This window comes from Chitinophaga alhagiae, assembly GCF_003568665.1.
GTDB lineage: Bacteria > Bacteroidota > Bacteroidia > Chitinophagales > Chitinophagaceae > Chitinophaga > Chitinophaga alhagiae.
The window spans coordinates 2,533,861-2,591,531 of record NZ_QXMH01000001.1 but is presented as its reverse complement, the minus strand read 5'-3'; the positions used below and the strand labels follow the sequence as shown (position 1 = coordinate 2,591,531).

General features: G+C 54.9%; 42 protein-coding genes and 1 tRNA gene (2 of these 43 only partly in view). 13 read left to right on the top strand and 30 right to left on the bottom strand.

The window, feature by feature from the left end; translation table 11 throughout:
* The 4 genes from D3A97_RS10525 to D3A97_RS10510 form a co-directional block, all read right to left on the bottom strand.
* Positions 1-896, bottom strand: partial view of a hypothetical protein gene (locus D3A97_RS10525; protein ID WP_119078301.1) — the 5' portion only. The gene continues 295 nt to the left of window position 1, outside the view; only the first 896 of its 1,191 coding nucleotides appear in the window; its start codon is at positions 894-896; its stop codon lies off the left edge, out of view.
* Positions 897-1,096: 200 nt separating this feature from the next.
* Positions 1,097-1,939: a hypothetical protein gene (locus D3A97_RS10520; RefSeq protein ID WP_119078300.1), complete on the bottom strand. Its 843-nt coding sequence runs from the start codon at positions 1,937-1,939 to the stop codon at positions 1,097-1,099.
* A gap of 446 nt (positions 1,940-2,385) precedes the next feature.
* Complete coding sequence (locus D3A97_RS10515; protein WP_119078299.1) at positions 2,386-3,471, bottom strand: fatty acid desaturase family protein; 1,086 nt, start codon at positions 3,469-3,471, stop codon at positions 2,386-2,388.
* Positions 3,472-3,573: 102 nt separating this feature from the next.
* Positions 3,574-4,314 carry a 3-oxoacyl-ACP reductase family protein gene (locus tag D3A97_RS10510; RefSeq protein ID WP_119078298.1) on the bottom strand — a complete coding sequence of 247 codons (741 nt, stop codon included), beginning with the start codon at positions 4,312-4,314 and terminating at the stop codon, positions 3,574-3,576.
* A gap of 90 nt (positions 4,315-4,404) precedes the next feature.
* Here D3A97_RS10510 and D3A97_RS10505 point away from each other — a divergent pair, with 90 nt between their 5' ends.
* The 4 genes from D3A97_RS10505 to D3A97_RS10490 all read left to right on the top strand — a co-directional run bounded on the left by D3A97_RS10505 (position 4,405) and on the right by D3A97_RS10490 (position 7,966).
* On the top strand, positions 4,405-4,776 hold the full coding sequence (locus tag D3A97_RS10505; RefSeq protein ID WP_119078297.1) for a winged helix-turn-helix transcriptional regulator: 372 nt from the start codon (positions 4,405-4,407) through the stop codon (positions 4,774-4,776).
* Between the two features lie 79 nt (positions 4,777-4,855).
* A tRNA-Glu gene (locus tag D3A97_RS10500) sits at positions 4,856-4,927 on the top strand.
* A 196-nt stretch (positions 4,928-5,123) separates the two neighbouring features.
* Positions 5,124-5,669, top strand: a complete 546-nt coding sequence (locus D3A97_RS10495; protein ID WP_119078296.1) for a hypothetical protein — start codon at positions 5,124-5,126, stop codon at positions 5,667-5,669.
* A 170-nt stretch (positions 5,670-5,839) separates the two neighbouring features.
* Positions 5,840-7,966 (top strand): phosphocholine-specific phospholipase C, encoded by a 2,127-nt coding sequence (locus D3A97_RS10490; protein ID WP_119078525.1) that lies wholly within the window; start codon positions 5,840-5,842, stop codon positions 7,964-7,966.
* 69 nt (positions 7,967-8,035) lie between these two features.
* On the opposite strand, the gene D3A97_RS10485 is transcribed toward D3A97_RS10490, so the two are convergent.
* From D3A97_RS10485 to D3A97_RS10475, 3 genes are read right to left on the bottom strand one after another with little or no spacing between them, the layout of a single operon-like run.
* On the bottom strand, positions 8,036-8,554 hold the full coding sequence (locus D3A97_RS10485) for a hypothetical protein (protein ID WP_119078295.1): 519 nt from the start codon (positions 8,552-8,554) through the stop codon (positions 8,036-8,038).
* Between the two features lie 55 nt (positions 8,555-8,609).
* Complete coding sequence (locus tag D3A97_RS10480; RefSeq protein WP_119078294.1) at positions 8,610-9,068, bottom strand: DUF6644 family protein; 459 nt, start codon at positions 9,066-9,068, stop codon at positions 8,610-8,612.
* Positions 9,068-9,421 carry a DUF6152 family protein gene (locus D3A97_RS10475; RefSeq protein WP_119078293.1) on the bottom strand — a complete coding sequence of 118 codons (354 nt, stop codon included), beginning with the start codon at positions 9,419-9,421 and terminating at the stop codon, positions 9,068-9,070. Before D3A97_RS10475 ends, D3A97_RS10480 begins: the two co-directional genes overlap by 1 nt.
* Before the next feature lie 133 nt (positions 9,422-9,554).
* Here D3A97_RS10475 and D3A97_RS10470 point away from each other — a divergent pair, with 133 nt between their 5' ends.
* Complete coding sequence (locus tag D3A97_RS10470; protein ID WP_119078292.1) at positions 9,555-10,997, top strand: amino acid permease; 1,443 nt, start codon at positions 9,555-9,557, stop codon at positions 10,995-10,997.
* Between the two features lie 224 nt (positions 10,998-11,221).
* Here D3A97_RS10470 and D3A97_RS10465 read toward each other — a convergent pair whose 3' ends face one another.
* From D3A97_RS10465 to D3A97_RS10430, 8 genes are all read right to left on the bottom strand, one after another.
* Positions 11,222-11,785 (bottom strand): nucleotidyltransferase family protein, encoded by a 564-nt coding sequence (locus D3A97_RS10465; protein WP_119078291.1) that lies wholly within the window; start codon positions 11,783-11,785, stop codon positions 11,222-11,224.
* The gene (locus D3A97_RS10460) at positions 11,782-12,909 is read right to left on the bottom strand and encodes an XdhC family protein (RefSeq protein ID WP_119078290.1); all 1,128 of its coding nucleotides are present in this window, start codon (positions 12,907-12,909) and stop codon (positions 11,782-11,784) included. Before D3A97_RS10460 ends, D3A97_RS10465 begins: the two co-directional genes overlap by 4 nt.
* A complete protein-coding gene (locus tag D3A97_RS10455) occupies positions 12,906-14,063 on the bottom strand; it encodes a cysteine desulfurase family protein (RefSeq protein ID WP_119078289.1) in 1,158 nt (385 codons plus the stop codon). The genes D3A97_RS10460 and D3A97_RS10455 overlap by 4 nt, the downstream gene beginning before the upstream one ends.
* Entirely contained in the window at positions 14,060-16,186 is a 2,127-nt protein-coding gene (locus D3A97_RS10450) for a xanthine dehydrogenase family protein molybdopterin-binding subunit (protein ID WP_119078288.1), read from the bottom strand. The genes D3A97_RS10455 and D3A97_RS10450 overlap by 4 nt, the downstream gene beginning before the upstream one ends.
* Positions 16,187-16,196: 10 nt before the next feature.
* The gene (locus tag D3A97_RS10445) at positions 16,197-16,670 is read right to left on the bottom strand and encodes a (2Fe-2S)-binding protein (protein WP_119078287.1); all 474 of its coding nucleotides are present in this window, start codon (positions 16,668-16,670) and stop codon (positions 16,197-16,199) included.
* 3 nt (positions 16,671-16,673) lie between these two features.
* Positions 16,674-18,767 (bottom strand): xanthine dehydrogenase family protein molybdopterin-binding subunit, encoded by a 2,094-nt coding sequence (locus D3A97_RS10440; protein WP_198673922.1) that lies wholly within the window; start codon positions 18,765-18,767, stop codon positions 16,674-16,676.
* 5 nt (positions 18,768-18,772) lie between these two features.
* Complete coding sequence (locus D3A97_RS10435) at positions 18,773-19,213, bottom strand: (2Fe-2S)-binding protein (RefSeq protein WP_119078286.1); 441 nt, start codon at positions 19,211-19,213, stop codon at positions 18,773-18,775.
* Between the two features lie 85 nt (positions 19,214-19,298).
* Positions 19,299-19,625 carry a LytR/AlgR family response regulator transcription factor gene (locus D3A97_RS10430; RefSeq protein ID WP_119078285.1) on the bottom strand — a complete coding sequence of 109 codons (327 nt, stop codon included), beginning with the start codon at positions 19,623-19,625 and terminating at the stop codon, positions 19,299-19,301.
* Positions 19,626-20,043: 418 nt separating this feature from the next.
* Here D3A97_RS10430 and D3A97_RS10420 point away from each other — a divergent pair, with 418 nt between their 5' ends.
* Positions 20,044-20,613, top strand: coding sequence for a hypothetical protein (locus D3A97_RS10420; RefSeq protein ID WP_119078283.1), 570 nt, complete (start codon positions 20,044-20,046; stop codon positions 20,611-20,613).
* A gap of 128 nt (positions 20,614-20,741) precedes the next feature.
* Positions 20,742-21,188 (top strand): hypothetical protein, encoded by a 447-nt coding sequence (locus D3A97_RS10415; RefSeq protein ID WP_119078282.1) that lies wholly within the window; start codon positions 20,742-20,744, stop codon positions 21,186-21,188.
* A 1-nt stretch (position 21,189) separates the two neighbouring features.
* On the opposite strand, the gene D3A97_RS10410 is transcribed toward D3A97_RS10415, so the two are convergent.
* Both D3A97_RS10410 and D3A97_RS10405 read right to left on the bottom strand, forming a co-directional pair.
* The gene (locus tag D3A97_RS10410; protein ID WP_119078281.1) at positions 21,190-23,826 is read right to left on the bottom strand and encodes an Ig-like domain-containing protein; all 2,637 of its coding nucleotides are present in this window, start codon (positions 23,824-23,826) and stop codon (positions 21,190-21,192) included.
* 160 nt (positions 23,827-23,986) lie between these two features.
* The gene (locus D3A97_RS10405) at positions 23,987-25,063 is read right to left on the bottom strand and encodes a glycoside hydrolase family protein (RefSeq protein ID WP_198673921.1); all 1,077 of its coding nucleotides are present in this window, start codon (positions 25,061-25,063) and stop codon (positions 23,987-23,989) included.
* A gap of 75 nt (positions 25,064-25,138) precedes the next feature.
* Between D3A97_RS10405 and pncB the strand changes: the two genes are divergently transcribed.
* Complete coding sequence (gene pncB / locus D3A97_RS10400; RefSeq protein ID WP_119078280.1) at positions 25,139-26,314, top strand: nicotinate phosphoribosyltransferase; 1,176 nt, start codon at positions 25,139-25,141, stop codon at positions 26,312-26,314.
* Here the strand turns inward: pncB and D3A97_RS10395 are convergent.
* Positions 26,311-28,719 (bottom strand): outer membrane beta-barrel family protein, encoded by a 2,409-nt coding sequence (locus D3A97_RS10395; protein WP_119078279.1) that lies wholly within the window; start codon positions 28,717-28,719, stop codon positions 26,311-26,313. The genes pncB and D3A97_RS10395 overlap by 4 nt on opposite strands.
* Positions 28,720-29,246: 527 nt before the next feature.
* Between D3A97_RS10395 and D3A97_RS10390 the strand changes: the two genes are divergently transcribed.
* From D3A97_RS10390 to D3A97_RS10380, 3 genes are all read left to right on the top strand, one after another.
* On the top strand, positions 29,247-31,628 hold the full coding sequence (locus D3A97_RS10390; RefSeq protein ID WP_119078278.1) for a TonB-dependent receptor: 2,382 nt from the start codon (positions 29,247-29,249) through the stop codon (positions 31,626-31,628).
* Positions 31,629-31,681: 53 nt separating this feature from the next.
* Positions 31,682-32,875, top strand: a complete 1,194-nt coding sequence (locus D3A97_RS10385) for a DUF4374 domain-containing protein (RefSeq protein ID WP_198673920.1) — start codon at positions 31,682-31,684, stop codon at positions 32,873-32,875.
* Between the two features lie 61 nt (positions 32,876-32,936).
* Positions 32,937-34,175, top strand: a complete 1,239-nt coding sequence (locus tag D3A97_RS10380; protein WP_119078276.1) for a PepSY-associated TM helix domain-containing protein — start codon at positions 32,937-32,939, stop codon at positions 34,173-34,175.
* A gap of 98 nt (positions 34,176-34,273) precedes the next feature.
* Here the strand turns inward: D3A97_RS10380 and D3A97_RS10375 are convergent, their stop codons facing one another.
* From D3A97_RS10375 to D3A97_RS10350, 6 genes are all read right to left on the bottom strand, one after another.
* On the bottom strand, positions 34,274-37,333 hold the full coding sequence (locus D3A97_RS10375) for a glycosyl hydrolase (RefSeq protein ID WP_119078275.1): 3,060 nt from the start codon (positions 37,331-37,333) through the stop codon (positions 34,274-34,276).
* Positions 37,334-37,340: 7 nt separating this feature from the next.
* On the bottom strand, positions 37,341-39,782 hold the full coding sequence (locus tag D3A97_RS10370) for a family 78 glycoside hydrolase catalytic domain (protein WP_119078274.1): 2,442 nt from the start codon (positions 39,780-39,782) through the stop codon (positions 37,341-37,343).
* Between the two features lie 80 nt (positions 39,783-39,862).
* The gene (locus D3A97_RS10365) at positions 39,863-41,578 is read right to left on the bottom strand and encodes a RagB/SusD family nutrient uptake outer membrane protein (RefSeq protein ID WP_119078273.1); all 1,716 of its coding nucleotides are present in this window, start codon (positions 41,576-41,578) and stop codon (positions 39,863-39,865) included.
* An 18-nt stretch (positions 41,579-41,596) separates the two neighbouring features.
* Positions 41,597-44,917, bottom strand: coding sequence for a TonB-dependent receptor (locus D3A97_RS10360; protein ID WP_198673919.1), 3,321 nt, complete (start codon positions 44,915-44,917; stop codon positions 41,597-41,599).
* A gap of 269 nt (positions 44,918-45,186) precedes the next feature.
* Positions 45,187-46,377 carry a FecR family protein gene (locus tag D3A97_RS10355; RefSeq protein ID WP_119078271.1) on the bottom strand — a complete coding sequence of 397 codons (1,191 nt, stop codon included), beginning with the start codon at positions 46,375-46,377 and terminating at the stop codon, positions 45,187-45,189.
* 71 nt (positions 46,378-46,448) lie between these two features.
* Complete coding sequence (locus tag D3A97_RS10350) at positions 46,449-47,033, bottom strand: RNA polymerase sigma factor (RefSeq protein WP_119078270.1); 585 nt, start codon at positions 47,031-47,033, stop codon at positions 46,449-46,451.
* A 266-nt stretch (positions 47,034-47,299) separates the two neighbouring features.
* Here D3A97_RS10350 and cfa point away from each other — a divergent pair, with 266 nt between their 5' ends.
* Positions 47,300-48,409, top strand: coding sequence for a cyclopropane fatty acyl phospholipid synthase (gene cfa, locus D3A97_RS10345; RefSeq protein WP_232825916.1), 1,110 nt, complete (start codon positions 47,300-47,302; stop codon positions 48,407-48,409).
* A gap of 142 nt (positions 48,410-48,551) precedes the next feature.
* Here cfa and D3A97_RS10340 read toward each other — a convergent pair whose 3' ends face one another.
* From D3A97_RS10340 to D3A97_RS10315, 6 genes are all read right to left on the bottom strand, one after another.
* Positions 48,552-49,142 carry a hypothetical protein gene (locus D3A97_RS10340; RefSeq protein ID WP_157986469.1) on the bottom strand — a complete coding sequence of 197 codons (591 nt, stop codon included), beginning with the start codon at positions 49,140-49,142 and terminating at the stop codon, positions 48,552-48,554.
* Between the two features lie 46 nt (positions 49,143-49,188).
* A complete protein-coding gene (locus D3A97_RS10335) occupies positions 49,189-50,505 on the bottom strand; it encodes a DUF4302 domain-containing protein (RefSeq protein WP_119078268.1) in 1,317 nt (438 codons plus the stop codon).
* Positions 50,506-50,522: 17 nt separating this feature from the next.
* Positions 50,523-51,425 (bottom strand): zinc-binding metallopeptidase, encoded by a 903-nt coding sequence (locus D3A97_RS10330; RefSeq protein WP_119078267.1) that lies wholly within the window; start codon positions 51,423-51,425, stop codon positions 50,523-50,525.
* A 21-nt stretch (positions 51,426-51,446) separates the two neighbouring features.
* Entirely contained in the window at positions 51,447-52,898 is a 1,452-nt protein-coding gene (locus D3A97_RS10325) for a RagB/SusD family nutrient uptake outer membrane protein (RefSeq protein WP_119078521.1), read from the bottom strand.
* 11 nt (positions 52,899-52,909) lie between these two features.
* Complete coding sequence (locus tag D3A97_RS10320; RefSeq protein ID WP_232825915.1) at positions 52,910-56,302, bottom strand: SusC/RagA family TonB-linked outer membrane protein; 3,393 nt, start codon at positions 56,300-56,302, stop codon at positions 52,910-52,912.
* 386 nt (positions 56,303-56,688) lie between these two features.
* Positions 56,689-57,114: an SRPBCC family protein gene (locus D3A97_RS10315; RefSeq protein WP_119078265.1), complete on the bottom strand. Its 426-nt coding sequence runs from the start codon at positions 57,112-57,114 to the stop codon at positions 56,689-56,691.
* A 252-nt stretch (positions 57,115-57,366) separates the two neighbouring features.
* Between D3A97_RS10315 and D3A97_RS10310 the strand changes: the two genes are divergently transcribed.
* Positions 57,367-57,671, top strand: partial view of a glutamate--tRNA ligase family protein gene (locus D3A97_RS10310; RefSeq protein ID WP_119078264.1) — the beginning only. It continues 595 nt past the right edge of the window; only the first 305 of its 900 coding nucleotides appear in the window; the start codon lies at positions 57,367-57,369; its stop codon lies beyond the right edge, outside the window.

The window sequence follows — 57,671 nt, the reverse complement described above, 5'->3', positions numbered from 1 at the left end:
GCGGCCCGGTACAGGTTTTCCTCATGCACATTTCTCAGGAAGATCCGCTCTTCCTCCAGCCAGGCATACAGCTGCGCGGCAATGGGGCTGCCGCCGGGGTGGAGCGCCACCGTACCGCTTTTCACCGGAATGCTCCTGATCTCCTTGATGCACCAGGTGAGGCCGGTAATCCGGCCACGCAGGTGACGGTACCCTTTCAGCCATGCCCGCAACCTGTTGATGCAATACAGGTAATACTCTATGGCATTGAAGTTGAGATGGATGAGGATGGCATGCAACCGGAGATGGGAGCTGTTGCCATCCACCTGCAGGGTAGCCGTCATATACAGTTGGCTCAACAATTCCCGGTAATAGGCCAGCGAGCGGAAACTGAGCCGCCCTTCGGGGTTCAGCAGAAATTGCCTTACAGGGCGCAACACCAGCTCTAACAGCGCCTCATCCAGTTGCAGCTCCGCCAGCAATACCGCCAGCTCGTCCGCCCGTACCTGCAGCTGCCGCCGCGCGCGGGCCGCGTAGCTGAAAGGCAGCGGCAGCTCCGGCGAAAGGCACTCCGGGAAGTGCTGCTCCAGCCCGATCAGTATTTCGTGCAGCATGTCCTCTACATCCCGGTAAAGCTGCATTTGCCCGTCAACAGTACCCTGCGGGCCACGGGCTGACCGGTAACTGAGCCGGTAATAATACAGTACGTCCAGCAGGCGCACCATATCCATCTGCAGGGCCTGTATAAAAGCGGCCTTTCCCGCGGCGGCCGGCCCGCAGGAAACTTCCAGCAGCCGGCAAGTGATCCGCAATTTTTCCGCACGCACCTTTTCCCGGTACTGCGGCAGATCATCCCCGGCATTTACCAGCGCTTCGGGGCTTAACTGGACCGTTACAAAATCAATAAGTGTACGCATACGTGCAAGGGCAACAGATCATGAACACAAAGTTGTTTGTCTTATTAAATCGGATGATATGCAACTGGTGCTATCAAAGTAAATTTGAGATTATTATTTTGAAAGAATTAACAGCTTTGTCACAGGTGTGAGATTTTTTTTTTTGCTTTTTTTTGAAAAGCAAGCGGCGGGTTAACGTCCGGTAGCCATGCGGGCGGTGGTTATGACTCGGAAGTGGTTAACAAGGTTTGCAGAAAATATTTTTCCTCCCTGAGCCAGGTGAGCATTTGCTCCCGCAGGCCGCCCCTGCCGGGGAAAAGCGATACGCCATGGCTGTTCATGTTCCGCAATTCCTTTTCATACCAGGATAGCAGCCCTTTCTTTTCCTGCAGGGTGCGCAGGCGGGATACCTTTTTGCGCAACTGCGCGGTGCAATACATAAAATAGTCCGTGGAATTGAAGTTGTACTGGTGGAGCGTGTAGTGCACCCTTTCCGTCAGGTCCGTAATAAAGGGATGCACATTCTCCCGCAGCTCCAGCAACAACCGGCGGTAATACATCACCATGCCGAAAGTGATATAGAGATGCTGGCGGTTCAGGGGCCTGATCACCAGCTCCAGCAACCTCCTGTCTACCCGCCTGTCACACAGGTATTTTTCGGTATCGCGGAAGCGCTCTTCCAGCTGGCGCACTACCTGGGCAACATATCCTTTCGGCATAAACACATCCTGCGCCAGGTATTCCGGGAAATGTTGTTCCAGGGCTATCAGCAATTCTTCCAGGATGGTGGAGGCTTCTGTGTAGAATGCCTTCACAGCCGGGTCTGCATGATGGTGGTACTGCTCCAGCGCGTCCAGCAGCAATACTACCTGCACCTGGTACCTGCGGAGCGCCTGCGCCTTGTATTCCCAGGGGGCGCCCTGCTGTGACAGTTCCCGCATGGCGGCGGTGATCTTCATTTTTTCCGCCCGTACTTCCCGGAGATAGGTATGCCTTTTTTCCGCGGAAACGGCCAGTACGCCCGGCGCAAAATGTTCGTAGATCAAATGGTTGAGTTTGTTCATGGTACAATGTTTTGGTGTCTGCGGTGCTAAACTGCTGCTTCAGGGAAAACACAACAATCGTATATAAAAGGATCACCAAACCGGGAGCCGCGGGTGAAGAAATGCTGTCATTTTTTACGGGATGTATGCCCCGGGAAGCACTATGGATAGTTATGGGTACAAACCGCCTGTTGCCCGCATGGCAGGCAAAAGCACAATTTTTAGAAAATAGGTACGCCAAAGCGTTAAATGCCTGTTAACAGGGAATAATTTGCGGAGGATGTAAAAAAATTTCACCGGGCGTTCACCCTGCCCCTGTTTTCTTTGCGTCGTATAGTCAGCAGGGCATTCCTGCCCCCTCTCATGGATGTGTAGATTAATGATAACACTCCAGTAAGGATTAAGGCATTAAAAAAACCGCTCCCGTAAGAGCGGTTTTTTGATAGTCAGTCAGTTATTTAATGTTTTCAGGCCATGGCCGGTACAGGTTTCATGCCCAGCATGCGCATAAAGCGGAAATGAGACCGCACAGCGCTCATCATAGTAGGCATGCTGTTATATTGAATACCGAACTCCTGGCATTTTGCTTCTACTATTTTACTGATGGCCGGGTAGTGAACGTGGCTGATGCGGGGAAAGAGATGATGTTCCACCTGGTAGTTCAGCCCGCCTACGAACCAGGAGATCAGTTTATGGTCCGGCGAAAAGTTGGCCGTGGTTTTCACCTGGTGGATGGCCCATTCGTTCTCGATCTGCAGGTCATCTTCCCCTACCACTTCAAAAGTGGTCTCTTCCACCACATGCGCCAGCTGGAATACGATGGCCAGTGTAAAGCCCATTACCAGGTGCATGGTCACAAACCCTATTATCCACGCTTCCATGCCTACGGCATAAATGGGCAGCGCAATGTAAAAGATCACGTAGAGTACCTTGCTCATCCAGAACACAAAATGGTCAGCCGGTTTCATTTTCTGCAAAGGCGTTCTGTACACTTTGCGCTGCAGGTACTTGACAAAGTCCATAATGAACACCCAGGCAAAGGACGAAATGCCATACACCAGCACCACATAAAAATGCTGGAGCCGATGCATGGGCACCCATTGCTGCGTGCTGCACTGGCGCATTAACGGGCTTTTGGCAATATCATCGTCCATACCGTCTACATTCGTATAGGTGTGGTGAATAATGTTATGCTTCTGTTTCCAGATAAACGCGTTCCCGCCCAGGGCATTCAGCGTAAGGCCCAGCGTATCGTTTACCCAGCCCTTGCGGGAATAGCTGCCATGGCAGGCATCATGCATCACGTTAAACCCGATGCAGGCCAGCACAAAACCCAATACCGCACTCAGTACAATGCCGGCTGCCGCATGCAGCGGGAACACCAGCAGGCCCACATACAGCAGCAAAGCGGCCGGTATCAGCACAATGGTTTTAAGATATAATTGAAGGTTACCGGTCTTCTCTTTCTGATTGGATTTAAAGTACTCCTCCACCGCCAATTTCAGAGAAGGAAAGAACAGGGCGTTCCTGTTGTTGAAAGACACCTTTGGCATAAGTTCGCAGTATTACAGTTGCAGGTTGATACCTGTCCTGTAATAGTAGACAAAATATCCGTGATTTACTGAAATACTTGTCATGCAAACGCTATAATTATGTTAAATATTGGTGCCGCCGTCTATTGTCAGGCTGGCGCCCGTCATGTAAGCGCTCTCCGGGCCCGCAAGATAGGCCACCAGGGCGGCTATATCTTCTCCTGTTCCAAATTCGGGCAAAGCCATGATGGAACGCTCGTAATCCGCGTGCGGGCCATTGGCAGGGTTCATATCCGTATCAATGGGCCCGGGCTGTACATTATTGACCGTAATGCCCAGCGGCCCCAGGTCTCGTGCCATGCCTTTTGTGAGGCCGGTAATGGCTGTTTTGCTCATGGCGTACAAGGTACCGCCCGGGGTGGGCATATGCTCTGCCTGGCAACTGCCGATGTGGATGATGCGGCCGCCTTTGCCGAGATGGTCCAGCGCCGCTTTGGAGGCCGCAAACACGGCGCGCACGTTAACGGCGGTGATGAGGTCGAACTCTTCCAGGGTGAGGTCTTTCAGTTCTTTATAAAGACCGATGCCCGCGTTATTGACAAGAATGTGCAGGCCGCCGAGCGCCGCGGCGGTGCGGTGTACCGCGCTGATCACTGCTTGCGGGTCTGCGCTGTCTGCCTGAATGGCAAGGCCCTTTACCCCATATTGTGAAATTTCCGCGGCCACTGCTTCCGCCTTTTCGGCTGAAGTATTGTAGGTAATGGCCACGTTGGCCCCTTCCCTGGCCAGGCGTTTTGCAATGGCGGCGCCTATTCCGCGGCTGCCGCCTGTAACGAGGGCTGTTCTGTTGGTCAATTTTCCCATGTTGCTGTTTTTTTATATTGCAAAGCTACCGGGAAGCTGTTAAATTTGTAAGTACTGTAAAAATTGTTAAGTACTAACAAAAAGGTAAGTATGCGTAAACAGGAGTCTACAAACGCACAGAACGAAGCCAGCATTCTCCGCAATTGCGGCATGGCCTATACCTTGTCTGTCATTGGCGGGCGCTGGAAGCCTACCATCCTCTTCAGCCTGCTGAACGGGAGAATGCGTTACAGCGAGCTTCGCCGCTCCATCAGCGGCATATCCGAGCGCATGCTGGTGGCGCAGCTGCGGGAGCTGGAGGAAGACGGGCTGGTGCAGCGCATTATTTACCCCGAAGTGCCGCCGCGGGTGGAGTATACGCTTACACCCGCGGGCGTGTCTGCGGAGCCAATGCTGCAATGCATGTCTGACTGGGGCAACCGGCTGCGGGAGAAGAAAAGCAGGCGGGTTGCGCGACGATGAAAGCGTACGCGAAACCCCGGAAAATATTTTTGGATTATTTAATAAAAACTCTACCTTTGCCATCCCAAAAATGACCAATGCCGCGTTGGTCAATCGGCTAAGACGCCTCCCTTTCACGGAGGAATGACGGGTTCGACTCCCGTACGCGGTACAAAACGGGAACAATACAGTACATGTGTTGTTCCCGTTTGTTTTTGACCAATTTTAATGCCGATCTACTCTCAACATTCGGCACCCATCACGCTACCATTGCCGTACACCTGCCTTTCCAAGGATCATTTTCACAAATTTTCTTATTTTAGATAAAAGTCGCCCCGAACCCTATTTCTTAACGTAAATCTCGCCTTATGAATGATCAACAAATGTTTGACAGGAATATTGGATTTTTATGGAAAGCAGCAAAGTGGTTATTTAAAGCATTGATCTATTTCCCCCTTATTATCACCTCATTCATCATTGTATCATCAATAATGAAAAAAGAGGTAAGCAGTTTATTAGGACTAGCGGTTATTATTCTTGTTAGCTTTATTCTTTACTTACTTGTCTACTTTGTTAAAGGCATACTTATCTGTTTGAAGAGCAATAATAAATTGCTATGGATCTTGCCATTTATTATTTGTGTCTCATTTACTTGTATCCTGCCAGTATATATTGTTCTCGACCCTGTTGGACGCCTGGTGCAAAGTTCAAGCCGTTCAGGTACTTCTTATGACATACTTAAATGGATATTTTCACTTGCATTTGGCGTGTATGTTTACTTCAGGTATGATTTTCTGACTAATATTGCGCCTTCTGTCGCCTTCCCTGCATACCAGGCTGGTATTAGTATTACGATGTCGATATTAAAAAGGTCATATCGGATCGAAGCAAAAAAATCCAACGATCTAATTTGATTATTTTCCGGAACACAAGGGCAGCTTTACACAGGCGGCCCTTTTTCTTTTATTTCAATCGATGTACCCACTGCAAAAAAGCCGCCCCTCTATGTAATTCTTCCGCATTTTTGTATACTTATTACTCCAAAACTTCCCGGAAAACCAAACGCCACCAATACTTCAAAACCATGACCAAACTAAACAGGCGCAAATTCATTACCATGACCACCGGAGCGGGCATTGCAACGGCTCTTTGGGGGCCGTTGCTGAAAAAAGCGCTGGCCGTTCAGGCACATAATGCTACCCGTTCCATAAAAGATGTGGAACATATTGTTATCCTGATGCAGGAAAACCGGTCTTTCGACCACTATTTTGGCACCATGAAAGGCGTGCGGGGGTTTGGGGACCGGTTCCCGGTGCCGTTGAAAAGCGGCCAGCGGGCTTTTCACCAGTCAGACGGGAAGCAGATCGTTCCCCCTTACAGGGCGCATGGCAAAACTTCTAACGCGGCGCTGGTCACCGGCACTCCGCATAACTTTTCAGACATGCAGGCTGCCTGGGGCCAGGGGAAATACGGGTTCTGGCCTTTGTTCAAAACCCCGTTTTCCATGGCCTATTACACCAGGGAAGAAATCCCTTTTCAATATGCCATGGCGGAATCATTTACCATATGTGACGCCTACCATTGTTCTATTGCCACGGGCACAGATCCTAACAGGATCATGTTCTGGTCAGGCGCCAATTTTGACCCGGAAAAACGGGCTTCCGGTATTAACTGTACGGACGAAAACTCGGAGCCTGTTAACCTGCGTTGCTGGATAACCGGGGCCTTGCCGGAACCCGGCTATACCTATAAGGGGAATGCGTTCAAATGGCCCACCATTCCCGATGTGCTGGACAAGGCGGGGATCAGCTGGCGCATTTACCAGAACCCTAACGATAACTGGACAGGGGCCATGCATGGCTGCCTGGCATTTGAAAGTTTCCGCGAGGCCAAACCAGGGTCGTCCGTTTATGAGAACGGCATGCGGCACTGGACCCTGGAAAACCTGAAGAATGATGTACTGAACGGCACGCTGCCCCAGGTAAGCTGGGTGTTGCCATCACAAAAAGATTCTGAACACCCGGGCGCGCCGTCCAGCCCGTACCGGGGAGCGGACTTTACACACGCCGTACTGGAGGCCATTACGTCAAATCCCGAGGTCTGGAGCAAAACCGTTTTCTTCCTGACGTTTGATGAGAACGATGGATTTTTTGACCACCTTCCCGCGCCCGCCGTTCCCTCCTATAACCCAGACAATACACTGGCCGGCAAATCTACCGTGGAGCTTGCAGGCATGTACTTCGACAATAGCCGGGGCGATCATGATTATATTGACAAACGGGATACGGTATCCGGCAATTTACGCCCCTGGGGATTGGGGCCGCGTGTACCCATGTATATCCTGTCTCCCTGGAGCAAAGGCGGCTGGGTACATTCGGAAGTGGCTGATCATACATCGGTAGGACAATTCATCGAAAAACGTTTTGGCGTAAAGATACCGGCTATCAGCCCCTGGCACAGAGCGGTCAGCAGCGATCTCACATCGGCATTTGATTTTGTTACGCCCAACGATCCCAAGTTTCCGCGGTTGCCGGACACCTCAGACCATGCGGCGCGTGATGAGGCGTCCAAACGGCTGCCCAAGGCCGTGGCGCCTAAAACGCCGTCTTCCCTCTACCAGGAAAAAGGCACACGGTTCTCCCGGGCGTTGCCTTACCGCCTGCATTGCCGTTTACAGGTTCTAAGGGATACGAACAAGGTAAAGCTGGTCTTTGAAAATACTGGCGCGGCCGGTGCGGTGTACCATGTTTATGATCTTTACAACCTGGATAACATCCCGAAACGGTATACCGTAGAGCCCGGCAAATCCCTTGACGATGAATGGGCGCCATCTGCCGGTGGTAAATATGACCTGGAAGTGTACGGCCCCAATGGATATTTTCAGAAGTTCACGGGCAGCACAGGGGAAAATGAACCCGCCACGTCAATAGACTACGATCATAAAAAAGGCGGTATAACTGTGGTGCTGCACAACCAGGGCAACAGCCCTTTGCACTTAAAGATATCTTCCAATGCCTACAGCTATGCAGAAGCAACCAACCTGGATATCTTGCCGGGGAAAAAAGTGAGGAAGCGGTGGGAACTAGCCGGCAGCGGCAACTGGTACGATTTTTCCATTTCTTCCGGGAACGGGTACCTGCACCGCTTTGCGGGCAGGGTAGAAACCGGCCGGCACAGCATCAGCGACCCTGCCATGGCTGCTGACATATAACCAAGCAGAACATGCCCTGCACACATCATTCATTTTGAAATGGGCATACTGGCGTGTTATACCCGGTGATCAGCGTTTTTCAATGAAGCCGATGGTAACGCCGTTGAAACAATCATCCTGGCAACCATCCGTTACATACCCGCAACTGGAGATCATGCCGTTATTCTTTGTTTCAAAATAGGTTTGAGCGTCTTTCCTTTTCCGCAGCCAGTCCGTTTTGGCCCGGTGGTATATTTCGTCCAGGGTGGCGGGTGCAAAGCCATTGTCATGCGTGCCCAGGTTGTCTGTTCCTTCTTCCCACTCCTCACGGATAACCACCTGGTTGCTGGTACGGTCTGCAAAGCTCCTGGCCACAAAAGAGCGGGCCACTACTTCTCCTTTCTCAACAGTGATCACGGTTTCGGTGCTGTAACCCGTCCACGAACCAAAAGACACCATGTACCGGTAGGAGTTGCCGGACGTTGCTTTAAAACTTTCCCATGCCTTGAAGCTCCGCTCATACTGGCTTCCGTAAACCATGTCTTTTTTACAGGATGCCGATACAATGCCGGCGAGCAATAAAATGAATACGTAGAATTTTGGGTTCATGCGGGTTATTTTGTTGTTTAAACGGCGGTGTGGGGAAAATGTTACAGCCGCATTGCTAATACGCCAGCAACCGCCCGCAGGCAATTACGGCCACCCACAGCAGCAAAGAGAGCACGGCCGCTGTTTTGGCCGCGGGAGATCCCGCCCGTGGGGCCGTTCTCCGAAAGAACAAGGCGTTACCGCCGGCAGCGGCCAGCAGGGCCATTTTTGTCCAGAAGACCGGGTCGTGGCCAAGGGTGGAGGCATTGGTGATAAAGAGCAACATGCCGGAGGGCACTATGAGGAACAGGCCTCTTACAGACCAGGTGAGCAGGTGGTGACCGAGGCCGTCCGCCGGCAGGTGTTTCGAAAATCCCAGCAGCCGGAGGTCAAACATAAAAGCGGCGCCTACCAGTACAACAATACCGGTGATATGTACAATTTCAAGAAAGGGGTACAGCCAGGCAGACTGCCGGATGGCCAGGGCCCAGGCACTGTTTTCCAGCAACCGCAGCCAGTCAGCAACGGCTATCATCAACGCAGTTCATATTTGGCGCCGTCAACAAAGATCCTTTCCGCCCGCATTTCATCTTTTATTGTTTTATGCGGATAGCCGACCACCCGCACGGAACTGCCTTTTTTGATCATGTCTGCCTTCACGCCGCGGGCCTGCATGCGGCTAACGGGGGCCAGTATCACTGTCCAGATCTTTTTGTCCTGGTTGATCTTGATAGCACTATGCGGGTTCTCATACACGGAAGCGGTTACGGTGCCGGTGTAATCGATGGTTTTGGTCTGGTCGTAATTGGCCCAGCCGTGATGCGGCGGTGTGAAAGCAGTGCAAAACAGGAAGAGCAGGGCGGCGGAGAGATTTCTTAGTAAGATCATACGGAATGTATTTAAGGGTTTACTAATAAATGCCTTTGTAAAGATACCCCATATTTCCCCTTCACCTTCAAGAAAAAATACCCGATTCTCCCGAAATTATTTCATATTACAGCCCTATACCAGCATCTACACCTTGAAAACAACAACACACGAACCACCACCAGCGCAGCGCCTGAAGCGGGGCCTGCAAAACCGCCACATCCAGCTCATTGCGCTGGGTGGCGCCATTGGCACCGGGCTATTCCTGGGCATCGGGCCGGCGGCCGTACTGGCCGGGCCTTCGGTGATACTGGGGTACGCCATGGCAGGTGTCATTGCCTTTTTTATTATGCGCCAGCTGGGCGAAATGGTGGTGGAGGAGCCGGTGTCCGGCAGTTTCAGTCATTTTGCCTATAAATACTGGGGGCAGTTTGCCGGGTTTGCTTCCGGGTGGAACTACTGGGTGCTGTATATACTGGTGAGCATGTCGGAATTAACGGCCATTGGCATCTATGTGCAGTTCTGGTGGCCGGAAATACCGCTCTGGGCATCCAGCCTGTTTTTCTTCATCACCGTCAATGCGCTGAACCTCAGTTCGGTAAAAGTGTACGGCGAGGCCGAGTTCTGGTTTTCCATCATCAAGGTGATCGCCATCATGGCCATGATCGTGTTCGGGGTTTACCTGCTGGTCAGCGGCACGGGCGGAGAGCAGGCACGCCTGCAGAACCTGTGGAACGATGGTGGCTTTTTCCCGAAAGGATTGCTGGAGCGGGACGGCCAGGGTGGCTACCAGGGGTTGTTTGCCGCCATTGCGCTCATCATGTTCTCTTTCGGCGGGCTGGAGCTGATAGGCATCACAGCGGCCGAAGCGGAACGGCCGGAGCGCACTATTCCCAAAGCCACCAACCAGGTGATCTACCGCATCCTGATCTTTTACGTGGGCGCACTGGTCATACTGTTCTCGCTCTCTCCCTGGAAAGGCATTACTACAGACAGCAGCCCTTTTGTAATGGTATTTGAGAGCCTGAAAGGGTTCCAGTTCAGCCTGTTCGGAAAAACCGTGTATTTCACCAGCCTTATTGCCAACGCGCTCAACCTGATCGTGCTCACGGCCGCGCTTTCCGTATACAACAGTTGTGTGTACAGCAACAGCAGAATGCTGTATGGGCTGGCGGTGCAGGGCAATGCGCCTGCATTTTTATCAAAGCTCAACCGGCAGCATGTACCGGTGCTGGCCACGCTCGTATCCGCGTTGTTCGTAGCCATCTGTATTGTAGTGAACAAGCTGATGCCTGAAAAAGCGCTGGAAGCGCTGATGTCTCTCGTGGTATCTTCCCTGATCATCAACTGGCTCATGATCAGCGTTGTGCATCTTAAATTCCGGAAAGTAAAAAGCGGGGAAGGGCAGCGCACCAAATTCCCGTCTTTTTTGTACCCGTTGTCCAATTACATCTGCCTTGTGTTCCTGGTAGGTATTCTGGCGCTGATGTGGGCCACGGGCATGCGGCTGCCGGTAGAACTGATACCGGTATGGCTCGTGTTCCTGTTCCTGTGCTACCAGCTGATCAGAAGAAGGAAAAGATCGCAGGAAGTGTAACCAGGATATTGCGGGCCTGCGCGGAGTCACTTCAGCCACGCCAGGCGGAACAAGAAAGGCAGCCGTACAGGTTTAACCAAGCGCCTGCCACGCCTGCGCGGAGTCACTTCAGCCGCGCCAGGCGGAACAAGAAGGCAGCCATACAGGTTTAACCAAGCGCCTGCCACGCCTGCGCGGAGTCACTTCAGCCGCGCCAGGCGGAACAAGAAGGCAGCCATACAGGTTTAACCAAGCGCCTGCCACGCCTGCTCCGTGTCAATATCCACCGCGCCGGCGGGGAAGGGAACAACAACCGTACCTGCCGCATGTTTTTCAATAACATGCCGGGCGCCTACATCTCCCTCCAGCGCCAGCAGTTCCGGGAAAAGGCTTTTATCAAATAATGCGGGCACCCCGCTCCTGCCTTCATAATAACTTGCCGCTATTTTTGCGCCGGTGGCCTCCTGTTGCGCCAGCAGCGCTGAAAGATGGGCAGCGTCTACATGCGGCTGATCGCACACCATGAGGATGACCCGCTCCGCCCCTTGCGTTATCATGTACTGTATGCCGCACCGGATGGAAGAAGCCATCCCTTCCTCATACTGCGGGTTAACAACCACCGGCACTGTAACACCGCTTTGTATCAACTCCGCTTCCGCGCCCAGCACTACCGCCACGGCCGCGGCATGTACTCCCGCAGCGGCCTTGATGGCACGGTTGAGCAGCGTATCCCCTTTGTAGGGCAGTAACTGTTTAGGCCTGCCCAGCCGCGTAGAAGCGCCGGCGGCCAGTATCACAATGCCGTTCATTTTTTTGCCACAATTTCTGTTTTACGTTCGTGGATGCTGCCGGTAGCCTGGCGCAGGCTATCCCCCTTCTTCCCGGCAAATACCGCTTTTATTTCCGCCAGCACGGCCAGCGCAATTTCTTCGGCGGTGTCCGCGCCAATGTCCAGCCCAACGGGACTGTACACCCGTGCTGACCGTTCACGCGTGAAGGTGATCCCCTCTTCTTCCAGCTCCGCCTGCATGCGGGCCAGTTTCTTTTTGGGGCCCAGCATGCCGATGTAGCCGGCTGGCAGTTGCAGCAGGCTTTTCAGCATGGCCTTATCGTAATTGTAGTTATGAGACATCAATACCACCGCGGTCTGGCTGTCTATCACCAGTTCCCGCAGCGCGGCGGCCGGGTCTGCCACTACCAGGCGGCAGCCGGGAAAGCGGCGCGTGCTGGCATAGTTGGGGCGGCCATCTGCCAGCGTCACGTCCCAACCCAGTACGGCGGCCATCTGCACCAGGGGCAGTACATCATTGCCGGCGCCGGCCACCACCAGCGCAATGGGCGGGGCCATGTATTCCACAAAGGCGGACAACCGGCCAGGGTATTCAATAAATGCGGTGTTTTTATTGGCCAGCGCCGCGGCGGCGTCAGGCAGCGCGGCAGCCGGCAGGGAGCCTGTTTCCAGTGTTGTGCCGTCTGCTTTCAGCAACAGGCGGGTACCTTGCTGCTCGTCCCATTTATGATGCAACGAAAAAAAGGTCAGCAGTACCGAAGGCGCTCTTTTCCGCACCACCTGCCGCAAAAGCGCAATGGGGTTGGCCGCATGTTCCGGCAGCACCGGTTCTATCAACACCCTGATGATGCCGTTGCAGCCCAGGCCTACGCCTATCACGGCATCCTCTTCGTCTGACGTATCGTAAGTGGCCAGCATGGGTTTGCCCTGCATCATTACCGCCAGCGCTTTCCGCAGTGCGTCCCCTTCCAGGCAGCCCCCGCTGATAGCGCCGGTGAGCAGGCCGGTTTCCGTGATCAGCATGCGCGCGCCGGGGCCGCGGTAGGAGGAACCTTCCACGTGCACTACTGTTGCCAGCGCTGTTTTTTGCTGCTTTTCGTTTGCCTGTTCAAAGGCCTGGATAATTTGTTGCAGCTCTTTCATACTTGCGCATTGATCTGTTGCAATTCCCGCACGGCGCTGCTTAATACCGTTACGGCCATGTTTATTTCTTCTTCCGTGGTAAACCGTCCCAGGCTGATACGCACGGCCCGCCGCGTTTCTTCGGGCGTGAGGCCCATGGCCAGCAATACATGAGAAGGTTGCTGTACCAGGCCGCTGCAGGCGCTTCCGCGGCTGAGGGCCAGTTTCCCGGATACGGCCAGCAGCAGTTGTTCATTGTCTATGCCGGGAAACAGGATGTTGCTCACATGCGGCAGGCGCGGGCCTTTGCCGTTCACTTCCGTGCCCGGCACCAGGTGTTGCAGTTCGCTTTCCAGCCTGTTCCGCAACTGGCGCAGGCGCTTTGCTTCCGCAGCCATTTCCTGCCGGCAAATATCAGCAGCCATGCCAAAGCCCACAATACCGGGTGTATTCAGCGTACCGCTTCGCATGCTTCGCTCATGCGCGCCACCGTGCTGTTGCTGCAGCATGCGGTTGGCATGGCTCACATACAACGCGCCAACACCCATGGGGCCGTACAGCTTATGGGCTGAAAAGGCCATGAGATCTATCTTGTTTTCAGTTACAGATACCGGCACCTTGCCCACGGCCTGCGTGGCATCGCACACAAAGTACACGTTGTGCTTGCTGGTGATGGCGCCAATTTCCCCCACGGGGTGTACCACCCCGGTTTCGTTATTGGCATACATCAGGGCTACGCAGAGCGTATCTTTCCTGATGGCCTGCTCCACATCTCCCGGGTCTATGCGGCCATCCGCGCCTACATCCAGCAGGGTAACGGAGCAACCTTGCTCTTGCAGCCAGTTGCAGGTATCCAGCACGGCGCGGTGTTCTGTTTTAGCGGTAATGATGTGTTTGCCTTTCTGCGGATGCGCTTCTACCAGGCCTTTCAGCGCCAGGTTGAGGGCCTCTGTGGCGCCTGATGTGAACACGATCTGCCGGGCGCTGGCCTGTACCAGCGCGGCCACCTGTTCACGGGCCAGCTCTGTGGCTTCCTTCGCCATCCAGCCAAAACTATGATCCCGGCTGGCGGTATTGCCAAAGCGGCTGGTAAAATACGGCAGCATGCCCTGCACCACCCGCGGGTCGCACGGGGTGGTGGCGCAATAGTCAAGATATATAGGCGCCGCCGTCATGCAAACAAACCGCTTTTAATGAAAGGCTGATCCAGGAGCCGCACGCCTGACGCTGCAAACACCGCGTTGGCCAATGCCGCGCCGGCCGGGGGCAGGCAAGGCTCTCCCAGACCTGTGGGCGCTACGCTGCTCTGTATAAAATGAATTTCTACCGCCGGCGCTTCGCGCATGCGGATCATCCGGTAATTATGGAAATTGGACTGGTCCGGGCGGCCGTTGGTGAGCGTCAGCTCCGCGTACATGGCATGCCCTATGCCGTCAATGATGCTGCCTTCTACCTGCGTTTCCGCGCCGCTGGGGTTCACCACCGTTCCGCAATCCACTACGCAGTATATTTTTTTCAGCTTGAGCTTGCCGTCCGCCTGTTTTTCCACTTCCGCCACCTGGGCCACATAACTGGCAAATGAAAAGTGCGCGGCAAAACCCTGGAAGATATTTTCTCCTTTGGATTTTCCCCAGCCGCCTATTTCCGCGGCCTTTTTGATGACGGCGGCAAACCGGTCCGGCTCGTAATTCACTTTCCCCACGGGATTGGCCCTGGCCTGCTCCAGCAGCTCCAGCCGCAGGGCCACGGGGTCTTTTCCGGCCTGGCGGGCAATTTCATCAAGAAACGACTGCTCGGAAAATGCGATGTAGTTATGGGTAGGCCCGCGCCAGGGCGCGGTGGTAACCGGTGATTTGTAGGTATGCGCGTCTACCTGGAAATTGGGAACGGCCCCCGCGGGAAAACTGTCAGGGCTGGCGCCGCCGCCGGAAACGCCGGCGGAATGATGATGCCAGGCCACCAGTTCGTTGTTGCCGTTCAGCGCCGCCTTGTACCGGTAACTGCACATGGGCCGGTAAAAACCGCCCGTCATATCATCTTCCCTTGACCATATCACGTTCACAGGCACATTGCCCGCCAGGCGGGACACCATGGCCGCTTCCTCCACAAAGTCCGTCATCAGCCTTCTGCCAAAGCCGCCGCCCATGCGTGTCATCATCACTGATATTTTTTCTTCCGGCAGTTTGAGCAGCTCCGCAATACGGCCGCGTGCGCGTTCTGGCGTCTGGATAGGGCCGTACAGCTCCGCGCCGTCTGCCGTTACGTGGGCAAAGAAATTCATAGGCTCCATGGTGTTATGGGCCAGGAAGGGCGCATCAAATGCCAGCTCTATTACTTTGGCCGCTTTGGCAAAGGCCTGGCCAATGTTGCCATCTTGCCGGCGGGGTTTGTCTTCCGGTTTTTTGGCCAGTATGCCGTGCAGCTTTTCCGTGTAATCCGCCGTGCTTTCCAGCGTGCCGTCTTCTTTCCACTGCGGTTTTACTTTTTTGGCGGCCTGCATCACCTCCCAGGTGGAGCGGCCCAGCACGGCTATTTTATTGTCGAAGCGCAGCACCTGCTGCACGCCGGGAGATCGTTTAGCCTCGGCATCGTCCAGGCTTTCCAGCGTCATGCCAAATGCGGGCGGCCTGATGATGGTGGCGTACAGCATGCCCTCCCGTTTGGTGTCAATGCCGTATTTGTACTGGCCGGTCACAATGGCGTGATTGTCTACATTGCGGGTACGCTGGCCAATGATGCGGAAGGCCGTGGCAGGCTTAACGGCCACATTTTCCGGTACCGGCAGTTTGGCCGCCTGTTCCACCAGTTCGCCATACGTTTTCTTTTTGCCTTTATATACCACATGGCCGTTTTCCGTAGCGCATTCCGCGGCCGGCACGCCCCATGCTGCCGCGGCGGCGCTGATCAGCATTTGCCTGGCCGTGGCGCCCACCTTGCGGAAAGACTCCCAGCTTTCCCTCACGGAGCCGCTGCCGCCGGCCACCTGGCGTTTATAGTTCACCGTATCCAGCCCGGCCTGTTCTATTTTGATCTCTTTCCAGTCTACATCCAGTTCTTCCGCCACCAGCATGGGCAGCGAAGTTTTTACGCCCTGCCCTACTTCAGGGTTGGGGCTCATAATGGTTACGCGGCCTTTGGTATCTATTTTCACAAAAGCGTTCAGCTCAATTACCTGGCCACCGTCCTGCGAGGTGGAGCAGGAAGTGAGGAAATAGTTGAAACCCAGCACCAGGCCGCCCCCGGTGAGTGCGCTGATGCGGATAAAATTCCTCCTGTTCAGATTTGCCTGTTCCTGCATATCATACGTTTTAAGGGTTCGGTATGGTTATTTTGTTGCCTGCCGCCTGGTTGATGGCTTTTTTAATGCGGTTGTAGGTAGCGCAGCGGCAGATGTTGGTCATGGCGTTGTGAACGTCGTTCTCGGACGGGCTGGGATTGCTTTTCAGCAGGGCCGCCGCGGCCATGATCTGCCCGCTCTGGCAGTAGCCGCACTGCGGCACGTCTACCTCCTCCCAGGCCAGTTGCAGCGGGTGGTCTCCCTTTTCAGACAAGCCCTCAATAGTGGTCACTTTTTGTGTGCCCACATTTTCTACCGGGTACATGCAGGAACGCACCGCCGCGTCAGCTACATGCACGGTACAGGCGCCGCACTGCGCAATGCCGCAGCCGTACTTGGTGCCGGTAAGGCCAAGCACGTCCCGTATCACCCACAGGAGCGGCATTTTAGGATCTACGTCCACGTTGTGCTTTTTGTTGTTGATCGTTAAACTGAATGCTGCCATGGTTCATGAATTTTTTTTAAGCCCTTGCGGAATCAGGGGCAGGGTGTTGAGTGATATGCCCGTTGCGTTGGCTATGGCATTGCGGATGGCGGGGGCAATGCCTACAATGGGCGTTTCGCCGGCCCCGGCCGGCTGAATATCTTTCCGGTTTACGAGCACAATGTCCAGCGGCGGAATATCCGCAAAGCGCGGCACGCGGTAAGCAGACAGGGACGGGTTGAGAATGCGCCCGTCCTCAAAATCGATCTCTTCAAACAACGCTCCGCCCAGCCCCTGGAGTATGCAGCCCATCACCTGGTTCTCCAGGTGCAGGGGGTTGATGATGGTACCGCAATCATACGCCGCTACCACGCGTACCAGTTTCAGTTCGTTAGCGGCTTCATTATAGGCTACTTCCGCGCAGGTGGCAATGTAGGAGTTTTTCACAAACCCGCCCGCAATGCCGTAACCGTGGCCTGCCGGTTTGTTTTTGTTCCAGCCGAATTTGGAAGCGGCGGTCTGCAATACATTTTTCAGGCGCTCATCTTCCAGGTTCTGCAGCCGGAACGCCAGCGGGTCCAGCTTCAGTTTGGCAGCCAGGTCGTTCATCACGCTTTCTATGGCAAATATATTGGCGGTGGCCGCCAGCCCGCGGTAAGAGCCTTGTTTCAGCGGTGTTTTGGAAGGGTGGTGCTGAATATGTTCAACGGCGGACTTGTAAGGCAGGTCTATGCCCGCGCCGCCGGAGTTGTAGTTATGAAATTCCCAGGAAGCCAGTTTGCCGTTGCTCTCCGCCGAGGCCGCCACTTCAATGAGGCCGCCGGGGCGCAGGTACGCCCATTTAAATTCCTCTTCGCGCGTCCACACCACTTTTACCGGTTTGCCTACGGCCTTTGCCAGGCGGGCCGCTTCCACGGCCGCTTCGCCGCTGTGTTTGCCGCCATAACCGGAGCCTGTGTCCGGCATCATAACGCGTACCTTTTCCTTTGGCATGGAAAAAGCGCGGGCCAGTTCTTCCTGTACCCCAAAGGGGCGTTGCGTGCCCGTCCACACCGTCAGTTCCCCGTTTTCCCAGGTGGCCACGGCAGCGCGCGGTTCCAGGGGCACGTGGGCAATGTACTGCACTTCAAAATGCTGTTTTACCTGCACGGGCGCGGCAGCAAATGCTTTTTGCGCGGCGGCGGCGTTTTCCGCGCCGCCCCGCTGTTCTGAATTATTTTTCAGGTACGTGAATATCTCAGCTTTGGAAGGCTGCGGCGTGGTATCCCAGCGGGCTTCCACCCGGGCCAGCGCGTTGGCGGCCGTTTGCGGGTCTGGCGCCGTTACGCCTATAAAATCCTGGTCTTTCACTACCATCACACCGGCGGCCGCGCGGGCCTTTTCTGTATCCGCTTCCGCCAGCGAGGCGCCGTAAGCCGGCGCCCGCAGCACCTTGCCGTATACCATGCCCGGCACCACCATGTCTGACACGTATTTGTGGCCGCCGGTCACAAAGCTCCTGCCGTTCACCTTGGGCACCGGCGTACCGGCTACCGTCCATTCCGTGGCGGGCGTGAGCTTCACCCGGTCATTCAGGGGCAGTACTATTTTCTGGCCCTTGCTGAGGGCTTCGTAAGACAGGGTTTTGCCGGACGCGGTATGCACCACGCTGCCGTTTTTCACCCGCAGCGCGCTTTTATCCGCTTTCCATTGCACGGCGGCCATGTCGATCAGCGCCTCTTTCAGGGAAGCGGCGGCTTTGCGCAGCTTTGGCCCCATGGTGGGCGTGGTAAGGCTCCCGTAGGTGCCCCTGTCATACGGCGTGAGCCGCGTATCGCCCATTACCATCTCAATGCTGTTCACCGGTACCGCCAGTTCTTCTGCCACTACCTGCGCCAGCGAGGTACGGATGTTCTGCCCTACCTCCACCTTGCCGGTGAATACGGCTATTTGACCATTTTCCCTGATCTGTACCCAGGCGGCAATAGAATTATCATCCGCCCGGCGCGCCAGCGGCCCGGCCCAAGCGTCCAGGTCAGACCAGGTGAGCGCCACGGCTATGCCGCCGCCGAGCAGTTTGATGAAATGCCGGCGGTGCATGCCTTTTGCGGGCGCAGTATGCTGCAAAGTTTTTTTCATGGCCGTTATGCTTTACTGATGGCATTGATGATACGTGGATATGCGCAGCAGCGGCAGATATTGCCTTGCATGGCGTCAATAATTTCCTGGCGGCTGGGATGCGGGTTCCTCGATTTTAAGGCAACGGCGGCCATGATCATACCTGGTGAGCAATACGCGCACTGGAACGCGTCTTCATCCAGGAAAGCCTGCTGCAGGGGGTGCAGTTTGCCGTCTTTTTCCAGCCCTTCAATGGTGACCACGGATTTGTGCTGCACGCTTGCCACTGGCGTAATGCAGGAGGGCACCGCCCGCCCGTCTACCAACACTTTACAGGCCCCGCAGGCCCCTTCGCCACAGCCGTATTTGCTGCCGGTAAGGTTCAAATGCACCCTTAGCGCATCCAGCAGGCTGGTGTTGTCAGGCACGTTCAGCGTATATTCCGTGGAATTGACATTGATTTTCATAAGAGGCTGTTAAGGGTGTAAAAACCAGTATTCCAAATATAACAATTCCCGGAGAGAAGGGGCGTTATAATGGATGGGCGGTTTTTCACTTCGCCTCAATAATATTCAACTGCTTGATCAGCTCGGGATAGAATTTTCTGGATACCGGCAATGATACGCCGCCGATCTTCACACAGTCTCTCTCTATTTCTTGCAGATGATGGACAGCCACCGCAAACGAACGGTGAATTTTCACGAACATGTTTTCCGGTAAAAGGCTAACGGACATATCTAACGAAGCGCGTACCAGGTGGAAATAGTCCGGGCCAAGAAATTTGGTGTAGTTGTCTGCCGCCTCCAGTACCAGTATCTCTTTAAGATTGATCCTTTTCAGGCCGCCCTCCTTCCTGATAAAAAATGGTTGGTTGATCATAGACGAAATATTTGGGTGTTATTCGTATTTCATAACTGGCTTATAATCAAATATAACTGATTTTGACGACATAGCCCCCCCTACTGACAACCTCCTGCCATCCTTCGGTGATCCTTCGGTGGTGTCCGGTAGCAGTACGGGTTTGAGGGTGTTTAACCGAAGGTTGGCCGAAGGATCACCGAAAGATGATAGTACGATGTACCATTCACCCCAACCTTTGTCGAAGCTCGCCCCAGGTTAAGCTAAATGCCGCCACAAATTTTGCGACCGCGTATACCTGCTTCATAATTTTGAATTGTTGATCGCCGCAAAAGGGAGCATCGCTTAAGCCAACGGGGAGGAGCGACTCCGGCAACTTTCTCCTGCTGCGGGGATTGACAGCAAGCAATTATTTTTTAAACAATTAAAAACATTTTTTATGGCAAATATTAACGACAACCTGCTTGTAAAAGGAGCAAGAGGTAACGTAGGTAAACAATTCGTTTACCGCAAGCACGGCAACAATACGACCATTGCGCGTATGCCGAGGATCAACGAAAACGCGGTGCCTTCCGCGGAACAGCTGGACGCACGGGAGCTGTTCGCATCAGCGGCATTGTATGCGCAAAGCGCTATGACCAACGCCGCGCTGAAAAAGGAGTACCGGAAAAAAGCGCCTGCGGGCAAAACGGCTTTCAACATGGCCATGCGCGATTTCATGAAAGCGCCGGTAATCAAAAGCATCAACACCAGCGGTTACAACGGCACGCCGGGCGCTGTTATCATTGTTCAGGCAAAGGACGATTTCAGGGTGGCAACGGTAAAAGTGGGTATTTACTCCGCCGCCGGTAACTTACTGGAAGAAGGCAATGCCGTACTGGACCCGATCAACAGGCTGCAGTGGGCTTACACCGCCGTACAGGCCAATGCCTCACCTCCCGGCACTGTGGTCAGGGCCGTGGCCGCGGACCTGCCGGGTAATACGGCTACGCTGGACGTACAGGTATAAACCGGTTCCGGCACATCCACCTTCCCGGGTTGCATCGGGAGGGTGGATTTTTAACGTGAGCCGAATAGTTTTGCTATTCGGCTCATTTTTTTGGCTTTTATGAGCCGAATAAGCTCCATAATCGGCTCATGACCAAATTTCCGCTATTTTTATGGCTACTGCTCATGATAGAAGAAACAGACATCCGCATCGGCAACATGGTTTGGTATTATGACTACAACATGATTGAAACGGTATTCCGGGTAGAAGGGATAGCGGAAGGTTTCGTGTACAATTCAGGCCTCCCCAGGAACAGGCTGCCGCTTGAAAAAGTGCATCCCCTGGCCCTGGATGCAGACCATCTGCTGAAATTCGGTTTCCTGCCGGGAGAGGAGTCATATGGGGAAGATCCGGATACCTACAGTTACAAATACAGCCGCACAGACAGCGTGTATATCCGCGAAACAAACGGCGCCTTTCAGCCGCTGGCCACGTCCAAAAGCGGGCTGGCGCCTTATGGGCGGCCGCTGCATCATGTTCACCAGTTGCAGAACCTGTTTTATGACCTTACGCGGGAAGACGTGTTCACCAGGTGACTTACCGCACGATCATTACCTTTCCCCGCATCACCATCACTACACCGCTCCGTACCGTTACGCGCGCCATATAGGCATAAACGCCCATGGGCAACGCCCTGCCGTCTACAGTGCCATCCCATCCCCGGCTCCAGTCTTTTGACGCGTATACCCGCTGGCCCAAAATGTTATAAACCTGCATTTCCACCGCAACAACGGTGCTGCCATACACCTTCAGGAGATCGTTCCTGCCATCCCCGTTGGGCGAGAACGCTTCGGGAATGTATATCGGCTCTCCACCCGGGTTGGCGGTAATGCCGGCAACAGCAGCAGACAATTCGCTGTGCTGACAACTGTTTTCACCCAGGGCCCTCACCTGCAGGGCTACTGACTGGATGGGCGCCAGGTTGGTAACGGTGTGCATGGTACCCGTGGTGCCTGAACTGGGGACCATGAATGTTTGGCCATTGTTCAGGCTCACTTCGTAACCGGTTGCCCCTGCTACGCTGCTCCATTGAAATGTAATGGAAGATACGCTGGTATTGCCTACGCTGAGGCCGGGCGCGGACAATTGCGGCAGCAAGCTGGCCATCACAGCACTGCGGGCGGCGCTGGCGCATCCTCCGGCGGTAACTGCATCTACGTAATAATTTTGGCCGGCGGTGAGCGGCGCCGTGGTATAACTGTTGCCGGAATACAGCACAGGCCCGCCAGCACTGGTTTCATACCACCGGTAAATAATGCCGGGCACAGGATCTTTGATCTTCAATTCCGCAGGCTGCCCAGCGCAAACGGAGGCGCCTTCCAGTTCAGGGGCGGCCGGGGAAGCCGTTACCGCGGCGGTGGCAACAGAGCGGGTACTGCCAACGCAGCCATTTTCGCTAACCGCCTCCACGTAATAATTTGCCGCTGCCGCTAACGCGGGCGTAGTAAAATCGGGGCCTGTATAAAGCACCTGCCCTCCTGCTTCCTGGCTGTACCACCGGTACGTATAACCGGCAACCGGAGCGGCAACGCTGAACGTAGCAGTGTTGCCGGCACACAGTTCTATAGTTCCGTTCTCTAATGCAGCTGCAACAGGGGCGCCATGAATGGTTACGATGGCGGTATTGCGCGCACTGGTGCAGCCGTTGTTCCCTACAGCTTCCACGTAGTAACTGACAGGGTTGGTTAAAGCAGGAGTAACGTAGCTGGTACCGCTATGGAACGGAGCGCCGTTTGCCTGAACGTTATACCAATTATACACCTGGCCGGCCACCGGGTTTTTCACCTGCAATTCCGTACTGCCCCCCGCGCATACCGCGGCAGCATCTATTTGCGGTGCGGCGGGCGGCGCCAGTACTTCCGCCTGAACTGTTGTGCGCGTTGCGCTGGTACAACCATCAGCGCTCACGGCCTCTACATAAAATGTTGTATCCGCCGTTAACGCAGGAATGGTCAATAAGGTGCCGGTAAACAACGGCGTGCCGCCGGATGCGGCATTGTACCAGCGATATATGGCTCCGGCAACGGGGTTCTGTACGCTGAATGAAACGCTGCCCCCGTTGCAAACCTGTATACTGCTTACCGCAAGCGCGGGAGCAGCGGGAAGGGCAGCTACCGTCACCTCAGATCTTGCCCGGGAGGTGCTGGCGCAGCCGCTGGCCGCGGCTTCCACATAATAAGCGTATGTTCCCTCGGCAAGCGGTGTTACATCCACGGTAGCGCCGCTACCCACAACATTGCCTGCCGCGGCGGCATCAAACCAGGTGTAAGTATAACCCGCCTGCGGCAACGCCACAGACAGTTGCGCAGTTGCACCCAGGCACACCTGCCGGGTGGTGCTGGCTGGAACAGGGGCCGCCGGCAACGGCAGCGCTGTTACGGTAACCGGCTCCCGGGTGGTGTTTGCGCAACCATTGCGGGAAGATCCGATATAAAAGGTTGCCCCCGGAGGTTGAATAGCCGGGGTATTGAAAGTTTCGCCGGTAAACAGTTCATTGCCGCCGTCAGGCGCATCGTACCACTTAACAACAACACCACTTGTATTGATCGCCGTCAGCGTTGCAGTTGCGCCCGCACATACCTGCGCCGCTGCGGAAGCCTCATCTGGCCTGGCTTTCCGTACTATCAGCTCTGCATAATAGACCTCAAGGGTTGTAAGCGCGGTGAGCGAGCCCCCCAAAGACACCAGTATGGCATCTGACGCCGTTGTTACCGGCATCACCGCTTCCAGCAGATTGCCGCCGGCGGCACTCACCCTTACCGTGCTGCTATTCAGCAACACCGGCCCGTCAGCCGGGTTACTGCTCAAATAAAGTTGCAAACGTACGCTGCCCAATAGTGCAGGGTCACTGATACCGCCCGGCAACCCCAACTTCAGGCGGATACTGTCTCCCGCCACAGCCCCCTGCTGCAGTGTCAGCAACTGGCCAATGAATCCCTGGCCTATGTTGGCCCTGATGCTGGACGAAGTGCTCATATCACCGTCAACGGCCATGCCCGGATTCACGATCCCGCAAAGCAGGCATACGCTGATAGGGGATGTGTAGATCGGACTTTGCTGCGCATCAGCATACTGGCAACCGGGCGTTTGAGCATGCGCAATGCCTGTAAGCAGGCAGGTAAACGCAAGACATAAGAATATCTGCAATTTGACAAGAACACGGGGCAGGTGCATCGGTAATGTAGATTTGGTTACGCTATCATCCACGATAGTCTTTCATAGCGATCACATGATTTCCGGAGACGAGGGACACAAAGCAGCAAATTACATGAAGGATAACAGGATGATACATAAAATTATAGGATTTGGCGGAGCTTTCAAAACCCGGCGCTCCCTACGCCATTTCCCGCAACACCGCCAGCACTTCCGGCGTTACCTTCCCGAAGATGGACACGCCCGCGGCGCCATTCTCCACAGCCAGCCTTATGCCTTCTTTTAACTGGCCCATATCTCCCTTGAAAGCCGGCAGAAAAAGCCCGGCATACAGCGGGCAACTGCCATGCAAAGCCTTCACCCCTTCCGCCACGGCATCACCTATCCATGTTACGCTTTCTTTGTAGAAGCTGTGGTAGATCATGGGGCACACCGCATCCAGCGGCCAGTTCACCCAATCCTGCCGCACGATGCGTTTGGCTATTTCAGGCGTGGGGAATACGGCGGCGGTGATGGGCTTGTTGTGTTGACGGGCCACTTCAGCCATAATGCGCACCATGTTGGTAATACTGTTGTACCGGAACGTGCGCCAGGAAGGGCTTTGGTCCGGGTGCGGCATCTCCAGCGGGTCTGCGCCGTAAACGGCCTTGTATTTTTCCCGGCAGTGACCGCAGTAACAAAAGTCGTATTCCGGCAGTTCGCGGCTCTGGTCTATATTATACTTGGGCCAAAGGTTAACGGGCAGTATCACGTCTACGAACCGGATAAAATCAAGCTGTATGCCGTCTACATAATCCTTTGACAGCACCTGTTCCGCCTGCTGCCGGAGGTAGGCCGCTACTTCCGTTTTATTGGGGCATAAAAAACGGTAATGGTCTACATAAGGTGGATGGGTGGCGCAGGATTGGCCGTTGCGGTTTTCCGAATACCATTCCGGGTGCTGCGCCAGCAGCTCACCGTCTACTTTATTCATGGTCCAGAACCAGCGGTGGGCTTCCATGCCGGCATCTTTGGCGGCCCTGAAATGCAGCTCGCTGTCTTCCTCAAAATACACCACGCCAATTCCCGCCTCCCTGAAAGCGGCGTAGCGCTGCTGCAGTTCCGATGCAGTGTCTTCGTGATGGGGGGTTACCCATACGCGGTGCTGCCGGGCCGCCGGGGCGGCGGGTTTCAGCGCGGCGGCTTTGGTGACAAGAGAAGGGCCCATCATGGCCAGGCCGCCCAGGCCCAGTGATTTGATAAAGTGACGTTTGTTCATGATACGGGGTTTACGCAGTACGAAAATACGTGATCCCCGCTTCACAGATGTTACGGATAATCATTAACTTCCATTATGCACCGGCACCTCATGACCTCCATACTGGATAACGACTTTTACAAGTTCACCATGCAGCAGGGCGTAATACGCCTCTTTCCCTACGCCAAAGCGCGCTACCAGTTCATTAACCGCGGCGGGCACGCCTTTCCTCCAGGCTTTGCCCAGGCCCTGCGCGAAGCGGTGAACGGCATGGCGGAGCTGCAGCTGAGCCGGGAAGAAAAGCATTTCCTGCAACGCACCTGCTCTTACCTTGACCCCGTGTACCTCGATTTCCTGGAAGGCTACCGCTACAACCCGGAAGAAGTACACATTGAACAAAAAGGCAGCGAGCTGCTGGTGCGGGCAGAGGGCCTGTGGTACCGTACCATTCTGTGGGAAGTGCCGCTCATGTCACTCATCTGCGAGCTGTATTACCAGCTGGCTGACGCCGGGAGGGAAAGCGATGAGGAAGTAATGCGCAGAACGAAAGATAAAATTGAAAAATACCGTGCGCTGGGCGTTACCGTTGCCGAGTTCGGCACCCGCAGGCGGCACTCTTACGCCGTTCACCGCCTGGTGATGCGCGCGCTGAAAGAACATGGCGCCGGGGCTTTCATTGGCAGCAGCAACGTGCATATGGCCATGCTGTACCAGACCAAGCCCATTGGCACGCACGCGCATGAATGGTTCATGTTCCATGCCGCGCGTTACGGCTTTAAAATGTCTAACGCGCTGGGGCTGGAGCATTGGGTACAGGTGTACCGCGGAGACCTCGGCATTGCGCTTTCAGATACTTATACCACCGATGTTTTCTTCCGGCAGTTTGACAAAATGTTCTCCAAACTGTTTGACGGCGTGCGGCACGACAGCGGGGACCCGCTGCTGTTCGCAGACAAGGTGATAGCCCACTACCGGCAAATGGGCATAGACCCGCGCAGCAAGACCATCATTTTCTCTGACGGGCTGAACTACGAAAAAGTAGCCCGTATTGCGGAACATTGCCGGCGCCGCATCGGCATGTCTTTCGGCATCGGCACCAACCTCACCAACGACGCCGGCCCCCAGGCCATGAACATCGTGATCAAGATGACGGAAGCCTGCCCGCAGAACGGGGAATGGACGCCCGTGGTCAAACTGTCTGACGAGCCGGGCAAATACACCGGCAGCGAAACAATGATCCGCCTCGCCAAAACGATCCTCGAAATTGACTAACCCCCGCTTTTCACCCGCTGCCTGATCTCTTCGCTGCCAGACTTTCTTTCCTTCACCGCTTTTTGCGTGCCGAACCGGTAAGAGAGCGAGAAAGTGGCCATGCGACTGTCAAACCGGATGCGGCCGCTCACATCTATATGATCAAACAGGGCGCTGTAACGGTTTTGCCGGCTCTGGAGAATATCGTTCACCACCGCTTTGGCCGTAAACCGGTTGTTCAGGAACTGCTTTTGCAGCCCGGCGGATATGATGTAGAACGGCCGGGTCACAAACATGCCGTACACGGCGGAAGACTTGTAGTAGGCCGTCAGCTCCGCGGAAAAACCGCGGCCCAGCTGAAAGGCGTTCTGCAGGTTAAAAGTATACCCGGTATTTTTTGTTTGCAGGCCGGCGGTAGCCCCCTGCCCCTTGTACGCGGTATGGAACAGGTCAAAGAAATAATTGCCCGTCCACCAGTTGCCAAGGGCCAGCGAAGCGTTCAGGCTGACGCCGTAGTTGATCATGCTTTTGAGGTTCTGCGGTTGCTCATAGCTGATGTTGAGAGCATCTACCTGCCCCATCACCCAGTTCACCACATTACCGGTATGGTTGTAAAACACAGCGGCGGTCAGCTTGTTGTTCAGCCCGTAGCTCAACTCCGTGGCGTGGGTGAGCGCGGGCTGCAGCAGGGGGTTGCCCTGGTAAAAAAGATACGGGTCGCGGTAAACGCGGAACGGGTTCATTTCATCATAGTCCGGCCGCTCTATACGCCGGCTGTAAGTAAATTGCAGCTTCTGGCCGGGGGCAAGCTCCCGGGAAACGGCCAGGGACGGGAACAGCTGGAAGTAGCGGCGGCTCGCCAGCGTATCTGTGGTGAGCTGGTGCGCGGCCGTCTGCGTATGCTCTCCCCGCAGCCCCAGCTGCACGTGCCAGCTGCCAAAGTGCCTGCCGGCCTGTACGTAAGCGGCGTGAATGGTTTCCTTGTAGCGGAAGTGGTTGGAGGTGCCGCCATCATTCACCCACTGGTTGTTGCGCAGGGTGTCAAACAGGGAATGATTGTCTACCTCCACGTAGCTGCTTTTCCAGCCAGCTTCCAGCCTGGCGGTCCCCCAAAAAGTTTGGGTATAGTCCGCCTTTGCCACGTATACATTTGTGCGGGACGGAATGCTGCCCCGCCTGGTGGATACAGGCAGCCATTCCTCCCCGGCTTTATCGGTATAACGGGTAGCCAGCTCCTGCTTTCCTGAAAAATCGTTGTAGGAATAGTCCAGGTCCGCAGATAACTCCTGCCCGGGTCTATTGAATTGACGGGTGTAATTGATGTTGGACGAAAGGTTGGCCCAGCGCTGCGCCAGGGCGCTGCGGGTAGCGGCATCGTAGATCAGTTCCCCGGCCGCATCTGTTAGCTGGTTACCCGTCTGGCTGTTGTTGTCATATGTACCTATGTTGCCATTCACCAACAGGCCAACGGTATTCTTTTTATTGACCCGGTAATCCGCCCCCAGTTTAAAATTATTGGTATAAAGCGGTTCGTTGGTGGATATCTGCTGATCGGATACCCTGTCTGGCGGGCCGGTATGCCCGCTGTCCCTGAAGCGGCGGGTTTGTTGCAGGTACTCTACTTCGCCCCTGAAAGCATGGTTATAGCTGAGGTACACATTGGCCCGCTCCCCGCCATAATTCAGGCTGGCGCCGGCGCCATAACGGTTGGCGCGGCTGCGGGCATAGTTGGTGTATACATTACCGTTCAGCCCCTGCCGCGCGCTTTTTTTCAGCACGATGTTGATGATGCCCGCCGTGCCGGACGCATCGTAGCGGGCGGGCGGGTTGGGAATGATCTCTATGCTGGCCACGGAGCCCGATGTGGTGCCGCGCAGCAGGTGCATCAGCTCCTGTTGCGAAAGGTACGTGAGCTTGCCGTTGAGCATCACGGTAACGCCGGGCCTGCCTTTCAGGGAAATATTGCCGTTATCGTCTACTGTTACGCCGGGGGCTTTCTCCAGCAATTCCAGGGCGGTATTACCTTCCGCCAGCAGGCTATGCTCTATGTTCAGCACCGTTCTGTCTGTACGCTGTTCTACCAGCGGTTTGCGGCCGGTCACCGTTACCGCGCCGAGCACCTGTTCATTCAGTTGCAAACGGAGCATGCCCAGGTTGGCCGTGCTGTTTGCCGCGTTGATGGTGAAAGCTGCCGAGCGGAAATGATGGTACCCCATGTAAGCCGCCTGCACCAGGTAACGGCCGACGGCTACTTCCGTTAGTTCAAAAGTGCCGTCCATGTTGCTCATGGCGCCTTTTACCATGGCCGAGTCCTGCTGCCGGAGCAGGGTTACCACCGCCAGCTCCAGGGGTTTGCCGTTACTGTCTGTTACCACGCCCTTCACATGGCCAGTAATGGTCTGCTGCGCCGCTGCTTGCCTGTTCATGGCCAGCAGGAGGAAGAAAAAAACTATTGCCGAAAAGTGTTGTATAGATCTCAATGCCGCAAGTATTAGGTTTTACGTGCGGCAAAGTTGGTACAGTATGCGCGGAATCAGTTTTCAAATTGGGAAAACAATTTTACGAAAAGGGAAAATCAGGGGTGGGGAGCGTACTTACAGTAAGGAACGAAGAAAAGTTACGCGGCACGGAATCACCATGGCCCTTTGGCAGCGGGCCATTCAGCACATTTATTTGTCCAGAACGGAAAGAATCATGCAGACCGGACAACTGCTTTGTTCCTTTACACCTCAACATGCAAATTCCTTTTTGCGTAATTATTATTCCTGATCCGATCAAACTAAACCTGTACCCTGTACGAACTTTGCGGTTTCACCACAAACGGTACCGGCATGACATAAACGATACATACATATCAACCATGGCTTCATAAAAAAGAGAGCCGCACAGCTACCAACTGCACGGCTCATCCGCCAACGGCGGAGCTTTTAAACTCGCAAAAATCCAAAAGCAAATGCAATATATAAAAGTATTGTTAACAGGTTTCCTATGCCTGCACTTTTTCAGTGTTCTTTCCCAGGAACCATCACCCCGGGCCATCATTACCGGGCATGTAAAACAACCTTCCGGCCAGCCGGTGCCCTTTGCCACGGTAAAGGTGCAAAACAGCACCGCGGGCGCATTGTCTGACATCAAGGGGGTTTACACCCTGCCCGCGCTGCCCGCCGGGGAATATACAATTACCGTAACAGCGCTCGGTTTTGAGACGCAGGAAAAAAAGATCCGGCTGCAAGGCGGCGCCAATACCACGCTGCACTTCCAGCTGGCGCCCGCGGCACGGGACATTGACGAGGTGATGGTAATAGGGCGCACGGCCACACAGGAGGTAAACCGCCAGTCTTACAACGTTACCGCCATAGACGCCACCAAGCTGTACAATTCCACGCTGGACCTTTCACATGCGCTGGACCGGGTTTCCGGTGTACGGGTGCGGGAAAACGGCGGCCTCGGCTCCCGCATCAACTTCTCCCTCAACGGCTTTACCGGCCGGCAGGTACGTTTCTTTATTGACGGCATCCCGATGGACAATTTCGGTTCGTCCTTCCAGCTGAACAACATCCCCATCAACCTGGCGGAGCGGGTAGAAGTATATAAAGGCGTAGTGCCCGTATGGTTAGGCTCCGATGCCCTGGGCGGCGCGGTGAACATAGTGACGGGCCAGCAATTGCGTACCTACCTGGACGTATCTTATTCCTATGGCTCCTTCAACACCCACCGCAGCGCCATCAATGCCGGCTACACGGCCAAAAGCGGGTTTACGCTGCAACTGAACGCCTTCCAGAACTATTCTGACAACAATTACCCAGTATATGTGGATGTGGCGGACATCAACACCGGCGCCTATTATCCCAGCCAGAAGGTGCGCCGCTTTCACGATACCTATCATAACGAAACCGTTATTGCCAACGTTGGCGTGGTGAACAAAAAGTATGCGGACAAGCTGCTGCTGGGCATTACGCTGGGGCAGAACCACGCAGACGTACAAACCGGCGCCCGCATGGTGAGCGTTTTCGGGAAGTTCTACACCCGCGGCAACATTGTAATGCCCAGCTTGAAGTATGCCAAGAACAACCTGTTCGTAAAAGGCCTGAACCTGCGCGTATCCGGCAATTACAACCTCGGGGAAGAACAGAACGTAGATACCGTGTACCGCCGCTACAACTGGTTCCAGCAATACAAAACCTACAACGGCCTGGGCGGCGAGCGGGAACGCACCCTGTACAAATACCGCAATAACAACGGGCTGCTGACCTCCACGCTGGATTACAAGCTGAACGATCATCATTCCTTTATGCTGAACCATGTGTTCAACACCTTTGACCGCAAGGGGGCCGATGAGCTGTACCCGCAAAGCGCCAAATACGAACAGCCGCAAAAGCTCACCAAAAACATCCTGGGGCTGGGCTACAAGTTCGATTACAACAACCGCTGGAGTACTTCCCTCTTCGGGAAATACTTCATGCAGGGCACAAAATATTCGCAATCCTACAACCCTTCCGGCAACTGGGGAGATATTGCCTACCGCCACCAGCAGAACAAGTTCTCCAAAACCGGCTACGGCATTTCATCCTCCTACTTCATTACCCCGCGGCTGCAATTCAAAGGCTCTTATGAAAGGAGTTTCCGCCTGCCTGACACCTACGAGCTTTTCGGGGACCTCCTCAACCTGGAAGGCAACATCCAGCTGCGCCCTGAAAAAAGCGACAACTACAATGTAGGCGCCAGCTACAGCTTCCGGCTGCAGGGAGACCACCGCTTCAGCCTGGACGGCAATTTCATTTACCGCAATACGGCAGACTTCATCCGCGCTTCGCTCAACCAGAACCAGACCAAGCAGGTGATGGAGAACCGCGACAGGGTGACCAATACCGGCTTTGACGGGGAGATCAGGTACTCCTACAAAAAGCTGCTCACGGCGGGCGTAAATGCCACCTACCAGAACATCCGCAACAAAACCCGCTTTGAGCCGGGCTCCAGCGAGCACAGCATCCTGTACAACGACCGTATTCCCAACATGCCGTTCTTATACGGCAATGGCGATGCGTCTCTCTTCCTGCCCGGTGTATTCGGCAAGGGCAATACCCTCAGCCTCGGCTATAACGTGCTCTTCGTGCATGCCTACTACCTGTACTGGCCCAGCCTCGGCAACGACAAACTGGACATTCCGCAGCAGCTCACGCACGATGTGAACGCCACCTACGCCATGGCGGAAGGCCGCTACAACATTGCACTGGAGTGCAAAAACCTGGCGGATGCGCGGCTGTACGACAATTTCAGCCTGCAGAAACCCGGCAGGGCCTTTTATGTGAAACTCAGATATTTCTTCAAAAAATAAACATCAACTGCAACATGAAAAATGTAACCAGACTTTTATTACCTGTTTTGTGCATGGGAACTTTGTGGACAGCCTGCTCCAAAGACGAAGGCCAACCCGGCAACGGCGGTGAAGGAGGCGGACAAGGTAAAACAAAATACATCATTGCCTCTACACCCGTTGCTTCTACCGGCGTAGCGGACTACCTGCTCACCACAGACAACATTACCCAGGGCGCCATTTCCACACAGGGCAACGGCAAGGAACAAGACGGCACGTACCGCTACTACATCACCCACCGGAACCGCTTTTTCAGCCTGCTGTACGGCCAGGGCAACCCCGGCGCGGTCACTACCTATAACCTGAACGCGGGTGGGGAGCTGATCAAGGTATCAGACTTCCAGAGCGAAACCGTACAGGTACACACTACCATGAACGATGACATTGTGACCATGAAGGTACCCCGCTCGGGTAATGAAAACGCGCTCGTATTCCGCATAGACGCCCAGAAATCACAAATAGCGGGCGAAGCGCAGGTAAACATTGTACACCTGGCCGGCAATGGCGAGCGGGCCCACTTCACCTGGGCCACGCAGGCGGGCAATAAATTGTTTGCGCCCTACATGAGCATCAAAGGCGCGGCGCCTGACGTGTTCGGCACCTCCTTTCCGGATAGCTGCTGGGTGGCCGTATTCTCTTACCCTGACCTGAAACTGGAAAGGGTGATACGGGATAACCGCACCAGCTACCTGGGCGCATATTTCACCAGCGGGCTGGTACAGACGGAGAGCGGCGACCTTTACGGTTTCTCCGGTTCTTCCGCTACCAGCAACGGTACCCCCACCAGCACCAAACCCTCCGCCGTGGTGCGTATCAAAAAAGACGCCACCGAGTTTGACAAGAACTACCTCTTTAACCTGGAAACCGCCTCCGGCGGCCACCGTTTTGCCAACCAGACATATTTCGGCAACGGCAAATTTCTGCTGGAAATGTACGCGGAGAAAGGTAAAACAAGCGGCAAGGTAAAATTTGCCGTGGTAGACGTAACAGCGCAAACTTTTGCCTGGGTAACCGGCACGCCTGCGGACATTACCTCCACCTCCAGGCTGTGCAACCTGGTAGCGGGCGATGACAAGACCATTTACGCCGGCCTCACAGACGCCGGAGGCAGCTACGTGTACAGCTTTGACGCCACTACCGCCAAGGCCACCCGCGGCCTGAAAGTGGAAGGCGGCAAGATCACCGGCATTGCCAAACTGACTTACTAAGCATTGCATGGGGCTTTCCGCATGCCGGGGCCTCCTGTTCACACACTGAACCTGAAGAGACATGACGCGTAACACATCCGCTGCGGCAAAGCCGAAGAAAAAACACGCACGCAGCCTGTTCTACCGGATCTGCGCCTGGCTGCACCTGTGGCTGGGGCTGGTAACGGGCATTATTATGGTAATTGTATGCGTGATGGCCTGCGTATGGGTATTTAACGATGAGATCACCACCTTGCTGGAACCTGAAACAAGGGTAGCGCGGCAGGAGGCGCCGGTGCTGCCGCCTTCGCAGCTGAAAGCCATCGCAGATTCCCTGTACCCCGGCAAACGCATGAGCTATGCCTCCTACCAGCAGGGCAAAGCGGCGTATGTGGTATTGGGAGAAGGCAGAAGGGGGAACATTACCCTGCGGGTCAACCCCTATACCGGCCAGGTAGTTAGCGTGCAGGAAAAAAAAGAAGGAGAAGTAGACTTCTTCCGCTGGGCGCTGAACGGCCACCGATTTCTCTGGCTGCCGTACAAAATAGGGCGGCCGATAGTGAATTACGGCACCCTCATATTTGTTATTATCCTGATCACCGGCATGGTATTGTGGTGGCCGAAGAAATGGAACAAGAGCACCCGTGAGAAAAGTTTTTTCATCAAATGGAAAGCCAGTTTCAAGCGGGTGAACTATGACCTGCACAACGTGCTGGGCTTTTACTCCCTGCTGGCGGTGCTGGCCATGGCGCTTACCGGCATGGTGTACGGCATTGAGTGGTACAGCAAGAGCCTCTACTGGGCCACTACGGGCGGTAAAACGCTGCCTCCGTACGGCGGCGGCCTCACGTCAGACTCCCTGCAAGCCGGGCGGCACTTTACGCCGCAGCAAGCCATGGACGCGGCGTGGCGCCAGGTGGTACAGCGCCACCCGGAGGCGCAGGGTTTCTTTTACAGTTATGCGGATACCTCCAAACCCAAATCTACCATCAGCATCACTATTTATCCCACCGCCGGTAAATACTACAACCACCGCAACTTCCAGTTTGACCAGCACACGGCCAAAATGCTGCCGGCAACAACGCCGGCCTATGAAGAGGCTTCCGCGGGGCAAAAGCTCAGGAAAATGAACTACGATATACATGTAGGTTCCATACTGGGCTTCCCCGGCAAGGTGCTGGCCTTTTTCGGCTCGCTGATTGGCGCCAGCCTGCCGGTAACGGGTTTCATTATTTGGTATGGAAAGAAAAAAAAGAAACCCGCCGGCAAAAGGCCGCCGCCGGGCCGGAAGGTGGCAGCCAACATGGAACTTAGCTCCTGATATGTGCTGCCATCAACAACAAGGGCTGCTCCTGACCGGGGCAGCCCTTTGTTGTTATGTTGCTTCCAAAAGCATACAGGATAGCCCTTGGTGTTATCTTATTTCACTTCGTACCACTCTAGCTTTACCGGGCCAATGAGGCCTGATTGTCGCAGCGGGTAGTCCTTGTCGAATTTCTTCACGTTGGTTTTGGTGAAACGTTCGTTCTCCGGCAGGTACTGGTCTCCGATGATGCGGTTGGGCCAGAGGTTCACCACTTTCACTTCCAGGCTGTTCTCCCCGTCTTTCACCCATGCTGAAACATTGGCGCGGAAAGGCGGTTGCCACCACACGCCGGTATGCCGGCCGTTAACGGTCACTTCCGCCACGTTGTACATCTCCCCCAGGTCAAGCCACACCTGTTTGTTTTTACGCTGCTCCGCCGTTACGGTAAAGGTTTTACGGTATACAGCGGTACCGGAGTAATATTTGATGCCCGGTTCCGGCCGCTCCGTCCAGGACACCAGCTGGTCAAACTGCACCTGTTCCGGCCCGCCCCACTGTTTATCAAAGCTCACCGCCCAGGGGCCGTTTACAATGGTAGTTTGCGGCGCGGCCACCTCCAGCGTGCGGCTGGCGCCGCCCTGTTGCTGCAGCGTATATTTCCCTCCTTCCGCAAAGGCTATTTTACCGCCGGGCAGCACCGTGAAAGGCGCTGTGGCGAAAGTATCCTGCGGCAGGTCAGGGAAGAGGCCGGCGCCGTTGTGCGCCAGCGAGCTGAACTGGCCTCCCGTTGCCGCTTTGCGGAACACCACGAACATGGAGCCGAACGGCTCCAGGAACAGCGGCATTTCCACACGGCCTTTTACCGTTGCATAAACGGGCTGCGGCGTAATGCTGCCGGTAATGGGGTCCCACAGCTCCGGGGCCTTGCCGGCGGCCCGGAAGGCGCCATGGATATATTCCGGCCGCTCGTTGCGGTTCACGATGTAATATATTTCCGCGTCTTTCGTGCTGCGGTGAATGTAGTCGATGTACGCGTCTCCCTTGCGGCTGTTGTACGTGAAATCTGGCGCTATGCCTTTTTCATGCAGCACCTGCCGTACGGTTTTGCCATATACCACCTTGCCTTTTCCGTAGGCACGCTCCTGCACGGCAGTGCCATCCACCTTGCCCCATACCAGCTCTGCCAGCTGGCGTACCCTGGCATCTGCGGCCGCGCCTTTCTTCAAACCGGCCGCGGAAACGGGCTTGGGGCCAATAATGGTGGCGCCGGCCCTTACCAGCTGTTCCAGCTTTGCCAGCACGTCTACATTCACTTCCTTCCATTCCGGCAGCACCAGTACTTCATAGCTCATACCATCCGGCAGCACTATTTTCCCGTTTTTCACCTGCATGCGGGTGAGTATCACTTCCGTGTTGCACACATCATCGTCATACCCTTCTCCCAGCCCCTGCCGCACATATTTCAGCGGTACCTGGTTGGGCACGTTGTCTCCATAATAATACACTACATCGCCAACAAACAACCCGCGGGAGAGCATATACGAAATACGGCTGTTCCACTCCAGGAAAGCGGGGGCCTGGTTCCACCAGGTTACGTTGGGGTTGAAGTGGGTGCCGGCAAAATATTCATTGCCCGGCATGCCGGCGCTTTTGGGAGAGTGTGTGTAGGTGTGGATCACCAGGCGGTTAAGGCCTTCGCAATACACCCTGTCCAGCGTAGGTTTCATGAAAGCGAAATCTTCTTCCCAGTGCGGGCCTATGCTGGTAGGGCCTTCCGCCTGCACAAAACGTTTGCCGTAGATGTGCGCGGCGGAGGCGGACTGTTTTACAAAAATGCGGCGGTGCGGCTCCACGCGGTGGGTTTTGGCCCTTATCCAGAACTCGCCCATGGGAATGGCGTTCAGGCCCAGGTTCTTCAAAGCGTCTATAGGCGCGGGGTGCGGACCGCCGCTTTCAGAATGGATGCCCATCCCGTCTCGCGCGGCCAGCTCGGCAAAACGTTTATAGTGACGGTCGTGGATCAGGTCTGCAATAGTGCGGCGAAAATCGTAGAGGAAACGGTTGGATGCGCTCCTGCTTTCTATGATCCGGCCCGTGAGCACCGGCAGGTACTTTTTAATATCGTAGCCATTCAACTGCTGGAAGGCCTGCACAAAATCGTTCGTCCAGTTGGAGGCGCCCAGCTCCCAGCTATCATCATGCAGGTATTTGAGGCTGTTGCTTTTGCGGGGATGCACCAGCGGTGTTACCACCTTGTTGTACTGCAGGTCCATAGCGGCGCGGTTCATGTAATCAATAGCCAGTCCGCCGCCGCCGGGGCTGTGCGTAGACACCTTGATGCCCGTGCCGGTGTACCCGAAACGCATAATCACAAACTGCCCCGCCGGCGCCTGCCAGTTGAGGTTGCCCTGCGCATCCACGCGGCTGCTGATATCTGTAACATTGCGGAGAAAAGCATGCGCTTCCCCGGGCACGGAGGCCTCTTCTTTCATGAACAGGTCCCAGTTGTAACCCAGGCCGTTGGGGGTAAAGGGAATGGAATAAATACTGTGTACCGCCTTGATGTCCATGTTTTCCAGCGGGCGGATGTTGTTGCTGCCGGGGTTCAGCTGTACGGCCAGTACCGTTACCGGCTCGTAGTAAGGCCGCCCGCTCTTTTCATCCATCAATAATTTGCCCGGCATGGGTAATTGCATGTTGATATGACGGCCGCCCTGTACCAGGGTATCCGTCCACACCAGCTTTTTGGAGGCCAGCTGCGGGGTCACCCACGGCCCGCCGTCGTTCCAGCCGCTGCCTATGTTGAGGCTAAGCTCCAGGTCAAGACTATCCGCCACACGGGTGGCGTAATGAAAAAGCGTTTGCCATTCCGGGCCCAGGTACACGGGGCCGCTTTGCGTTCTTTCCATCTTGTTGTAAGAGGAAGAGCCCGCATCGAAGATGATGGCGCCTTTAATGCCGGCGGCCTTCATGGCGGACAGGTCTGCCAGTATCCCTTCCTTTGTCTGGTACCCTTCCAGCCACCACCAGAACACCCTGGGTTTGGCTTCGTCCGGCGGGCGGAGAAATCCCGCTTCCAGGGAGGTGTCTGCAACAGGCGCATTACCAGTAATATTTGCAGGTTTATGACCAAGGCATATGGCCGCTAACGCGGTACAAAAAATCCATTTCATGTTTCCTTCATTTTGACGTAATGACAATCTCGTGCTCCCCGCCGGCCACAGCCGGTAAATACCATGCGCCCGGCTTGCCGGCGGCTTTTACGGGTTGCTGATTGACCGTAACGGTAAATCCTTTCTTTGTATAGTTGTCCGGCAGCGCTACGCGCGCGGTTGTATTGGCCGGTATGCTCACCTGCATGCGGAAGCGGCCGGGGGCATGCTCATACGCTACGCTCACCGCTCCCCTGATGGTGGGCAGGCGCAGCTTTGCCCAGGGCAGGCTGCCCAGCTGAGGGCGTATGCTGAAGGAAGACCAGCCGGGCGCCAGCGGCTCCACGCCCATCAGCTTGCGGGGTATGATGTTGGCCGGAACGGCGCCCCAGGCGTGGTTCCAGTCCTGGTTAGGCTTGTATTTGTTATCCCATGCTTCCATGGCAATGGTGCTGCCCGCGCGTATCATGTTATACCAGCTGCGTTCCTGCTGTGATGCCAGCAGCGAAAGACCATATTCGCCATCTCCCGCATCATACACCGCATCCATCAGGAACTGGCTGCCATACACGCTGCAGGCCATGCCGCGCGAGCGGATGAAATCCGCTACCGCTTTATGGTACGCCGGCTCCACCAGGCCAAAGGCCATGGCGAACATGTTGGCATGCAGGGAGGCGTGCTGCGTACTGTCCCCATCACGGAACACCTTGCGTTTGCCATCCCAGAAAGTTTTGCGGTAGCTGGCCTTTACCTTTTCCGCGCGTGCGGCAAAGTGGCGGGCGTCTTCTTTTTTGCCCAGGTCTGCCGCCAGCGCTTCCATGGCGCGCAGCGCCTTGTAGTAATAGGCGTTTACCACGGCGTTGTAATTATTGAACACAAAGCCGTCCGTTTCCCCGCCTTCGGCCTTGCCGAGGCCCAGGATGCCGGTATGCGGCCAGTCTACAATATCCCGGAGGGCATTGCCATTGAAATGAACGGACTCCAGCAAGGCCTTGCTTTGCGGGGCGGCCCTGGTGCTGATGAGGTTGTTGGGGCCTTCCAGCGGCATGAGGAGTTTGGCCTGCAGGTCTGCATAGAAGTGGCGGGCGGAGCGGATGTCTCCCGTATACAGGTAATCGTGCCAGGCCATGAGCACGGATTGCAGTATCCATTCCGTTGGCCAGGTGGCGTGGTGCAACAGGTATTCATGGGAGTAGCGGGCCAGGCTGAACTCCCTGTCTGTGGCGTAGTGCCCCAGCTGGTTGATATAGGCGTCGGCTTCGTAGGGAATACGCTCGCGGTCACCATCTACATACACTCCGGCAAAGGAAGTGGCTTTCATGGTGTACTTGCACAGCTCCCATACGGCGTTGAGCGTAGTGTCTGGCGACTCAAAATGCGCCGCCTCATCGTTAAACAGGTAATGCACGGCCGCCCGTGTTACCTGTTGCCCGGTGAGCGCGCCATCATAACCTTCCACTTCACAATACCTGAACGGCAGCACCTCCCCGGTATACGCGGGCATTTTGATGGCCTGCGGGCCGGTGTTGCGGCGGTCTGGCCGGATGTTGACCTGGTAGGTATGCGTGCCGGCCAGCAGCGGCAGGCGGTAGGCCTGGTAGCGGATGGTACCGCCCGGCTGGCGGTTGATGCTGCCGTCTGCATTGACTGCCTCACCCAGGTGAACGGTCACCGTATCACCATCTGTACCGGCGTGGAGCTGCAGCTTCAGCTGGCCGAAGGCGGCCTTGCCAAAATCTATGCGGTAGCTGCCGCTGGTCTTGTAACAAGCCCGCGGCGCCTGGTCTGTTTTCTGCAAGGGATAACGGGGCGTGGCATATGCTGCCAGCGCACTGTCTGTAAAAAAAGCCTCCTGTGCGGAGATCTGCCCGGCATTACCGGCCCCGTTCCACAGCTGCACCTGCCAGGTGTATACCGTATTGGGCTGCAGGGGCTGGCCAGCGTATTCAATAGCGTTGGATGCATTGGAGGGCACCTTGCCGGAATCCCACAGGGTATCCCGCTGCCCGTGTACAATTACCCGGTAGGCGCTTTGCACCGTGCCCGCCGGGCCGTTAACGGCCCAGCTGAAGGCGGGGCGGCGGTTGGCGATGCGTACGGCCTGCCCCGCCTGGAAAGCGGCCGCCGTCCACACCGGTTGCACGGGGTAACCATTGCGCCACTGCCGGCCGGTGTGGGCCAGCAGGTCACAAAGGAGGCCTTGCGCGGTGATGGAGGATGCATCTTGCAAGGCTGTAGCGGGGCTTGCGCTGCCCAATATTCCGGCCTGCGCCATAGCGGAACGCACTGCAACGCGCGGCATAACGTCATGATCCGCGGTGCGCCGCGCCATAGCGGAGCGCACTGCAACGCGCGGCATAGCGTCATGATCCGCGGTGCGCCGCGCCATAAGGCCCTGCGTGCCATCTTGTGCTTTGCTGTACCATGCTGTTGAGATCAGTGCCGAAAAGAGCAGGGTTTTCTTCCACATGCTTGAGAGGGTTTGTAAAAAGGAGGCCGGGAGCTTAAGCCCGGCCCCTCCTGTTTTTATTGATTGTTGATTAGTAGTGCCTAACGGTTCCAGCCTTCATTCTGCGCCAGCGGCTCATCTTTATTGGTATCTATCACCGTTTGCGGGATAGGCCACAGGTTGTAGTTGAAAGACAGGGTGGCGGCGGCTTCCGGCCAGTAGGCGTACTTGCGGATACGCTCTACCGCAATGGTGCCGCCCATGCGGAGCAGGGTGTTCCAGCGGCATTCTTCATATACCAGCTCGCGGGCGCGCTCGTCCAGGATGAGGTTGAACTTGTCGTCCATATCCGCGGCGGTTACCATGTACCCGCACTGCGCCCGTTCGCGCAGCAGGTTCACGTCCGCGGCCGCGCCGTTCTTGTCTCCGCTGCGTTGCTTGGCTTCCGCGCGGAGCAGGATGGTTTCGCTGAGGCGGATGAAATAATCGTCCCGGAACAGGTTGCTCATGTTCTCCCCATCCGCCAGGCCGGTGTATTTGTCCGTAGCTATTTTGCAGGATACGGGATAGCAGAGGCTGCGGTTGTTCATGTTGGTGGTAGCATCTGCGCTGCCATTGTACATCACAGACCAGGGCACCGGCTGCCCGAAGTAGGGCGAGCTGGGTACGTTGCCATTAAAAATACGGCGGAACACGATATCAGAGTTGCGCATATCGTCTGCCCACACCCCGGCGTAGATCTCATCTCTTGTATACATGGTGGGCATGATCTGCGAAATGCCGCGGCCGCCTACATCTTCCGCGGTGCCGGTGAGGTGGTCTTTAGCACCATCGCGGAACACGGGGCTGTAGGTGCGGGAGTAGGGCAGTTTGGACTTGCCGTCTTCCGCGCGGTAAGCGGCATAATCTATCTGGAGGGCCCAGATGCATTCCTTGTTGCCATCCTGGTAATTCACGTTCCTTTCCTGGAAGAGGTCCCAGTACACATTGCCCTGCGCCTCTGTAGCCCTGGAACCGAAGCGGGTTTTCATCAGCGAATAGGTACCGCCGTCTATCACCTTGTTCCCGAACTCGATGGATTTGGTGAAGGCCGCATTGGCATCCGCGGCCCTGCCGTCTGCCGCCAATTGCGTGCCCAGGGCCAGGTACAGCTCGCAGAGGTTGTGCTGCGCGGCGCCTCTTACCAGGCGGCCGCCCTTGTCTGTGGTCACCGGCAGGTCGTTCTCAATGGCCAGCAGTTCGTCTATGGCAAACTGGTAAGTTTCCACGCGGGTACTTCTTTTGAAATTGAACTGCGGCGTGCTCACCGGCTCTGTCACAATCGGTACGCCTCCGAATATTTCTCCCAGGTTGCGGTAGGCAAAAGCCCTGAAGAAGCGGGCCTGCGCTACGGCGTAGGCTTTGTCTGCCGGGGAAGCCCAGGTGATGTTAGACAGCTCGGCGCTCCACAACGCCAGGTTGGCTTTGCCGATCAACTGGTACCAGGTGCTATAAAAGTTATTGAAGGTGCCGTTATCAGGGTTGATATTGCCATAGTTGTTGAAAGTGTTCCCCCTGCGGATACTTGGTACATCAAACATGTCTGTACCATTGCCGCGGAACACGAATATCCAGCCTTCTTCACTGGGGTTGGCCCAGAGATCGCGCAACTGTGAATAGATGGATACCAGCTCCTGGTCTATTTGAGCGGAAGATGAAAAGGCGTTGTCTATTGTATAGAAAGTGGCTGGTTTTTCCGTCAGGAAGTCCATGTCCGATTTACAGCCGGGCATTATCAGGACTGACAGCAGCGCACAAAAAATATATGTATGTTTCATGATCGTACTTTTAATGGGTTAGAAACTCACGTTCAGGCCAAAGGAATAGGTGGTGGGCACAGGGAAAGTATTCTCCCGCACCGGCGTACCGGTTTCAGGGTCACCGCCAAACCAGTTGGTGATAGTGGCCAGGTTTTTACCGCTCAGGAATACCCGCGCGCTATTCACATGTATCCTGCTCAGGAACTGCTGGTCTACGCGGTAAGACAGCGTAATGTCCTGCAGCCTTACAAAGCCGCGTGACTGCAAGCCCAGGAAACGGCCGTCTCCGGCAAAATAGGCGGAGGGGTATACGTTGCTCCTGTTTTCAGGAGTCCAGTAGGGCTTGGAAGTCATGTTATCATTGAAACGGCCGGTGCCTGCGGTGAGGTAAGCGGCTGCGTTGTTTTTCAGGAAATATCCATTCCCCCCAAAGGTACCGGTGAGCATTACATAGAGGTCAAAGTTCTTATAGTTGAAATTATTGGCCAGGCTCAACCTGAAATTGTCACCTGTATAGCCCAATACTTTACGGTCTGCAGCGCTGATACCGGGCTCTTTATCAAGGTCCCTGTACATGGGCGCACCTGGCGCTGCTCCGGTGAGGCGGGTGTAGGCGGTATCGCTTTCCTGCACAATGCCGATCTGCTCATAGCCGTAAATAACGCCCAACGGATGACCAATGAAGCGGCTGCTGGCAATATCATCATCCTCTTTCCCATCTCCATCTCTGTCTTCTCCGTATAATTTTACCAATTTATTCCTGTTTAGCCAGAAGGTAGCGGTGCTGGTCCATCCCCATGTTCTCTGTTTAATGTTCACAGACCGTACGGACACTTCAATCCCCTTATTGTCTACCTGGCCCATGGAGGTTTTGATAGTTTTGAACCCGGTCATTACCGGTATGTTACGGGTAAAGATCTGTTCCGTGGTTTGACCTGCATAAACATCCACATCCACAAACAGCCTTTCGTTCAACCAGGCAGACTCGAAACCGGCGTTCCAGGATTCAGTAGCTTCCCAGCCCAGGTCAGCATTGCCAAGCGCATTCTGGTACAGGCCATAAAAAACGGCGCCAGGCGTGTTGGAAAACTCGTACCGTACCCCACCGCTGGTACCGTTTTGAATGGTAGACAACGTACCATAAGGCCCTATACCCTGGTTCCCGTTCTGGCCCCAGGAGAATTTGAGCTTCAGGCTGTTGAGCGGACGGATGCCTTTCATAAATTCCTCGTTGGATATTTTCCAGGCTACGCCCGCAGCGCCAAAGTGGGCCCATTTGTTATTGGCGCCAAATACAGACGCACCGTCCCGACGGATGGAACCGGTAAAAAAGTATTTATCATCATAAGAATACATGATACGGCCCAGATAACCAATGTTGGCGCGCTCCCAGATATTCTGGTCTACCCGCTGCACGGCCGCTTTATGCAGCCCGTTCATGCCCAACACCGTATTACCATTGGCCGCAAAATCAGAAGCGTACATACTATCCTGCCTGAACTTCATATAATCCCGGGTGGCCACAACGGTTGCATCTACACTATGTTTCCCGAACTGCTGCTTGTAATTCAGGATATTGTCTACCACGTAACTGTAGGTACTGTTATTCTTGAAATTGCCGTTGGCACGGGCCAGGAAGCCCTGCACCGTTGCAGGAGAATATCTTGCCAGGCCCTCTCCTTCCGCAATGTAATAGTCCTGGTAGGTGAAATTCCCTATCTGGCCTTTATCAAGATTGATCATGTAGTTGAGACGGTAGCTAAGCCCTTTCAGCCAGGGCACCTTTACCACGGCATGCGCGTTCATGCGGTAGTTGTTCCTGATATCCCGGTTGTCTCGCGTACCGTCCTGCACGCCCCACAGCGGGTTGGTGGCAGACTGCGTGTAGGGATATTTTTCAAGATTACCCTGGTCATCGCGGAACATGACGCCGTAGGGAGACATGGTTTGCGCTTCGCCAATGTTGGCTTCGTAGCCGGAATAGTCACGGCGGGAGAAACTTCCGTCTACCCCTACTTCCAGCCAGGAGGTAATGTTGGTCTTCAGTTTAGCCAGTACGGAAATTCTCTCAAAATCATCACCCACTACAATGCCCTCATTATTGTCGTATGTAGATGAAAGGTAGTAGTTGACATTAGACGTACCGCCGGAAACAGCGGCCTGGTAGCTCTGAATGATGCCTGTGCGGGTCACTTCATCCAGCCAGTTGGTTTCCTTGCCCGCATCCCGGTTGGCTATTTCTCCCGCTCTCAGCCAGTTGGTGGAGCCGGGCGTGTATTTGTTACGGGCATTCACCACGCTCAGCCATTCTTCCCCTTTCATCATCTCCGGCCGGTTTTGCCAGGTCTGCAAACCGGTAGAGGTATTGAAGGAAATAGAAGGTTTGCCTATACGGCCTTTTTTGGTAGTGATGGCTATTACCCCGTTGGCAGAGCGGGAGCCATATGCGGCGGCAGACGTGGCATCTTTCAGCACGTCAAAGCTGGCAATGTCATTCGGGTTAATGTCGCTGATGCTGCCCATATATATCACCCCATCCAGCACTATCAGCGGATTGTTGTCTCCACTGATGGAATTCTCTCCCCTGATCATCATACTGGGCTGGCCGCCGGGGCGGTTGGCCGCGCCGATGCTCAAGCCGCCTACGTTGCCTTTCAGGGCTTCCAGCGCGTTCAGGTTGGGCATGTTGGCAATGGGAGAACCCTCCATTTTTACGGAGGCAACAGAACCTGTAAAGTCCTGCCGGCGGGTGGTACCGTAGCCGATCACCACAAAATTCTCCAGCGTGGTAGACTCTTCCTCCAGCACCACATTTACATTGCCGGGAGTAGCGGGCGTTACCGTGATGTTCTTGTAGCCGATCATAGACAGCTCCAGCACTACCTCCGTACCATCCGGCACCGTAAAGGAAAACTCCCCGTTGGCATCCGTGGTGGCGCCCTTGGTGCTGTTCTTCAGCCTCACGCTCACCCCTATCATAGGCTCTCCTTTTGTATTGGCTACCTTGCCCTTTACGGTAATAATGAGCGGGGCTATGGTGGTGAACGGCAGGGGCAGCGGCTCGTCTTTCTTCCGCACCACTACCGTCTGGTTAATGATCACATAATTAAATGGCTGATTGGCAAAGCAGGCGTCCAGCGCTTCTTTTAATGAAACATCTTTCAGGTCAAGGGAAATCTTTCTGGCATCTCTCAGCAAACGCTGGTTGAAAAAGAAGTGATGGCCGCTCTGTTTCCCGATCTGCGTAAACACTTTTTCCAGCGACTCATTTTTGATGTTGAGGGATATCTGCTGGCTGTATCCCTCAGCACTCACCTGCAAACAGGCAGCCAATAACAAAATGGCAGTTAGCTTCATAAACAAAAGCGTTTTTCCGGAGGGCCGCAATGTGGATGCGCATGCGTTAAAGAGGCCTCCGGGCCTTGTGGAATTCGTAAATGTAAATTTCATAACTTAGTGGTTTGTTTGGGTGTTTTACCAGTTACTATAGTTAGCCAATTGTATAACAGGGTGGCCCCCAGACTACCGCCGGCAGTATTACCAGTACTTCCGGCTTTTTTCTGGGCCCTGTTCTTTCAGTATGGGGCCGTCAACGGATGGACGAAAGCGGTTGTCTAATTGTTTGTTTAAGGAGTGATGGTGACTGTTCTTTCATTAATGCTGGCATCTACATCGCTGTACTCAAGTATATCCAGGAACTGCTGCAGGTTTACGCTCCGGGGCAGTGTGCCGCTGAAACGGTCCGCAGGTACCCCCCTGGGATAACTCACGGTAATGTTGTACCATCTTTCGGCCTGTCTCATCATGGCCTGTATATCTGTTTGGTTGAATACAAAATATCCGTCTTTCCAGGCCGTCACCTCATGCAGGTTTTCCGGCCGCACCACTTCCACCGTACCGGCAATATTGGCCTGCTGCCCGGGGTGGAGGGATACAAAGGCTTCTCCCGTTTTCCGCACTTTCACCGCTCCTTCCAGCAGGGTAGCCTTTACGGCAGACTCGTTGTCATAGGCATTGATATTGAAGTGGGTGCCCAACACGGCCACTTCGCCCTTCATTTCCCCTGTGCCGGTCATGATCTCCACGCGGAAGGGCATGCCGTCTGTCTGTTTGGCCACTTCGAAATACACTTCGCCCGTTACCTTCACCGCCCTCTCCTTCCCGGTAAACGCCGTGGGGTAGGTAATGGACGAGGCAGCATTGAGCCATGCGCTGGTACCATCCGGCAGGGTAATGCGGTATTGCCCGCCACGGGGCGTGCGCATGGTATTGTACATCACTTCTGCTATACCTTGCCCGGCCGCCTCGTAGGCTATGTTACCATTGGCCAGCTTCACCACGCGGGCGTTACCCTGCTGGCCAAGGGTGCCGTTGGCCGCGCTGTCCAGCTCAATCACCGTACCATCTCCCAGCGTCAGCACGGCTTTGTTGCCGCCAGGCAATATTACCGGCGCCGCCGGGGCCGCCGCCATAACAGGCGGCGCCTGCTCCGGGCCATTATTGTTCCTGACCAGGAAGTACGCCCCCGCCAGCAAACCTGCCAGGCAGGCCGCCGTAAGCCAGCGTATGTTAGCCGGCACAAAAGGGCGGCGCTGCTCTCTTATCTGCGGCAGCACGTTCTGCAAACCGGCACGCCGGGCCGTTTCATTGGCCAGGTGGCGGTGAGCCGGGCTGTCCCACGTGTCCCGGATAAATTCCAGCCAGGTATCTTTCAGCGCAGGATCGGACAAGGTGCCCCACATACGCTCAAACTCCGTTGCAGACAATTTATGCTCCAGGTACTTTTGTAATAATTGCTTCAGGGCTTCCTGCGTCATAAACAAATAATCGGTCTGTTAATATGAAGATGCATGAAACGGCCATAAGGAAGTGCCGCCGGAAAAATTTTTTATTTCAACCCGGAAAGAAGCGCGAGCAGGAGCAAGGCATGCTCCCTCAAATATTTGCGCAGGAAAGAGATAGAACGGACAATATAATCCTTAACGGCGCCGCGGCTGACGCCCATGTGCAGGCTGATCTCTTCGTGGCTCAGCCCTTTTTCCCGGCTGAGGCGGAAAGCCTTTTGCTGTTGCGGCGGCAGGCGGCAGATGCCTGACTCTACAATATGTTGCAGTTCTTTCAGTTCAGCGGATGAACCGGCGTCACTCACTTCTTCTTCGAACTGCGCGGTAAGGTAATGCTGGTAAGCGTCTTCCAGCTTCAGCCGGCTCAGTTTGCGGAAAATAAGGTTGCGGGCGGTGATGAAAAGAAAACCGTCCAGCTTTTCTATACCGGCTGCCTTGTGACGGTATTGCCATAGCTGCAGGAACACCTCCTGCGCTATATCCTGCGCTATTTGCGCAGACTTGGTGATGACCATGGCCGTTGTGTATACCCTGTTCCAGTACCGGTCAAACAAGGTACAGAAAGCGGCTTCGCTCCCTCCCGCCATCTCCTGGAGCAGCAACTGGTCTGTAGTTGGATGCATGGGCATGCAGACATGGAATTTATTACCGTAAACATAGGAAAAATAAATGAAGGAAATTTCTTTCCCGCACTACTTACAACTAAAATAATTTTCGCCTGTACAGTTTTTTGCCGGATCGGCAGAACCTTTGCCTGTAAAAGGATTGCAGATCGTTTAGTGTAGAAAATACACTGCCCAGCACAGTGCAGGATGGAGCAGGACAGTACAGGATGGCCGTACAACTTTTAGCGCGTCTGCGTGTTAACATATGTACAATATATACATCAACTCACGTGAACGCTAAAGACACGCTCAGCCGGCTCTTCTCCTCGGCCGGCATTACGGTAAACGGCAGTAACGCCTGGGACATACAGGTGCATAATGAACATTTTTACACCCAGGTGCTGGCCACCGGCTCGCTGGGCCTGGGAGAATCTTACATGAGCAACTGGTGGGACAGCCCCCGGCTGGACGAGTTCTTTCACCACCTGCTGCGCGGGGAGCTGGACACAAAGGCCCACAAGAGCCTGGCCATCCAGGGGGAGATATTGTTTTCCAGGCTGTTCAACCGGCAAAACCCCGCCAGCGCATACCGCAATGCCGTAAAGCATTACGACCTGGGCAACGATCTTTTTACGCAGATGCTGGACCGGCGCATGGTATATACCTGCGGCTTCTGGAAAAACGCGCAGTCTCTCAACGAAGCGCAGGAATACAAGCTGGACCTGAGCTGCCGGAAACTGCAATTAAAACCGGGCATGCATGTGCTGGACATTGGCTGCGGCTGGGGCAGCTTTGCCAAATACGCGGCAGAAAAATACCAGGTAAAAGTAACCGGCATCACCTTGTCCAAAGAGCAGGCGGAACTGGGCCGGCAGCTTTGCAAGGGCCTTCCGGTAGATATACAGCTGATGGACTACCGGCAGCTCGGCGGCCAGTACGATGCCATTGCCTCCCTGGGCATGTTTGAGCACGTGGGCCTGAAGAATTACCGCATTTACATGCAAACAGTATTCAACTGCCTCCGGGATGAAGGGCTCTTCCTGCTGCACACCATCGGTTCCAATCATTCCACCGCCTATATAGACCCCTGGATCAATAAATACATCTTCCCGCATTCCCTGCTTCCCTCCATCAGGCAGATCGGCAAAGCCATTGAAGGGCTGTTCGTGATGGAACACTGGGAAAACTTCAGTACGGATTATGACAAAACGCTGAGTGCCTGGTTCACTAACTTCTCCTCGAACTGGAACAAGCTGAAGGCGAAATATGACGATACGTTTTACCGCATGTGGAAGTATTACCTGCTCTCCTGCGCAGGCTCCTTCCGCGCCCGGAAAAACCAGCTGTGGCAACTGGTGCTGTCAAGAAAGGGCGTGGAAGGGGGATACCGGTTCAGCTGACCGGCTATGAATGGCTGGCGGTTGCATGCGCAAGGCTGGCACCAAAGTTCATGCAAAAACAAAGAGGCCGTGGTATAGCGGCAATGCAGGAAACATTGCGATGCTATGCACGGCCTCTTTTTATATGCGATAAAATACCTGTTTAGTCTTTCAGGCCAAGGTATTGCTGAACAGCCTTGTAGTTCCGCCAGTCTATGCCGCTGTCTGCCTTTCTGGCGGCGGTGCCGCCGGGGATGAGGATGTAACGGTACTGGATGAGCTTAACCCCATTGTTGTCAGTGAAGGAACCCGCATCAACGTTGGAATACAGGAAAATTCCGCCTTCCTGGAAAGTAGCGGTAATATTGATCCCGCTATAAATATCGAAATAAGGCAAATGTTCTATTACCGGGTCTGTGGGCGTATTCAGGTTGATATACATCCTGACATCACCAGTGTTCAGTATTTCCTTGGTGAGCTTGGGGGCAGCAACTTCTCCATAGAAACCCAGTGTATCACCTGCTTCCGTGGTGTCTACCTTAAAAGGAACATCCAGCCAGTTGGAGTAGATCACATTGGCCGTACCAGGGGCGCCATTGGGACCGGCGGGGCCAGCAGGGCCACCGGGACCGGGAGCGCCCTGTGCGCCAGGCTCACCGGCTGGGCCGGCCGGGCCTTCTTTGGAGCATGAGGAAATGAATATGGCCGCGGCCATCATGGAAACGTATACGATCCGGGTTGCAATCCTTTTCATAGAGTGACAATTTTGTAGTTATTAAATAGTTCAGGGTTTGACAGATTTATTGTTGCCAGGAAATCCATGCCTTGGCGTCTATAGCGCTCACCATATCATAGGTGGTTGCACCGGTTTGTACCAGGTAGAAACCACTTGTGTTATTTAGCAGCGATGCGGTGTTTAAATATTTTTCCTCGTGTACGGGCGGTACATCTCCCAACGTGCCGAAATACCGGAAAATAACACGGCCATCTGTAGTAAACACCGGTGGGCGGTACGCCGCGCCAAACTCAAGCCCCAGGCTGCCGCCAGAAAGGCTGATGAAGCCAGCCAGATCGTAGGTAACTCCCTGCTCCGTATTAAACTCCGGGAAGAATATCAGGTAATAGAAGTTGGGAATGCTCCTTATTTTAAAAGCATCATCCACCCCGTTTACATGGAACCCGAACCAGGAGATCCAGTAGTCTTCCTGGTCTGCCATATACTGCCACCAGCGGGCAGGCGCCGCCAGGTCCGGTATCAGGGGGGCAATGGCGCCGGCTATGCTGGCCGCCTGCGTGCCGTTCACATTCACCTGGAAACTGGCCGTACCGGCGTTCCAGCTCAGGTTGCTGAGGGTAGTGATGGTGGTACCGCCGTCCGTTAAAGGGGTGCCAAGCTGCACATTGTTGCCGGCAAAGCTGTACGTGGTGGTATGCTGCCGGGTTACGCCGCCGTTGTCTTTCCAGGTGAAGGTGATCTCCCTGCTGGCTACGTTCAGCGCTATCTCGTAGGCCGTGCCGCCTACATTGAGGCGTTTGAAGTAATTGAGGATGCGTGCCGAAATGCTTTCAAACAGCAAGGCGTTTTTCCACTGCCCGTTCTGCCAGGCCTGCAGATCTTGCACAGAGGCTTTGCGCAATACCATTTTGCTGCCGTTAAAACGCCCGGTGAGCTTGATGCTGTCTGCCGCCAGGGAATCCAGCGAAAACTCGAAATCAGACGAAAGCCCCAGTCCGAACTCCCCTCCGTTCACCCGCGCGTCAGGGTCTGCCAGTATATGAATATAAGAGTAGGTGTCAAACAGGAGGGCGGGCTGCTGCAGGGCCTTGAGCCTGAAGCTGCTCTCCTTGCGTTCAAAGGCCGTAGCGGTGTCAAAATCAGCGTACATCTGCACCCGGTTGGCGTCGTTAAAGCCGAAGTGGAAGTGGTACAGGCTGCCGTTGGCCGTTCTCAGCTCGGCGTTCCAGCCGTTGGGCGCGCCTGCCAGCGCGGCCTGGTACTCCGCCAGCACCTTGTTCAGGCGCACGTCAGGCGATTCGTCAAATACGGGATCGTCTTTTTTACTGCAGGAGGCCAGCATAAAAAACGCCGCTATGGTATATAATAAAAGTCTTTTCATGCTCCGGTATTTTAATATCACCTGATCAGCGCTTCTACTGAAGCCCTGGTACGGGTTTGCAGGTTGTAAAAATCTATTTTCCAGGTGTCGGCAAAATACTTCACTACCATGGCCTCTTTCTGGCGTAAAATAGCGCGTGCCTGGTCTGGCGTGGTACCATTGGGCCCATTGCCGGCAATATTGCCCAGGATGTGATCGATGCCCTGTTTCCCTTCTACCAGCATGGTAGCGATCATTTCCACAAAATCCTCATCCGGCGCGGACATGGCATAAGCGGTAATAAAACCGTCCCGGCGGGCGTCTTCGTCAGACACGTTGTTCCAGTTGGAGGTGTAGCGGCCAACCGAAATACGTTTGTACTCCAGCGGGTACATCACGTTCTGGTGCAGGATGTGGCCAAATTCATGCTCTATGGTATGGAACATCTCCTTCACGGTGGCGGAATCTTCCGGTACATAGCCGGGCATGTTTTTAGTACGGAAACCGTTCAGGTCGTACAGCACAATGCGGCGGCCGCCTTCAGCGGTACCCAGGATGACGGTGCCATCAGGGTTCCAGCTGGCGCTGCCCACCAGTACAAAAAACTTGGGACAGTATTTTTTCATAAAGTACTCCCCGGCTACCAGGTCGTAATTTTTGATCCACACCTGTTTGATGGTGCTCAGTACGGGAATCACCGTTTCCTCTTTAGGCGGCACCAGCGTTTTGTTAAGCTCCAGTTCTCCCTGGTCCCATTTGTATTTCACGGCCACGTTCAGCGGGTTGGTCAGGCTGTCTTTGATCCATACGTCAATAGGGCCGGGCGGCCAGGTGTCTCCGCCGAGGCCTGGAATATTGTCCGGGTTCTCCAGCGGGTCCTCACTGTTACAGGCGGCCAGGGTAACCAGCAGCAGGCAAAAAATTATATAGTATGCTTTCATGTGCATTTGTCTTCTTTTTTATTACCGGGGATTGGGTTCTATGCCTGACTGGGAAGCGGATTGCGGTATCTGGAACAACCTGCGGGGATCGTCTCCCATGAGTATGTCCGGCGCCGCATCTGTAAACGAATGGGTAACCGGTATCCGGTACCGCAGAATGTCAAACCAGCGCATGCCTTCCTGTACATATTCCGCCCTTTTAAAATCTATTATTGTGCGCAGGATGCCCGTTTGCGGATCGTTGATGCCGTAGAACAGCCTGATCCTGTTAGCGGTGATGGTATGGTTGGCGGCATTGTAATCATCTATGCGGGTGGCGGCATAGGTGTTCAGGTCTGCCAGCGCGGCCGTGGTGTTATTGAGGTAGACATAAGCCTCGGCACGGTTGAACAGCACTTCTTCCGCCGTAAAAAGGGGCACTACCACATAGCCGGTGCCAATGTTCGCATTCACGGAATTGCGCACAAAATGTTCGTTCACCTTGGGCATCATGTAGTTCAATACACCCTGTGTGTACACGTGGTTGCGGAAGGCCCAGGGCCCGCCTGTTACGTTGGCGCCCAGTATCTGGTCCCGCTTGGCGGACGTGAAGCCATAGCGGTTCGTGAAATAGTTGCGCCCCCACCAGGACACTGTTTCCACCAGCAGCAGGTTAGCCGGCTCTGTGGCTTTGGCATAGAGCGCCCATAGCTCCTGGTAGGTTTTGGTTTTATACACCGTGTTCCAGGGGCGCAGCATGTTGACTACGTTGCCATTGGCAAACACCAGGTTTGCATACTCCACCGTTTTGGTATAATCCCGCTTGAACAGGTAAAAGCGGGTGGCAAAAGCATTGGCGGCCACCCGGGTGAAATGATAGGAAGGCACCTTGTATTTGGTATCATCTATTAACGGGAGGCCGGCCAGCAGGTCTTTCTCGATCATTTCATATACATAGGCCACCGTTTTTCGTTCATATTGCTGGATCACCACTTTTTCAGGCATGGTAACATAGGGAATGCCCGGCTTGGATGCGGCCGTAGCGGGGTCATAGGTTTCGGCAAAAAAATTGACCAGCATAAAATGCGCATAGGCCCTGGCCAGCAGCGCTTCTCCCTTTTGCGCCGCATAGGCTTGCTGATTGGCGGCCGTGTTGATGGTTTCCAGCGCCAGGTTGGCCACGGCAATAGCGGCATAGCAGGAGTTCCAGTAGTTTTCCGGGCTGTCTTGCTCGTCTTCGCGCACATTGATAAAATGGTACGGGTCAGAGATGGTGAGGTCCATTTCACCGGCCCCTTTATCTGCCATGTTATCTGAAGAAGATTCCGCAAAGGCCATATAGTTCCCCTGCGGGTAGGCGGTACCCAGCAGCTGGGCAACCTGCTCCGGCGTGTTCAGCTCCGCCCTGTTATCAGGCGGCTGCTCCAGGAATTTTTTACAGCCCCCGGCCGTGAGCGTTAAACCAGCAGTGATGTATATAAACAGTTTCTTCATGGTATATATCATTATATGCCCACTTTCAGGGAAAGGGTGAATTGTTTTTGAATGGGCAGGGCCACGCCGCCGGAGTTAAAAAATTCCGGGTCCTGGCCCTTCAGCTTCGGGTCTGCGTATATCAGCCAGGGGTTCGTGGCGGCAGCGGTGATGCTGGCGCTGTTCATCCTGATCCGGTTCAGCAGCGACGGCGCCAGCTGATAGCTGAGCGATACGGTTTTCAGCCTGATAAAGTCTCCTTTTGCCACCCGCTCTGTAGAATAGTTGTAGTTGTTGTAAGGATAAGCCCCGTCCAGCCGGCTTTGCTCAAAGGCGCCGAGGATGGAGGGCACGTTGGTGTATTGTTCATCTCCCGGCATCACCCAGCGGTCAAAAAATTCTTTGGGCATGGCGTCCAGGTCTGTGTAAGACGTACGGAACGCGGGGTACAGGCGGATCTTGTTACCGGCCTGGTAGGTAATGAAAATGTTCAGCGAAAAGGCCTTGTAGTTGAAGGTATTGGAGAAACCGCCGGTAATAGTGGGGTCTACCGGGCCTTCATACACCAGGTGTCCTACATTAAAATCCTGCAGGAACACGGCGCTGGACGCTTTGCCTGTTTCGTCCACGAACAGGGGTACGCCGGTATTGTGATCAAGCCCCTTGAAGTTCAGGGAGAACAGGCTGCGTACAGGATAGCCCTGCCGGTTGCCGCCTTCGGCAATTACGAGGTCAAAAATACGGGGGCGGTTGCGGGCATTGGTGATCTGGTTCTCATTGTACCCGAAGGTGAGGTTGGTGCGCCAGCCCCAATCCCGGCGTTTGATCACCTGCCCGCCAATCAGCACTTCCGCACCGTAAGATTCCATATCGGCGTAATTGGCGGCCTTTTCCGGTTCACCGCCAATGCCGGAGGTGCGGATGAGGCTGATGAGGTCAAAGCCTTTACGCTGGTAAACGTCCAGGCTCAGGTTCACCTTTGATTTGAAGAGGCCGGCATCCAGGCCAGCGTTGGCCGTATAGGATTTTTCCCAGGTAAGCTCGGAGTTTTCCAGGTTGGCCAGCTGGATCACTGATTCCACTTCTGTGAGGAAAGGCCTGTTGGTATTGATGTTGCGCAACACGATGCTGGAGTTGGTAGCCGGCCCCATACTGGCGGTAAGCCCGTAAGAGGCGCGCAGCGTCAGGTAATCCATCCAGGTAAGGTTTTGCATGAACGGCTCGCTGTCTACGTTCCAGGAACCGGCCAGGCTCCAGGTAGGCAGCCAACGCGCATTGCGGGATTTGCCCAGGCGGTTGGAGCCATCGTACCGCACCGTACCTGTAAAGTTGTATTTGCTGTTGTAAGTATAACCGGCGGAGCCATAAAATGCCACAAACCTGTCATAATCCTTGCTCATACCATAATACGGGAAATTGCGCTCAATGGTTTGCTTCAATATGCGGTAGTCTACGAACGGCACGCCGCCGTTGTTGTATTGGTAGCCATAACCTGTGCTGGAGAAATTCTGCCGGTCCGCGGATTTTACCTGCATGCCGCCCAGCAGGTTGAGGGCATGTACGCTGTTGAAGGGTTTCACAAAGTTGAGGCTGTTCCTGAAATCATAGTTCACCAGCTGATCTTCCGTTCTGTTATAAAAACCGCCCTGCGGCAGCACTACTTCCGGCTCGGCCTCGGGGTTCTCCGGGTCCCGGTAGAGGAACTTGTTATTGTTCCGGATGGTAGAGTTGCCGGCGGCGCGGTAGGCATTGGCCATGTTGGCATTCTCTGTGATCTGGTGCTCGCGGGAAGACTTCACGTACCGCAGCGCCCCGGTAAACTCGTACTTCAGCGATTTGGTGATCTTGTAAGCCAGCTCACCCTGCAGGCGCAGGTCTGCCACGTTAATGTCCAGGTAATTGTTTTCCAGCTCCGTCAGGATGTTGAAGGGCGCAAAGTTACGCCGGAAGTATTCCCGGCCGCCGCGCCCGTCGTAAGCGGTGAGGGTGCGGCTGGTGTTGAGGGCGTAGCTGAAGGGGTTGATGTCAAAATCCCTGTCGTACCGGCCTTCTACCGGGTTGGTCTGCCTGCCCAGCGAGCCGGGGGCTCTTTGCTGGCGCACGGAGGCCAGGGTAGAAAAACCTACGGTAAGGCGGTCTGAAAACTTGTAGGTATTGCGGAAGTTGAGGGTATAGCGGTTTACCCGGTCTGCCACCGTCCAGCCGTTATCACCGAAGTAGCTGGTGGAGAAGTAGGACTGCGATTTGTCTGTACCGAAAGAAACGGCCAGGGAATGCTCCTGCATGAAATTATTGCGGAACAGGAGGTCAAACCAGTCTGTATTGGCCAGCGCATACCGTTTCAGGAAAGCCGCCCGGCCTTCCGGCGTGTTGGGTACGGGGTAGTTGCCGGTAGCATCCTGCATGGTGCTTTCATACATTTTACCGAACACCCCGTTGTCTGCCCGGTCCAGTATGCTGGCGTTCAGCTCTCCCTTGCGGTACAGCTCCGCCAGTACGGACATTTGCTGGGAAGAGTTCATGATGTTGTACTCCGCGTAGTTGGGTTTAAGCTGGGTGCTGAAATTGCCGGTGTAGGTTACCAGCGGCTTGCCTACCCGCCCTTTTTTGGTGGTGATCACCACTACCCCGTTCATGGCGCGGGCGCCGTAGAGGGCGGTGGCGGCGGCGTCTTTCAGTATGGCAAAGCTCTCAATGTCGTTGGCATTGAGGCCGGCAACGGCGGAGCCCAGCAAGGTGGTGGGGTCTCCGCTGGAAAGCTGGTCGTTAGAAATGTTGATGATATCTTCCAGCACCACATTGTCTACCACCCACAGCGGTTTATTATCCCCGTTAATGGAAGTGGCGCCCCTTACGCGCAATTTGGGCGCAGCCCCAAAGGAGCCAGATACGTTCTGTACAGACACGCCGGCGGCGCGGCCTTCCAGCATGCGGCTCAGGTCTACCACACCGTCCATCTTCACATCGTCCGCCTTGAGGGTAACGGCGGCCCCTGCAAACTTGCGTTTGTCTACATCCTGGAACCCGGTTACCACTACTTCAGACAGCTGCCCCTCCTGGCGGGCCAGCTGGATGTTCATCTCCTGCCCGCGGAAAACGGCTACCAGCGGTTTTTTACCGATATAAGAAAAACGAATGCTGTCTCCGGCGCTGGCTTCCAGTGCAAAATTGCCCGATGCATCGGTCAGTATCCCTTTACGGTTCACCAGGTTCTCTACCGTTACCCCCGGCAGCGGGGTACCATCATCCGCATCAATTACGCGGCCGCGGGCCTGGGATTGCCGCGGGCTTTCCTGGAAGGTGACGGGTACTGTTGCAGCGTGGGTATCAGCGGAGGTGAAGGTAAGTGCGGGCAACAGGATAAACATCACCGGGAACCTGGAAAACCACCCCCGGAAGGAATAGGTGTGTAGCATTAAATGCATGGGCATACATGTGTTATATGTGTTACGATCTGGTTGACAGGTCAGCAGCTCAAACAATCATCGACGAAGCTGGTCCTACACGTTGAGTTTAACAGACAATTTGAGCTGATGCGTGATGCACCTTAAACAGTAATTAAGTTACACAATTAAAATCATTGTTTTTTCTTTTGGGGCGTGTTTTTTATGAGCGGGCAGCCGCAAGGGGGCGAACTTTCCGTCCGGGAGCATGCATGATCATAATTGTTAATGGGAACAAGGGAAGGCGGGAAGAGAATAACGAAGCTCCGCGGTTTTGCTGCTACATCCGGCGGCCCTGCGGAGCGCTGGACGTAAAAGAGGGCCGCCCCGGTGGAGGCGGCCCTGGCGGAAGTTGAGTTTCCGGTCTATTATTTCGTTTCCGTATGTTTCTTGAAGTTGTTGAGGATGGTCTGCCAACCTTCGCGCTGCATTTCAACGGGGTTCTCATCTTCCGCCTCAAAGGCCTGCACCACTTTTATGCCGCCGCCTTCCGGGGCAAAGGTCACTTTCACCTTGCGGCCGTCACTCATTTCATAAGCAATGCGCTGATGTTTTTGCACGTCGGAATAGACACCGCCAAAGTCAAAGCTGAAGCTGCCGTCTTTAGCCGCCATGGTGGTGCTGAACTTGCCGCCGGGCCGCAGGTCGTTGGAGGAAGCGGGCGCATGCCAGTCTTCAGACGCAAAGGCCCACTGCATGATATGTTCAGGCTCGTTGAAATATTGCCATACTTTTTCTATGGGCGCCTGTACCAGCGCTTCAATGGTGATCTCAGTTCTTTTTTTAGTTTCCATTGTTGATCTTGTTAGTGTGTGAATGTGTGTTTGTTGCTGACAGTACAAATGTAGACCCTTTGTTCCTGAACGGCGATGTGTGAATACGACAAACTGGAGGCATTTTCCGACAAAGACCGGTAGCGGGAAACAGGCCACTCCGGCGTTTGAAAAAAGTACGCCTGGTGCCACTGCCTGCGTTGCAGGAATGCATTTGGAGATGACGATGCCAGCTACTGCTGATTTTCGCGCTGAAAACGTATTTTGCGGGCCATGGAGCAGCAACGGACTTTTTCAAAAACAAGAATAGCCCCCACGCCCAGCGGCTTCCTCCACCTGGGCAATGTATTCTCCTTTGCCGTAACCGCCGCGCTGGCGCGGCAAACAAATGCCGGCATCCTGTTAAGGATAGATGACCTTGACCAGCAGCGGGCAGAGAAGGACTACGTGGAAGATATTTTCGACACCCTTCGTTTTCTTGATATTCCATGGACGGAAGGCCCCTCCGGTTACGGGGAGTTCCAGGCCCGCTACTCGCAGGTTCACCGCATGCCCCTGTACAACGCCGCGCTGGAGCA

Excerpts from the sequence above, each read along its gene's own strand:
- D3A97_RS10520 (WP_119078300.1), bottom strand. The coding sequence starts at position 1,939 with ATGAACAAACTCAACCATTTGATCTACGAACATTTTGCGCCGGGCGTA.
- D3A97_RS10515 (WP_119078299.1), bottom strand. The coding sequence starts at position 3,471 with ATGCCAAAGGTGTCTTTCAACAACAGGAACGCCCTGTTCTTTCCTTCT.
- D3A97_RS10510 (WP_119078298.1), bottom strand. The coding sequence starts at position 4,314 with ATGGGAAAATTGACCAACAGAACAGCCCTCGTTACAGGCGGCAGCCGC.
- D3A97_RS10505 (WP_119078297.1), top strand. The coding sequence starts at position 4,405 with ATGCGTAAACAGGAGTCTACAAACGCACAGAACGAAGCCAGCATTCTC.
- D3A97_RS10495 (WP_119078296.1), top strand. The coding sequence starts at position 5,124 with ATGAATGATCAACAAATGTTTGACAGGAATATTGGATTTTTATGGAAA.
- D3A97_RS10490 (WP_119078525.1), top strand. The coding sequence starts at position 5,840 with ATGACCAAACTAAACAGGCGCAAATTCATTACCATGACCACCGGAGCG.
- D3A97_RS10485 (WP_119078295.1), bottom strand. The coding sequence starts at position 8,554 with ATGAACCCAAAATTCTACGTATTCATTTTATTGCTCGCCGGCATTGTA.
- D3A97_RS10480 (WP_119078294.1), bottom strand. The coding sequence starts at position 9,068 with ATGATAGCCGTTGCTGACTGGCTGCGGTTGCTGGAAAACAGTGCCTGG.
- D3A97_RS10475 (WP_119078293.1), bottom strand. The coding sequence starts at position 9,421 with ATGATCTTACTAAGAAATCTCTCCGCCGCCCTGCTCTTCCTGTTTTGC.
- D3A97_RS10465 (WP_119078291.1), bottom strand. The coding sequence starts at position 11,785 with ATGAACGGCATTGTGATACTGGCCGCCGGCGCTTCTACGCGGCTGGGC.
- D3A97_RS10460 (WP_119078290.1), bottom strand. The coding sequence starts at position 12,909 with ATGAAAGAGCTGCAACAAATTATCCAGGCCTTTGAACAGGCAAACGAA.
- D3A97_RS10455 (WP_119078289.1), bottom strand. The coding sequence starts at position 14,063 with ATGACGGCGGCGCCTATATATCTTGACTATTGCGCCACCACCCCGTGC.
- D3A97_RS10450 (WP_119078288.1), bottom strand. The coding sequence starts at position 16,186 with ATGCAGGAACAGGCAAATCTGAACAGGAGGAATTTTATCCGCATCAGC.
- D3A97_RS10445 (WP_119078287.1), bottom strand. The coding sequence starts at position 16,670 with ATGGCAGCATTCAGTTTAACGATCAACAACAAAAAGCACAACGTGGAC.
- D3A97_RS10440 (WP_198673922.1), bottom strand. The coding sequence starts at position 18,767 with ATGAAAAAAACTTTGCAGCATACTGCGCCCGCAAAAGGCATGCACCGC.
- D3A97_RS10435 (WP_119078286.1), bottom strand. The coding sequence starts at position 19,213 with ATGAAAATCAATGTCAATTCCACGGAATATACGCTGAACGTGCCTGAC.
- D3A97_RS10430 (WP_119078285.1), bottom strand. The coding sequence starts at position 19,625 with ATGATCAACCAACCATTTTTTATCAGGAAGGAGGGCGGCCTGAAAAGG.
- D3A97_RS10420 (WP_119078283.1), top strand. The coding sequence starts at position 20,044 with ATGGCAAATATTAACGACAACCTGCTTGTAAAAGGAGCAAGAGGTAAC.
- D3A97_RS10415 (WP_119078282.1), top strand. The coding sequence starts at position 20,742 with ATGACCAAATTTCCGCTATTTTTATGGCTACTGCTCATGATAGAAGAA.
- D3A97_RS10410 (WP_119078281.1), bottom strand. The coding sequence starts at position 23,826 with ATGCACCTGCCCCGTGTTCTTGTCAAATTGCAGATATTCTTATGTCTT.
- D3A97_RS10405 (WP_198673921.1), bottom strand. The coding sequence starts at position 25,063 with ATGAACAAACGTCACTTTATCAAATCACTGGGCCTGGGCGGCCTGGCC.
- pncB (WP_119078280.1), top strand. The coding sequence starts at position 25,139 with ATGCACCGGCACCTCATGACCTCCATACTGGATAACGACTTTTACAAG.
- D3A97_RS10395 (WP_119078279.1), bottom strand. The coding sequence starts at position 28,719 with ATGAACAGGCAAGCAGCGGCGCAGCAGACCATTACTGGCCATGTGAAG.
- D3A97_RS10390 (WP_119078278.1), top strand. The coding sequence starts at position 29,247 with ATGCAATATATAAAAGTATTGTTAACAGGTTTCCTATGCCTGCACTTT.
- D3A97_RS10385 (WP_198673920.1), top strand. The coding sequence starts at position 31,682 with ATGGGAACTTTGTGGACAGCCTGCTCCAAAGACGAAGGCCAACCCGGC.
- D3A97_RS10380 (WP_119078276.1), top strand. The coding sequence starts at position 32,937 with ATGACGCGTAACACATCCGCTGCGGCAAAGCCGAAGAAAAAACACGCA.
- D3A97_RS10375 (WP_119078275.1), bottom strand. The coding sequence starts at position 37,333 with ATGAAATGGATTTTTTGTACCGCGTTAGCGGCCATATGCCTTGGTCAT.
- D3A97_RS10370 (WP_119078274.1), bottom strand. The coding sequence starts at position 39,782 with ATGTGGAAGAAAACCCTGCTCTTTTCGGCACTGATCTCAACAGCATGG.
- D3A97_RS10365 (WP_119078273.1), bottom strand. The coding sequence starts at position 41,578 with ATGAAACATACATATATTTTTTGTGCGCTGCTGTCAGTCCTGATAATG.
- D3A97_RS10360 (WP_198673919.1), bottom strand. The coding sequence starts at position 44,917 with ATGAAGCTAACTGCCATTTTGTTATTGGCTGCCTGTTTGCAGGTGAGT.
- D3A97_RS10355 (WP_119078271.1), bottom strand. The coding sequence starts at position 46,377 with ATGACGCAGGAAGCCCTGAAGCAATTATTACAAAAGTACCTGGAGCAT.
- D3A97_RS10350 (WP_119078270.1), bottom strand. The coding sequence starts at position 47,033 with ATGCCCATGCATCCAACTACAGACCAGTTGCTGCTCCAGGAGATGGCG.
- D3A97_RS10340 (WP_157986469.1), bottom strand. The coding sequence starts at position 49,142 with ATGAAAAGGATTGCAACCCGGATCGTATACGTTTCCATGATGGCCGCG.
- D3A97_RS10335 (WP_119078268.1), bottom strand. The coding sequence starts at position 50,505 with ATGAAAAGACTTTTATTATATACCATAGCGGCGTTTTTTATGCTGGCC.
- D3A97_RS10330 (WP_119078267.1), bottom strand. The coding sequence starts at position 51,425 with ATGAAAGCATACTATATAATTTTTTGCCTGCTGCTGGTTACCCTGGCC.
- D3A97_RS10325 (WP_119078521.1), bottom strand. The coding sequence starts at position 52,898 with ATGAAGAAACTGTTTATATACATCACTGCTGGTTTAACGCTCACGGCC.
- D3A97_RS10320 (WP_232825915.1), bottom strand. The coding sequence starts at position 56,302 with ATGCATTTAATGCTACACACCTATTCCTTCCGGGGGTGGTTTTCCAGG.
- D3A97_RS10315 (WP_119078265.1), bottom strand. The coding sequence starts at position 57,114 with ATGGAAACTAAAAAAAGAACTGAGATCACCATTGAAGCGCTGGTACAG.